The following is a 56,249-nucleotide window of genomic DNA, read 5'->3' as shown; positions in this document are numbered from 1 at the left end:
GCACACGAATTTCGCCAAACGACTGTCCACAGACGAGCGAATTCGTGCAAACCTGGCGAAATATGCCCGGCAATAACTGAAAACTGGACTCGCCTCCGTGGCTGTTTAAAATAATGATTTCAGGTACATGCTGACCGTTTATCTGACCTGCCCGACGTAAGCGGAGCAGGTGTTTGGTATGCTCCCGACGCTCCGGGTCACGAACACGTGACTGACAGGCGAAGAAGGGCTGGAACCCTTCACGTTGCAGGTTCTCCAGCAGAGTAATGGTGGGGATGTAACAGTAGCGGTCTGAACGGGATGCGTGCTTGTCTTCCCCGAAGACGCTGGGGACGACCTGCATCAGTTCGTCACGGGTTAAGGGACGGTCGCGGCGGATCTGGTTTGTCCGCCCGAAGCGGCTGGCTAGTCTCATTGTTAATTTTCCTGCGTTGGTTGACTGAACGGCATAAACAAAAAAGCCATGCGCCCCGAAGGGAGCATGGCCTGTTGGTGGTGTGGCGGGTATTAAGCTGAGGGGCGTGGTGAGTCAGTCCCGGGGGATACCGTGGCTGAGCAGATAGCGGTTGAACCATTCTCCGGCACCGGCTTCAAAATTCCATGCCCGCCAGCTCAATTGCCCCTCGCTGTCACGAATGACCAGCCGAAAGTGCGTGCCCAGGTCATCTTCAATAGCGACGTTCCGGTACGACATCACGACGGCCTCAGCCTGCCTGCGGGTAAATGTGTCTGCGGGCAGTAACGTGTGCATCGTCGTCTCCTTATTAGCGTCATAAAACAAAATGCCCCGCTCAGTGAGCAGGGCATCAGTGGGTTAAGTGTGTGGTAATAATCTGCAGTATCTGCTCCATCAGGGCCGTGATTAAGGCACCTGCGAGCAGTAGTGCCGTCTGTCTGGCGATGTAAATACTGTCTTCGCCGTAGCCTTCTTCGCGGAAGTGCTCTTCCACAAACTGCTGTGCCCGGCTGCTGGCGCACCACGTCAGCAGCTGGCGCAGGGTGTTGAGCACAATTTTCAGTAATGTCATTGGGTCAAATCTCGGAGTGGAGTCCGGACGGATGAGGGGCATTCACTGATGCCCCTGCCGGGTAAATAAGAGGAGGATGGCGTTACTGCGGTGACGGGGATTCTGGCGGCACGGGAGCCTGAACATGAATAATCCGGTGTTTTGCCAGCGCCTGAGGCATGTCGTTGATACAGTACGTAATGTAGAAGACGTTAAAGGCGACGGTGTAGAACGCGTTCATTTTCAGGTCAAAGCGGAAGGTGTTCAGCGCGTAGTGGCGCAGCGCGGCTCTGGCCTTAAACGCCCAGATGATGTACATCACGCCACAGGCGAGCGACAGAATACCGCTTAAGGCCAGCAGCGTGTCGCTGCCTGTGTCGTACCCCGCCAGACCCGGAGAGGCCATCACGCCGAACTGTCGCCCGAGCCCAAAGCAGACGGCCAGCCAGATAACGAAGATATCACCGCTCACCGGGTAACCGGTGGTGTCGCTGATAATCTGCTGTTTCCGGTACAGCCAGAGCAGCGGCCAGACACCGCAGGTGGCGACAGTGAGCAGCACGAAGTTCAGAGTTGGGGTTGCCAGTCGCTGGCTGAGTGTCGAAATATCGGTCATCGGGATTTTCCTTGTTATACCGTGGGTTGATAAAAATGAGTGTGGGTGGATATGGGAGAGGGTTTCAGCGTGGATTACGGCACGTCAAACTTTGCCACGCAGCCGTTATCGCCAAATGCCGGTATCACACCGGCAGCACCGTTCAGCGTGAAGACGGCAGGTTGTGCACCTGATCCGGAGACGACCACACGCTTACCGGTACGCAGTTTGTTCCATGCCCACATGAGGTTATCTTCCCCCACGTGAGAGCCGCTCTCGCTGATGTCGGCCGCTTCGGCGTTATCGATTTTCATGGTCAGGGTCTGGCCGCTGTCCATGCTGACCTGATGGCCGTTTGCATCGGTGAATATGATGGTCGCGGCCTGTGAGCCTGAACTGTCGCAGGCGAGGTACAGCTGTGACTGCCCCTTGCCGAGGATGGTGTATTCCGCTGTGCCCTGCGCGAAGCCGCTGGTCCAGGTATCGTGATTACCGAATGCCAGCGCCTGGCCGGAGAAGCAAAGCACAATGGTAAGAGGGACTATCGATTTGAAAGGCATAATATTTTCCTTTGATAAACAATAAGAAAGTTGGGGGGATTAGAGGTCGGTGTTAAAGGCGGTTTATTCGGTCACCGTGAAGGTGCCCCGGTCGGTGAATACCCGGGCTTCAAGGAAACTGCAGACCACGCCCGCCGGGGGCTGAAGGTAGGTATGGCCAAAATGCCAGGTCAGGCCGTCAGCAAAATGCATCGTGGTGGGCGTGAAGCTCGCCCCCTGCGCCACCCAGCCCTCAAGCCGTTTGCCCTGGTATGTGATGCTTCCCTTTGTCAGCAGCGGGCATTTGCCCCGGTTGACGTCAATATTTTTAATCACGACAGTGTCAGTTTTAGCCGTCACGGCGACATTGATACCCTGTATGTTCTTCTGAATATCGACCTTAACGATGTCGTTTTCAGACGCACTGGCCGCTGAGGACAGGGCTGCCAGCAGCATCATGGCCGCAGTAGCGGTATAATATTTAGTCACAGAAGCTCCTTAAGACGTGACAATCCCTGCGAGTCATCACATTGATTTTTAATGAGTAAATAACGTAATGACACGGTTCCCCGTGGATTATGTAACCGCGGGACTCATCAGGTACAACGATGAATATCGATCTGTTCGATCGACGAAATTGATCGTCGTTAGGCAAAAACACTTATCGACAACGACGACGATGTTTATCTAACCGAAGAAAAATCCCCACAGGGAGCGTGCCGCCCGTGCGACGGTGTGGGTCACCGCATGCAGCGCCGAGCGGGCCACCTGCGGCAGCGGGGCGAGGTCAATGACCTTATCGATGACGTCCACCACCGCATCGCCAAAGCTGCTGCTGGCGGTGCTGATAACGCTTGTGGTGCGATACCCGTTTTGCAGGTGAGGCACAAGCGGACTGCGGGCCTGCTTTGGGAGCCGGGTAATCATAGCCTCCACCAGACGTGACAGACGGTAACGCCCCCGGACTGAAACCGGCAGAATATCTATTTCTGCTATCTGCAACTGCCGGGCCACCGCCTGCTGTTTCTGCGCAATACGCTCAGCCTGTAATACCGAGGGCTGCGCCGACAGCCATAGCCACTGCTCGGCGGGTTCGGTTTTGTCCACCTGGTTGAGTACCCACAATACCGGCGGTATCGGTCCGCTGAACTGCGCGAATACATCCTGATAAAACTGCTCTTCCACCGCATAAGCGCGGTCATCGGCCTTGAGCACCCACAGCACCATATCCAGCTGCGGCATGAGCTCCCGGTACAGCTCACGGTATTCGCCGTCACGGGGAACGCTCTCGCCCACGCCGGGCAAATCCACCAGCGTCAGATAATGGCTGCCAAAGCGCAGCCGCACACGCTGGGGCTGGCGGGTGCAGGCTTCCACGGCATTGACGGCGCAGACTTCACTACGGAACAGTGCATTACACAAACTGCTCTTCCCGACGCCGGTTTTCCCCATAATGCCAATCACGGGTTCATACGTAACGAGCCGGTTAAGCTCCCGGATAAGATGCTGGCGCAACGCGTGTGGATAACGCCGCAGGTGACGGCGAATAAGGGCGTAGCCCGAAGGGTGTTTCATGCTGGCCTCTGGATGAAAAAAGGCCATCCGGGAGGGGATGGCCTGTTGATGTAAAACGGGAGGGAATTCAGTAAGGTGATATATATCTGAGATTTTTTTAAATCCGGATATATCCGTTACTGTACGGGTTTTCTCAGCGTGCCATAATGCCGGCGGGTCCAGTGCGTAATCAGCTTATGCAGGCTGATCCCCCTGATTTCTGCAATTTCATCCAGCATGTCTTTCACATCCGGGTCAAGCAACAGCGTGACCATCAGCTTTTCTTTATTTTTTTCCTGGTATTTCTTTACCGAGTAAATTCGGCTCAGCTTCCTGAGTACAGCACGGTCACGGTACTCAAAAAAATGATACATACAGGGGATCGCCAGCCGTATGGACTCAGGTGTAATACACTTCACACCGAATGACGGAAGTCCTTCATCAACAGCACACGCCATGACTTCCTTAATCTCTTCCGGAATAACCTCCTTATCCTTAAATAAAAAACGAAAGCGTTTTTTTAATTTTTGACCTTCGATGCTCCATTTTTCTTGCATAAGTGTGATGACATTAATTTTGTCATCAGTCGAAATGCGGGATGTGTCAAAAATATGCTCAATGGGCAACAGTCGTTCTTCCGGGGTATCAGGGGCGACAAGATTTATTTCATCAGGGAGTGTCCAGTTTTTCGGGTTGAAAGATGTATTTTTTTTATCAGCCAGCTGTTGAGTATCTTTCAGTGACTGGACCTCAAGAATGTGAAACCAGACAAACATGCCAGCCAGTTCATCTTCGGCAATCCAGGCGAAATATTTATTGTCGATGGTCGCTCTGGCCCATTCGTCTTTCCTGACCATCAGAAGATAAGGAACATGCTCCGGTTGCAGCGCGTAGTCAACCCCTCTCAGCGCATCCGCCCCTTCATCATGGAGCACGGTCTCATAGAAGAAGTGGTGGATTTTCTCATTGAGCTCCGTCAGGTTGCATCCACTGACGGCGACGTGCTCACGATGGTCGTGCAGATAAAAGAGGGCTTCACGCACGCTGCGGGCGTGCAGTTTAGGCAGGGTAATATGCTCCATGTTTACCATTCCGGAATTTCATCAACATGATTTTACGTATAAATTTACCGTAATCATGGAATGATATCAAAGGATTAACAGGTGAATCTTTGTGACAGAAATATGTTATTTCAATTATGAATCATGCAGATATGCTGTTTTTAGTAGTGTTTTATATTTGTCCGGCAGCCTCACTTTCAGATGCGTTTTGCTGACGCTCACCCGGCGGCAGGAAAGGCGGGAATGCCACGGTGCTGTGCTGGTTAATTATTGTACAGGTGATGCGGGCTGCGTTGGGCCAGAACGACTCTCCCTGCAGAGTCTTAGGGGGATGATTTGCCGGTTTTTTGTTCATGCACTGAAGCCGATAACGGGGACGCATTCTGATTTTTGTGGGGATGGCGAGAGGGATAAACGGTTTCGGTTTGTCGGCTGAAGTCTGTAGCGTTAACACGGAGAAAAGAGTTTAACAGTTCGTCCTGCCGGGAGGGATTTATTGCCCGGCTTACTGGCTTAAATAAATATGTGATTATTCTCAGGCCGGCAACAGATAACACGGTGACTGAATCCCTCAGGATCTGGAATACGCACTTAAACCGTCGGGACTGATGAATGAGTAAGTAAGCAGTATTTACGGCAGTACTTTTATTTTTGTATTTCGTCTGGACGCTGCAGGATGCAGACTGGTTAATGACGCAGGTAAGTTCATGTGCGCAGCAGATAAAGACATCGCGTACCGGCGACTGAATGTTATATTAGTGGCTGAAAATTATTACTTTGGTCCTGGATATTTATTTCATCTGCCATACAGCATGATTGACTCAATGTCGGAAAAGGAAACCCGTATTTCATCCAATGACGCTTTCTGATTATTGGCCCGGAGCTTTGGTTTACGACCATAACACTGTTGTATCAGCCAGAGAACCTGGCTGATACGGATAACAGGGTTACAGCCATGTCGACGTAACCACCTCGCAGGGGGCTGTGTTCATTCTTTGTGACTCAGAAAAACGATCAGAGCAAGTGTGTTGGGTACCATATAAAGCAATGCACCCAGTTGCGTGGAAAGCGGATTTTCTTTTGTCTGCCAAGACATGAACCAGTCACCGGCCACCACCATAAAACCAACACCCCACACAAGAATTGCGCATGTTGCACCTGCCATAGCCCATACTTTCCCGGTCGAGAATTGTTGATATGGCTATGCCTCACTGAATGCACCGAAAAGAAAAGAGCTCACAGACGCCGATCATCAGCGTCTCAGAAAGCTCATCTGGCCAGAGACGGATAAGTAATGATTAAGACACGCCGGCCGTTGCCGCTGCAAAGGAGAGTGCTGATTGTACTGGCCGCTGAGGACTTTTCCGGCATTTACGATTACACGCTGCTGCGTTTTGGTAAAGTTCAGGCGGAGCATTACACTGAAGCCATGGAGGCGTTTTTTGACACGCAGGCGGGGATGCCACGCCCCGGACGGGAATATTCGCCCGTTCCCGGTGTGATGCGGGCTGAATTTCAGCCCCACACCATTTTTTACACCATCAGGGATAACGATATCCTTGTTGCCCGTATTCTGCATCAGCAGATGAATCATCCCCGCCATTTGCTCTGAAATTTTAGCGGCGCAGGTGGGACTGCAGCCGTTTTTCATAATCATCCCGACAGTCCGCATCACAGAAATGCACGTTATCCAGCGGCTCACTGCAGTTATGACACAGTCCGGTGAAGGGCAGTGACGCCCGCGTTCTGCCCTTCAGCAGATGCGCCAGTTTTGACTGTTGGGCCAGGCTGGCCAGATCAACTTCATCCATTTTTTACCTCTCCTTAACAATACGGAAAGCGATGGACTATACAAACGTTAACGCCGTGCCATCAGTGATCTGCAGCACATTACGCCGGATGAAAAACAAAAAAACGGTTAACAGCGGTAATATCTCCGGATTGCCGGGATATTCACCCGGTCTGATACAGGCTTACGACGTGGTGTCGCTGTCCAGATGCCAGCGGTGGATGATACGGTGCACGAACGGGCTTATCAGCACGCCCAGCGCGACGAAAAATACCGCCTGCAGGTAAAAGCCGTACAGGGCGATAAAATACTTCCCGCCCGTGCTGACCGGCGGGAAATGCACGCCCTGAGAGCCGGCCATGGACACCGCGTTCAGCGCAGACTCGGCAAAAGAGAGGCCTTCCGTCATCATAAAACCGACGATCCCCGGGATGATCCCCAGCAGAAAAATCCCCGCCGCCCGCAGGGCGAAGCGCCCCACGCGCAGCAGAAACTTATCCAGACTGAGCAGTTCCTGCGAAAACTTTTCCATTGTCTCTCTCTCAGCATAACGACGCCGGGCCGGACGCTTCACGGCAGGCCCACAGATGATAACGGAGGTCCGACTGGTGCTCCAGACGCCAGCCGCTGCGGTCCAGCAGTTCCCCGAGGCCCGCCACGCTCCCGGTGATGTTCGCCATCAACACCTTTACCTGGTGTCCGTCCTCGTCGAACGCGGCATCAAGATTACTGAGGGGCAGATACACGGCATTCACGCCGGCATTCAGCGTCACCGCATGCCGGCCGGACCACTCCCGGTCGCTGAGCATCCGGCAGAGCCAGTGCATGTCCCTCGCCGTCTCAATCGCATGCGTGAGGCGAAACAGATCGGTCTGCGCCTTCAGCTCGCCGGTGCAGGATTCCCACAGGTAGGTCAGCTTGCTGACCAGCTTCGCGTTGACCCCCAGCCGTCGCCCCTGCTTCAGCAGCCAGCTGATATCGGTGGCCACTTCTCGGGGAAAACGGCGCTGCTTCTGCGCGGTCGCCAGCCAGAGGGTGAGAAACAGGTTCTCCTGCGCCGGCGACAGGACGCTGCCGTCACGACGGGCCAGCGCCAGCGCCACCAGGGCGCACCAGACCATGTGCCCGGAGAGCATCCCCAGCTTCTGTTTTGCGGCTGCGGCATTTTCCATTGACGTCAGTGTCCTCTTTCTGTGCGGAAACAACAGATTATACAAACAAACGCGGTGCGGAAAATACATCGCCCCGCTTACGGCGTGCCGGTCAGCGACTGCGAGTAATACCCGGTCTGCCCTTTTACCGCGCACATCGTCCGGTTAAAGGGAGCAGACAGCGCGCCGCCGTCCAGCGCCAGCGACACAAACGCCGGCCGGATACAGTGACCGCCGTCAAAGGCATCGCTGGCCACCCAGCGCAGCAGGATCTGCAGGGCTTCCCCGGCGGGCACAATCACCGGCGGCAGCGCCGGCCCCGGATACATGCCCCGGGCCGTGCGCCGTTCCGCCGTCAGAGGTCTGTGTTCCGCATCGCTGAAGCTCAGTGCCGGTCGCGGCGGCAGCATGCAGGGGGCTTCTCCGGCGTTGTATAACACCAGGGACATACCGCCCTGCGACATACCGTCGTACAGGCCGTTCCGGTCATCGGTGTGCAGCCGGATATCGGCACTCCGGCAGGGCAATATCGGGGTGCTGTCGGCCAGGGCGGAAGCCACCGGCAGCAGGCAGAGGAAGGTCACAGAATTAAATTTCAGTTTAAACAATGAATTAACTCCTTAACGTGCGTTTCCGTTCCACTGACCGTTAAACCCGGTCATCCGCAGCCGGGGACGATATCGCACAGGTATCGCGTCGTCAGTCAGTTGTGCAGCCGGCTGCGGGCATAAAAAAGCGCAACACAAAACGGTCGGTGTGTTGCGCGCTGTACAAAAAAATGAGGGTTGGTCATCCGGTCAATACAAAGTAGCAGTGGCTTAAAACACAATATTAGCGCAACGAGGGAGAGGGGGCGTCAACTCCGGCAGGGAAAATGCCTGTCCCCGATCACATCCCCGGGGCGGTGGTGAAAAAAAACCGGTCAGCCAGTGACCGGTTTGCATACTGCTGATGTCACATCAGAACTGGTAAACCAGACCGGTGGCCACTACGTTATCCGTTGCCACGCCGGTGTCGCGGGTGAACTTATTGTCGTCAATCAGGTTGATTTTGTAATCGACATAGGTGGACATGTTCTTGTTGAAGAAGTAGGTCGCGCCGAGGTCGATGTAGTTCAGCAGGTCCTGGTCGCCGTAGCCCTCGATGTTCTTGCCGCGGGAGTGCAGGTAAGCGATGGACGGACGCAGGCCGAAGTCGAACTGGTACTGCGCCACGGCTTCGAAGTTCTGTGCCTTATTGGCAAAGCCGTGGTCGCCGTCATTGCTGCCGAAGCGGGTGGCGTTGTAGCTCTGGGTGTACTGGGTCGCGACATAGACGTTGTTGGCGTCATACTTCAGGCCGCCGGTGTAGGTGGTGGCCTTGTCGCCGTTGCCGAACGCCAGCTGGTTCTGCTCATCGGTGCGTTTTGAGCTGGCGATGGCCGTGCCCACGCTGAAGCCTTCGCCGATGTCGTACGTCAGGGAGCCGCCGAAGCCGTCACCGTTCTGTTTCATGGCGTTACGGCCGTTGTTGGTGGCACCTTCGCCGGACACGCTGCCGTTTTTGCCCTGATACTGCAGGGCCAGGTCCAGGCCGTCAACCAGGCCGAAGAAGTCGTTATTACGGTAGGTGGCCACCCCGTTCGCACGCTGCTGCAGGAAGTTGTCAGAACCGTAGGTATCACCACCGAACTCCGGCAGAACGTCGGCCCACGAGGTCACGTCGTAGACAACGCCGTAGTTGCGGCCGTAATCGAATGAGCCCCAGTCACCAAACTTCAGACCGGCAAAGCCCAGACGGGTCCAGGACTGGTTATCAGAGCCCTCGGTATTGTTGGCCTGCATGTTGTATTCCCACTGGCCGTAGCCGGTCAGCTGGTCATTCACCTGGGTTTCGCCCTTAAAGCCGAGGCGGGCATAGCTCTGGTCGCCGTCGGCTCCTTTGTCATCGGAGAAGTAGTGCAGGCCGTCAACCTTGCCGTACAGGTCGAGTTTGTTGCCGTCCTTGTTATAGATTTCAGCAGCGTGTGCCGCGCCGGCGGCCAGCAGTGCCGGAACCAGCAGGGAAAGAACCTTAAATTTCATCTGAATAGCCTCTGCTTTAGAATTTTTACCACTGAACGGGGCCGGAGCGGGAATATACGCCCTCCTGTCCCCGGTGCATGCCATATGCATACCGGGTGAAGCATCACAACGGGATGACAGGATAATCAACGAGTAACGTCACAAAACAGACACACGCCGTCAGCGTACATTCATCCATCGAAATCGGCGAAATTTCCTGATTTATTTGTCATACAATTTTTTGAGGAAGCTCACATTAATCCATTGTGGAATAAAATATTCCTTTAAAAAAGCATTTTGTTCATTAATTATTCCATTCTGCGCCAGGCCACTTTTTGCGCTGGACGCCGGAACGTTAACGCTGCCAGCCGGCACGAATGAAACAGAAATAGCGAGACAATGATGAAGATCGATTTATCTGCCATGACCACCGAAGGCCGTAATACCTACAGTGAAAATATCGACATGCTGTCGACCGAACAGATGCTGCGGGTGATAAATCAGGAAGACCAGAAGGTTGCACTGGTCGTTGAGAAGGTGATCCCGGAAATCACCCGGGCTGTCGATGCCATCGTTGCTGCTTTCCAGAAGGGAGGACGCCTGATCTACTGCGGTGCGGGAACTTCCGGTCGCCTTGGCATCCTTGACGCCAGTGAATGCCCGCCAACTTACGGCACGCCGCGCGAGCAGGTTATCGCGCTGATCGCCGGGGGCCATCAGGCCATTTTGCAGGCCGTTGAAAACGCCGAAGACAGCCTGACGATGAGCGTGGATGACCTGAAAAACCTTCGGTTCAACGAGAAAGATGTTCTCGTCGGAATTGCGGCCAGCGGGCGCACACCTTACGTCGTAGCTGCGCTGAACTATGCCAACAGCCTGGGGGCAACCACGGTAGCACTGACCTGCAACGCAGGCAGTGAAATCACTCAGATCGTGAAAATTGCGATCATGCCGGTTGTCGGTGCTGAAGTGGTCACCGGTTCTTCACGCATGAAAGCCGGTACAGCTCAAAAGCTGGTGCTAAACATGCTTACCACCGGGGCGATGATTCGCAGCGGCAAGGTTTATGGCAACCTGATGGTTGATGTTGAAGCGACCAACCAGAAGCTGGTTCAGCGGCAGATCAACATCGTGATGCAGGCTACAGACTGTGACCAGCAAACCGCGTCACAGGCACTGTCTGCCTGTGAAGGCCACTGTAAAACGGCCATCGTCATGGTACTGGGCAAACTGAGCGTGCAGCAGGCGAAACGGCTGCTGAACGATAACAACGGATTTATTCGCAACGCGTTAGCCAGCACGGAGATCTAGCAATGGCTAAGATTACGGAACACTTAATTGCCACGATCCTTGATTTGGTTGGCACTAAAAATAATATCACTAACTGTGGGCATTGCATGACCCGTCTGCGTTTGACGCTCGTTAATGATCAACTGATCGAACACGGCAAACTTAAAGCGCTTGACGGCGTGTTGGGCGTGATAAACTCCGACGACCAGTTGCAAATTATTCTTGGTCCAGGCAAAGCACAGACGGCAGCGGAGATGATGAACACGATGCTGGCCAGGGAGGGAGATCCGACTTCATCTGTGCAGCCGGGCGTTGGCTCCGTTGCCAGCGACATCAGACAGAAAATGAAGGCGAAGCAAAACAGCGTGGTGCATCAGTTCCTCGCCAGGTTCGCCACTATCTTTACGCCGCTGATCCCCGGCTTTATCGCCGCCGGTATGCTATTGGGCTTTGCGACGTTAATTGAACAAAGCCTGCTCGCGGACACCGCTGTAAAAAATGCGACCATCGTGCATATCGTTGGTTACATGAAAATTTTCGGCAAAGGCCTGTTTACCTTCCTGCCGATCCTGATTGGGTATAACGCACAAAAAGCGTTTGGCGGGTCGGGCGTCAATGGGGCGATCATCGCTTCGTTGTTCCTGCTGGGTTATAACCCGGAGGCGACGGCAGGCTATTTCTCCGGGATCGATAACTTTTTCGGAATGGGAATCGATCCGCGCGGCAATATTATCGGCGTGCTGATTGCAGCAATTCTGGGGGCATGGATTGAACGACAGGTTCGCAGGATTGTCCCGGATAATCTGGATATGATCGTCACTTCTCTGCTGACGTTGCTTATCACCGGTGCGTTGACCTTTACGCTGATTATGCCGTTCGGCGGCGAACTGTTTAAAGGAATGTCCTGGCTGTTCCTGCACCTGAACGGTAATCCTTTTGGCTGCGCGGTGCTGGCAGGGCTGTTCCTGATAGCGGTGGTCTTCGGCGTACACCAGGGCTTTATTCCGGTTTACTTCGCGCTGATGGATGCGCAGGGTTTTAACTCGTTATTCCCGATTCTGGCGATGGCAGGTGGCGGCCAGGTTGGCGCGGCGCTGGCGCTGTACTGCCGCGCGGGGAAAGATTCAGTCACACGTAATCAGGTGAAGGGTGCGATTATCCCTGGTCTGCTGGGTGTGGGTGAGCCGCTGATCTATGCCGTGACACTACCTCGTGTCAAACCGTTCGTGACCGCCTGTCTTGGTGGCGCCTGCGGCGGCTTCTTTATCGGCCTGGTTGCCTGGCTGGGATTGCCCGTTGGCCTGAACACCGTATTCGGCCCCTCAGGTTTGGTTTCGCTGCCGCTAATGACCTCCAGTCAGGGTATTTATGCAGGAATGGGGGTTTACGCTACCGGCGTAGTGATCACCTACGCATGTGGTTTCATTCTAACGTGGTTCTTTGGCTACAAAGACGTTGACCTGAACTAAGAGCGAGGGCAGGCGGCTTCCCTCACACTCACTTTACCGCCTGCTCTTTTTCCCGAACTGATACGCACTCTGCGCCTGGTAACGGAAAAACGCGGCGAGAAACTGCACGCCTGGCAGGCGTATCCAAAATGACGGTAATTCACGTATGCGGTGGCTGCCATGCAGCGCCACCCGGAGGCAGGGCATGAAAAACTGCCTCTGGTGATACCGGTGCTGTTCTATATGGGTAAGCGCTGGCAGGCAAACTCTACAGCAGTACTTTCCCGCTGGTTGACGTTATGGTCATTCCGGATGATGAAATTGCTGGCCATCGCAGCATGGCCGCCCTGACGCTGCTTCAGAAACATATTCATCAGCGAGACCTGGCAGTACGTAAACTGCATCTCTCCTCACGATAAGAAGTCCCTTCGAAAGTCACGATGGCCGCCAGCAGCAGAAATGACGCTGACCGTGTGGGCGGATGGATAAAATGCCGTGCCGTCCTGGTTCAGAAAACACCGGGCGCTGTGCCCGGTGCTGCTTACGGTTGATATTACTGAGTGTTAAGGCTCATTGAAGGTATGTTCGCAGCGCGTGCAGCCATATTCATCAAATATTGTCCCGTCCAGCTTTTCACCGGCAACGGACCCCGCCACTGCGCCGGCACAGGCACCGGACGGAAAACCAATGTGCCCACCGGCCAGTGTGCCAACCACGGGAACTGCAGAGCCAATCATCACACCGGCAGAAGCCCCTTCAAGACCAGCCAGTCCCCCGGCAGTCGCGCCAATCACCACACCTGTTTTTTTACCCACATGGCGCAGCCTGATGTCAGACGATCCACAATTCGGACAATGCATTTTTCTCTCCTGGTTACTGGCATAAATAGCTGCCTGAATGAACAGGCGGGCCGTGTATGAATATGATTCTGATACCAGAACAGGAAATATGGCCGCATCGTAGCGGGAGAGGCATGCACAAAGGTATTTTACAGGGCTGTTTACCGGCGTGAGGGAATAACGGCATCTTCAGGGTATCTGAACCCCGAACGTTCTTATCAGACACATTAACCTCCGTGAGTGAAATAAAAAATGGCAGCATTTCTGCTGCCGTTATCACCTAGGTAATATAGGTCTTAAATATTTTTGAATGTAAATTTTCAATGCTGTCAGAGGGATGCGGGTACAGCAGAACTGATGCATCATTTTCATTTTGTTTTGGTGTGTTTAATTATATGTAAATTTGATGCTAACTTGAGAGTTTAAACAAAGGGTTATTTGATAAACTAATTGGTGTTTTTATGGTTTTCTTCTTCTATTGCATTTCAGTGGTTAAAGAGGGAGGTTGATGTCGGTTTGGTAATATAACCATATAGAATAACTATGTAGAAGACTATCTATAAAACATATTAGAAGGCTATCTGTAAAATGTGTTAGAGAAATATCAATGAAATATATTAAGAGAGTATTGTTATAAGTCATTAATGTAACGTTGTTGCAAAGCATTAAGATGGTATCACTACGCTGAATGAGAAGTGTGTTAGTGCAATCATTGTAATAACAGAATGGCTCAGTATTGAATACGTGCTCAGAATAATGCTCATTGTTATACATACTCTGCATAACTAAAGTTACTGCAGTGGTTTTTTAGACCTCATATCTGTAAATCCATTACCCCGTGCATTTATCCCATCTCCGGTATTTCATGAAAGTAATTTATTATTCCATCCTTGTATCTTATTGAACAACTAATGTAAGGACATGACTCATGAGTATTCATACACACAGCCATTACCCACTGAACAGAACCTATGTTAAACGTATCCAGGATACACTGAATAAATCGATTAATGAATATTCCCGTACGCTGGTATTGCGAGTGGATTTACGATTGCCAGAGTTCGATACAGACTCGTATAATTCAGACTCATCGTTAATCACCCGATTCATTGTCTCTCTGAAAGCTCAGATTGAAGCTGATTTACTGAAGAGAAAGAATGCCGGTAAACGCATCCATCCGTGTCGTGTTCGTCATATCTGGGCGCGTGAATTCAGTCGTATGAGTAAGAAACACTATCACGTGGCATTACTGCTCAATCGCGAAAACTATGCGTACCCGGGGAATTACCGGTCAGTGAACGGTGAGTATTCGCATAATCTGGCGTTGATGATTATGGAAGCCTGGGTACGGGCACTGGAGCTTAACCATTCACAGTATTACTCACTGGTGGAGTTTCCGGCTAACTGTTATTACCACCTGAGTAAAAATAGCGCTGATTTTACCACACAGTACGAAGCAGTGATGATGCGTATTAATTACCTGGCTAAAGAATACAGCAAAGACTATTCAGACGGCCAGCGTAACTTTGGCTGCAGTCAGTACTGATTGAGTGTAAGTATTTTTTTACCCGTACAGCAGATGTTATGACAGAGTGCCGCCTCTACAACATATTCACTGATGTCGGTGCTCCTGTCTTCCCTTTCCTCAAGACAGAGAAAACGTCATGACAACTGCTAACAGTAATACCGGTCTGCTGAGTGATAAACTCGTGGATATGGTTTTTATCACTGAGTTCACGGGTTTAAGTGACAAATGGTTTTATAAACTGATTTCACTGGGTGAGTTTCCTAAACCGATTAAACTCGGGCGTAGCTCCCGTTGGCTGAAAAGTGAAATCGAGGCCTGGGTGCTGGAGCGTATTGCAATATCTCGTGGTGATGCCAGCTTTATAGAATAATGTGTATTTGTTATTAAATATAACATTTCTGTAAAACGAGTATCACCTGAAAAATGACAGAACCTTTCATTTAAGGCTTTCGATTAGACCTGAAACATCCATTTCCCCTGGTTTGCTGCCACAGCCTGCGCTCTCGCTTCTGTATGCTTTTTAATCGAAATTTGTTTTGAGTTAATAAATTAATGATTTAAAACCCGCTAAAAAGGGTATTTTAGCGGATTTCATTAAGTTAATTTACAGGTTTTTAGTAAAAAATGGCTGTTTTATGTACTCATGCTATGTGATGTTCAGGTGTTTCATATGAAACTAACCAGATTTCGTTTCTTGCTTCGTGTTTAGCCTGATATCTTCAAGGTCAATGTAAAAGTTCGGAGTGAAAGGCGTAGAGTCCGCTTCCTGAATGTTGTCAGACCTCTTGTTTCCAGGCATCAGGTAAAGACCTTCGTGGTTTCTTGCGACGAGCATGATTGTTTCGTTAAGTGTATCCCTGCGGATTTTTACTTCACCCTGACCGATCAAATGATTCAACACCGGCATGAGTTTTTCTAGTCTGCGGAGGTTATTAGGTCCAAGCTGCTCAATCTCACTGAATGTTATAAAGCGGCTATTCTTGTTTTTAATACAGCCGTTTAAAATAAAGCGGTATAACTTTTTAACATCCTGAATGAAACGAAGGCGTTCTGGCGTGTAAAAGAATATCCGGTTAATCGCATTCAGATACCAGTCGATAATTCCCGTACAGTTTTGCATGATATCTTCGTTGATTTCCTCCTCACATTCATTGCTCAGATACTGGAAGATAGCGGATAATCGCAATACGTTAGCGCTGGCTTTTGCAGCGAAATCACGAATATAGTAAAGCTCACCTGCGGGTACCATCTTTAGCAATAATTGCTCCCGATGTTTTTCCCAGAGCGTCGTTGCGGCAGGGGATAGTCTCAGTTGTTTTCTGGTGGTAGTCTGTTCATCAATTCTGGTTTTCTTCTTATCAAGAAGGTCATTCAATAACTGGTGGAAGTTATTTATTGCAGACCAGGTGGTTTTACTGGAATGAGTACCTTCAGCAAAGTGTTTAAGATCATCAATTCTGGAAAACAAAAAGCGTGACAGAAAACCGCTCTCTTTGAAAACGTCGCCGTGGGCTTCCATAAAACCATCAAAGATAGCCGTTTGTGTCATCAGAGAGGCGGTTAAGCAGGGCGTAAAATGACAGTCTGTTTTACCTGAACGTCGAAAATGGTAGGGGCTACCGTCCCAGGCATTGTTTAAAAATCCGATTTTACTTTTTGGTCTGCTACCAAAATAGGTAATGGCTTCATCAGTGATTAGCCCTGCGTCAGAATACTGGCTGAGCCCCTGAATTAAATCGGTTGCTGAGGTATCGTTATAAATAATCTGAGGAAGTATCGGAGGATGAGGTCTGGCTTTGTTATGTTTCTCAAGTTCCCGAGATTCAGGTTCACCAGAATAGTTCCTGTCAATAGCTTTGTTCAGATTCCTGACAAGTGCTTTTCGCTTACATTTCCAGATTTCAAATTTTGCATCATATGCTGACATTTGTTTGATGTGCTCAAGCCGCATTTTCTCGTCAAAATCATAAAAGGGTTTCATAACCTTGTTTTTGATTGTTGATTTCCCAGCACCGGATTCAGCGATGGTAAAAAAATAAAGAGAGCAAGGCTCAGGCACACTGGTATGAGGATGAATCACTTCGATAAGGGACTGGCATGCCAGGGAAGCCGCACTGAGAACGATATTCCCCGTCAGCTCATCCGGAATACGCGTATTACGATGGAGTTCATTAAGCGGCTCTGATAATGCCACAGAAAACAGATGTTCAGGATAAGGGGGCAGCGGCTGCTCATTAGCAAATTCTGAGCGCTCTGCTCGGGTAGAGAGTTTGACCCATTGAAAATCACTTTTCTTCACGTTGTCTTCCTTTTTGAATTGTAAGCGAAGCATAAAACAAAGTGTCGTGAGCCACTAAATTATTTTCAGACTGGATGAATGGAATCATGGCACCTGCGGAATTGCTACACGGTGATTTAGAGCGTGGTACAACTGCATAAGGTCGTTGCCTGGGGAAAAGGTAAGAGGCAGGGAGGATGGTGGAGAAAAGCCCTGAAGGGCTTTAGAAGGCGGTAACTATCAGGCAGCACGCCAGTGCTCGGGGTTACCTTTGTTGGTATTTCTGACGTGCGCAACCAAAGGTTTAAATCCTTTTGCTTTTGCTGCATCAATAGCGCTTTGCTGTGTTGCGTGACTTTTTCCATCAATGCTTACACCATGAACGTGCTCGAGGGTATAGTGAGTAATGGCTGAGCCTTCCAGGCGTCCGGTTGGTTGTGGTTCAACGTATACGTTAGACATCATATTTCCCTTTTCATAGACAATGGGTTATCTCACCCTCTTCCTGTGTATGGCTTTCCCGATACTTTTTCAATCACGGACTGATGTTTTTATGATATCAGGATACTGATGTGATGACTTTCGGTTCAGTCAGACCGGGAGTAACGAGCGAGCTGGGGCGGAAGGACTGTGGCTATATTCGCCGTAGTGGCCTGCTGACTGCTGGTGGGGGATTGCTGAGCTCAGCCGGATCGGTATGCAGGCAATTGTCGGCGACGCCTTTTCAGTCGCAATTGAGCTGGTGACCGCTTTCAGAATACTCGGCCAGTGGAACTGTCGCAGGTTCCAGGCCAGCCAGAGTGCGAACCTGTTTAACGGGAGCGGACGTACATCCACTCAACAACAGTACGCTGTTAAGTAAAATTCGGTAGTCTGCCATCGGGTATCCTTCTGACTGAGTTCGTTTTTCCATGCCAGTGTTATGAGCAATGCGCTTCAGGGATGCTGGCTACATAGAGCAGCAGGCTTGCGAGCTTTACCCCTATGCTGCCTGGGCACCAGGCGGATATCGTGATTGATGCATAACGTGCTTTTGCTGCTGACCGTTTTACAGGTTTGATGTAGCCCCCTGAAACACCAGACAGTAGCTGTATCTCCAGATAAGAGATAGGCTTGAATATATGTTTAACACTAACGCCAATCTTGAGATGACCGGGATCCTGTTAGGGCAAGAAGCCCGCAAACGTAAGACTCCTCAGGAGAAAATCGCTATTATCCAGCAGACGATGGAGCCAGGAATGAATGTCTCCCACGTCGCTCGTCTGCATGGTATCTAGCCCAGCCTGCTGTTCAAGTGGAAGAAACAATACCAGGAAGGCAGCATCACTGTCGTTGCGGCCGGGGAGGAAGTCGTTCCTGCCTCTGAGCTTGCAGCAGTACTGAAACAGGTTCGGGAACTCCAGCGCCTTCTGGGCAAGAAGACAATGGAAGTTGAGATCCTGAAAGAAGCAGTGGAGTACGGTCAGTCGCGAAAATGGATAGCGCACGCGCCCTTGCTGCCAAAGCACGGGGAATAGCCCTGGTCAGCCGCACCATGGGCGTGTCGCGTGCGCAGCTGTCACTGCGGATGAACCGTTCTGCCGACTGGCTGGACAGGCGCGGTAACCGGCGTAATAACGAAGCTGACGCTGGAATACTGTCGGCTATCCTCAACATTATCAGCGATATGCCGAGTTATGGTTATCGACGCGTGTGGGGCATCCTGCGCAAGCAACGTCGCTCAGAGGGACAGCCACCTGTGAATGCCAAACTCAGCGCATCCAGCACGAACGAAGTTTCCATCGACGATGACACCCGCCAGCCCACGATAACGCCTGCGAACACATCGATAATGAACGCCACGTAGGCGAACCCCTGCCAGGTGCTCACATACGTAAAATCTGCCACCCAAAGCTGATTGGGGCGTTCTGCCACGAACTGACGGTTTACCCTGTCGCTTGCCGCTGCTTCTTTCCGGCTGACCGTGGTGCGCACTTTTTTACCCCGAAGCACACCAGCGAGGCCCATGCTCTTCATCAGTCGCGCGATGGTGCATCTGGCCACGCTGAAGCCTTCACGTTGCAACTGTCTCCAGACTTTACGGATGCCATAGACACTGTAGTTTTCGTCATACACCCGCTGTATTTCCGGTTTCAACTGGTCGTCACGGCGGTCACGCTGACTACGTTTCTCCGGATGCTGGCGGTATTCACGGTGCCGGTAGTACGTCGACGGGGCGATATTCAGCTCATGACATACCGGCACGACCCCGTGACTACCGCTGAGGGTATCCAGCAGCGGCATTATTTTTTCCACAGGCGGTCGTACTCCGCCTTCGCAAAATAAGCTGAGGCCTGGCGCAGAATATCGTTGCTGCGCCGCAGCTCACGAACCTCCTGTTCCAGCTCTTTGAGGCGCTGACGCTCATCATTTGTGAGCCCTGCGTCACCTGCGCCATTATTGCGCTCATGCTGGCGTAACCAGGCTCTGAGCGTGTCGGGGCTGCAGCCAATTTTTGGCGCGATGGAATTGATGGCGGCGTATTCAGAACGATATTCACTGCGCTGTTCCAGCAACATTCTCACAGCCCGCTCACGCAGCTCTGGTGGGTAACGGTTTGCTCGTCTGGATGTCATTTCGGGTCTCCTTTCACTGAGAGTTTAGTCTCCCGAAAACCCGGTACGGTTCAGTGCAAAATGGTACTGATGATGAATCTTGATACGCTGGGGGCAGCCCACGACGAAAGGGCTCAGCAGGCGATGAGAAAGATCATCCGCAACGCATGGCTGTGTGTTACCGGTTCTGAGCATCATGGCGTAACGAACATCACACCGAGCATTATCAACCGCGCTGTACGGGGAGCCTTCATATCGCCTTTTAACCAGCTCAGAACACAGGTTCAGTCGATGGCTGCGCCCGTAGCGACAGCGCGGACGGGAATAGTGGATTAACGCGAGCATTTTTATCTGATAGTGAGTTGTTCCCCAGAGATTGGCGAGGATGTCCGCATAAAACGGTGGCGCTTATCCGATGTGTTTATCAAGGAGATTACTGACGAGTATCGCGGCATGTTCACGTGCCTGCTGGATAAGGTCATCTTTATCGACAGTGTGCCTGCAGTGAGCACAAGTGGTGCCGGTAACATCGTCCACATCGCTGATTTCTGTTCCGGTGTGTACGGTGAGATCGTGATTACAGCCTGGGCATTTAAATGGAACGTTGCTCATTATTGTTGACCTTTTGATAGAGGATATTAGTTGACCGAACGTATCAACGGCAGTGTAAATTCCGCAAGGATCATTTGATCCATGTCCAGAAGCAACGTTGAACCGTGGAAGTGGTCTACCCGCAGACGAAAAAACAGGGTTGAGCAAATTGTACTGAGCCGCACCGACAAAGTTGCCTTTCTGGTTACACCTGCTTTCCCTGAATACCAGCGCTGCCAGCGTTCTTTCCTGTAGCCCTGCCGGAATACCCATCGGCGATGAATCCCTTTCTTCACGACGCGCTGTTCTGGCTGCCAGGAACAACCTGCAACGATCTTTTTTTTGCACGTTATCATCACCCGTTTTGAGGATATCCGACGGTCATTTCCGCTCTGATAATCGGCACTTGCAACATCAGTGCCATCAGGCACCGGGTTTAACTGTTATCACCAGGACGAGAGAGTTATCATGACACCACATACCACTGAACGTCTGCCGGACGGCGGAACCCCGTGCATCCTGAACGCCTCAGCCAGGGCAAGGACCGCCGCAGAACTGGAACAAAAAGGCAATTATGGCGAAGCTGCCCGATGGTGGCGGATGGCGGCAGAGTCCGCCCGCAATCCACGCCAGCAGCACTGGCATGAGTCCCGGGCCAGCCTGTGTGAACGCCGTCACCAGGGCCAGCTGTCACAGCCTGAGCGCTAAAGCCACTACCGGAGCGGCATACATGCGATACCTTTCCCTGAGACTCATCACCACCCTGCCCGTGCTGTTAACGCCACTGGTCCGGGCGGACACTGCCCTTCGAAGCGTCAAATATGGTGGTGCATACCGATGACCTGAGCGGTCTTTACGACGGGATGTCGCAAAGCGGTACGACCCTGGTGTTACACAACACTGGCCCCGGGGCCTGCATGTTTCCGCCGCGCCCGGCCTTAATCTTCAGCGATGCTTCATATCACCCGATGCTCGTTGAGCGACGCACCGTCCGGGGCATGAATCCCGGTCAGGTGCTGCCGCCGGTGATAGTGCCTGCCGATCGCGAGTTGCAGATACTGTTGCGCTGGTTGTCCAGTGATGCGTTTGACGGTGGTAACTGTATCCGGACAGCGTTTGTTTCGATGGACCTGGCAGGTGGCACGCTGACGGTGCCTTTTGACAGCCAGATGTGTGCGGCGAAAGGGAGTACCGGCTATTACTCGCAGTCGCTGACAGGTACGCCGTAAGCGAGTTGGGGATGAAAATCGGTTACCTGCTTCGATTGTCATTTTTGCGGTGACCGTAGCCCTGCTGTTGTGGTTCCCCCGGGATTGCATGGTTAGTTTCACTTATGTATTATCCCGCTCCTGGTCCTTTAGCTCAGGTGGTCAGAGCGTGCGACTCATAATCGCCCGGTTGCGGGACCAGGGCCGACTTCGCTCAGCAGGCAGAGCTACTGACCTGTAATCAGCAGGTCACCCGTTCGATGCCGGTAGTCGGCACCATGCACTGTTAGCTCAGATGGACAGAGCGTTGTCCTCCGGAGGCAAAGGCCACTGGTTCAACTCCAGTACAGTGCACCATGCGTTTATCGTATAATGGCTGTTATCTCAGCCTTTCGGGCTGATGATGCGGGTTTGATTCCAGCTGACCGCTCCAGTTAACGCTTTTGAATGGGCGCTGCTTTTTGCAAAATTGCTGTGTAAAAATACTGACCTTTGGGTTCAGCGCTCATCCAAAAGCATCTCGTTAAAATCCAGTTAACCAGGGGTGGTTTGTTGGATGAGATGCCTCAAATTCATATGCCTCGTTCTGGTGAGTTTTTTATGCCCAGGTATTGCCAGTCTCTTTCTCCCGCCGGGATAAATGAATCCCACTATGCACGGGGGCGTAAACAGCGAAGACGGGTTGTTATTTATCCGGTTCGGGACATCCGTTAGTGGGCCAGGTGGCAGACCAAAGACTCACAGAGGCACTCCACGCCGCAACACTTTGAGTATGCTGAACATTGTCTGGTGGCAATACAACCACGGACGGTCTGAAATAATGTTATTAGCCCTGCCCGCAGACGCGGTATCGTGGGGGCTGCTGCCGGGACCGGGCACTAAAAAGTGCGGCACCGGGAGCTGGTGGCGTAGTGGGGAAAGCGACGCACTAATAAAAAGACGGGCGCTCAGGCTACCCGGTGGTGACTGCCCTGACGGGGCTGTATCACAGCTTTTCCGTTAACAGTGACCCCGTTATAATCCCCGTATGAAAAAGAATCTCACAGCATTACCTCCCGAAGAATCACTGGCTGACCTGGCGCATTTTGCCTGGTGTGCGCTGGTGGGATTACGGCTGGCTCAGCAGGACGGCCAGGCACGTTCACCGCTGACCATTCACACTTTTCTGGTCCGCTGGCTGGCGGATGTGCAGAAACAACGCCGGTTCCCGCGCTCTGTTGCCTCTGATATTGACAGTTTATTGCGTCTGGGGCGAATGAAAGGTCCTGCTGCGGGTTTAGAGCAGCGGCTGCAATACCTCTGGCAGTCCTGCACGGAGCCGGTTTCGCAGCAGTCGGATTTGTTTCGCCTGACCCATGCGATTGAGTACCTGAAATCACAGGGCTGGGTCAATGCCGTGGTGGCGGACGAAGAGTGGGTTCCAGAAACGCTGTTCGCCGAATACGCGGACGTATCTGCGCTACTGGTCAGAAAGTCCGAGCTGCAGCGCCATTTTACTGAAGAGGGTAAGCAGTCCGCACCAGTGGCGTTTATCGTTGCTGGAGAGGTGCGTGTTGCCAGCGATGCGTTTGATGCGCGGGAACTGCGGTATGTCATTCGGGAGCAGCATGCAGGCTGGTGTGTTCTGGCGTTGGTGCCGTCAGCGCAAGCCTCCGGCTATGCAGTACAGGCTCCCTGAGCGCAGGCACGATGACGTCAATGTAAAGGAAGGGCTGATGGGACAAATCGATTATCAGATTGAAAAGTACCATTTTACCGAAGCAACAGAGCCACAGCGGTTAACCCGTCAGTGGGCCGATGTGCTGAATGAATGTTGCCAGCTAAAAGCCGGTCCGGAAGAACGGCTGCGTATTGCCCTGCTGAACGTTGATTATGTCACCAGCTTTGAACTGCCTTTCCGGTTAGTGTTGATACGCACGCCGCAGCTGATTGCCGGTTTGCGTGAAGGACTCTGGCTCAGCCAGAAGAACGTTATCTTCAACGGTAAGCACTATGGCTGCCTCTGGAGCTGGGCACCGTGTCCGATGCGTTTCAGTATCGTCTGGTGACCCTTATCCGGCGGGAATGTCCGGAAGGCACGACGGCGGCACCTTATCAGCAGATTGCCAGGGATGTGAAAACGCCACGTGAACGACTCCGGCTGGCGCTGGAGAGCGGACTGTCGGTGACTGCACTGGATGCGCTATTCTGGTTTGATTGCCAGCGTATCGCCGCAGAGGTGCTGCGTCTGCGCAAAACGGGGATGAGGATTGCCACATCGGAGACGGAGGTGTTTGACTCGCTGACCGGAACCACCCGCCGGGTGCCGGTTTACCTGCTGTGAATCCCACTGCTGCAGGTGTTCATTTTCATGGTTCTGGGATAGCGCTGTGAAAAAAATCGGATATCTGCGTGAATTCCCCCTCAGCACACAGAGCCTGGCTACCTGGTCACAGTGCACTTCCACGTTCTCTTCCCCTTCATCTTGTTTCAGTCGCAAAAACTCAGTTGTTTTAACATTCAGCATTCTGCTGAAACATACTGTTAACTCTTTGCCCTTGTGGGGTTAATTTACCGTGCGTAGTATTCGCGACGTGTACAGGAGAGACAAGCCGCCACTAGCTCAGCAGGACAGAGCCGGTGACACTGATGTTGCAGGTGCGGGGTTCAAGGCCCCGGTGGCAGTCCATTCTGGCTTTTCGGCCTGCGATGAAGGGTTAACCCGGAGTGGCCGGAAAGCCCATTCGCATGAGTGCGGGTATGCTAACCCGGATATTAAATCCCCTGACGCCTGCATACTTCGCACTCAGCCGAATGTAACGACATTATCGATAAGCACACGGTTCCCGGGGACCTCTGGCATGCGGGCCAGGTGGCGGCATGCAGTGTGTTTATCCATCATGTTTTTCAAACCGATTTTTGATGCGAGGATTACAGGGGGAAAGGATGTTACCTGCTGAACGAATTTTTCATGCTTTACCTGCTGGTATCGCTAGGTGCCTGCAACTCGTCCTTAACGCTGGTTTGTTGCTGCTGGGGCTGATACTGGTCGCGTTTCTTGCAAAGGAAACCTTGCACCTGGGCAACGTGTTGTTTCAGCCAGCTGCAGAGAACAGTAAGTACAGCCTGGTGGCAGGGCTGATGGTGTACTTTCTGTACTTTGAGTTTATCGCGCTCATCGTGAAGTACTTTCAGGCGGGGTACCATTTCCCGCTGCGGTACATCATCTATATCGGTATTACCGCTATCGTCAGGCTGATTATTGTGGAGCATCCGTCCTCGCACGATGTACTGCTCTATACTGGTGATGGTCATGACGCTGTGGCTGTGTAATTCGCCGCGACTGAAGCGAGAATAACGATGGCTGCAGGCTGTTATGAGGTTGCGGCAGGAGTGTGGTGAGAACGGTATCGTTGTGCACCATACCGGGTGGTGCAAAAACTTGGCACCCGCAGTCTACCGTTGTCAGGGGCGGGACGTGCTTTTACATCATTTACATCAGGGAAATGCATATGCAAAAGACGTTTATGTTGGGATTATGCTTTATCATCGGTAGCGCCTGCAGTCTGGCTGAGGCGGCAGAGCACAATAAGCTCACAAACCCTGCCGCTGGTGTGGTCTGTGATGCGTACGTTCGCGCTGATGCGACGGGGATTTCAGCTACGCTGACGACATACCTGGGCGCGAAAAAAAGGTCAGCAACTGGCTGCGCAGGGCGCATTTGACTGCACGGCGTTTACGTTTGCTAATGGTGTTTACTGCGACACGAAAGAAAAGGTGTGTCGTAAGGACCGGTACTTTGGTGCCGATGGTAAACTGTCAGGTGCGATTGACAAGAAGACCACAGCGCTGTTGTTTGCGCCATGATGAGTAGGGGCCTGGCGGATCCCGGTATTTTTAGTTTTGACAGCGCTCGCTTACGTCGTTTAGTCCTTCGTTTTCCTTTTTGAATGACACAAATTTCCCCTCATCACTCAACTGGATTATGTACAGGCTGTCAAAATCATCGCTTTTCCATTGCGGGATTTGTTCTGGATCGCCTCCGGTTCGTTTTACCATTGCTTTCGCGGCCACTACCAGGTTTTTCTGCTCCCAGAAAACGAATATCCGCTTGTCCTGGTTATTGGGCAACAGAAGTTCGCCGACCAGTTCGTCCGTTTGTGTGGCATGGTATTTCAGAATCACCGGCCTCTCTGCCCGGATAGCCGTGGGGAGAATGGTGGTCAGCGGACGCAGGGAACTGCCGGTTTTGTTTTCTTTTGGTGCGGAAGCATAAATAGCATCAGGCATTCCAAAGCGTGGCAGTAGTACTGATGGCAGTGCCAGAGCACGATTAAACCCTTTGCAGGTCATTTGACCGGTAGGCGTGACAGGTTTTTCTCCATGACGGAGAAAGATGACTGTTGTGTCTGCCTGTACAGTAAAAACAGTCAACAACAGAGAGCCAGAAGCCACCAGTAAGGCACGGCGCAATGCAGATTTTAATGTCTTCATAATCAGACTACGTATTTATTCATGAAAGTATCGAAATGATGTTCATGCTTAGTATAAACGAATTGGCAACAAAGCTTATTTTTATTGTGTTGGTTTTGATTTTTATTGCTATGCAATAAAAATCAATGGCTGAAAATGATGTTTTGTATTTCTGATTGTATTTAATGGCGTGCACGTAGACATATTTTTATCCTGCCCGGTGACGGGGTGGATGTGTTTTATTGTTTTAATGAAATAATATTCTACAAGTGAAGGTGGGGATAGGCTTTGTAGGCGTCTTTGTGCTGTTGTGATGGCGTTTATCAGATTTATCTCAATTTATCCGTGTGGTTACAAATTGAAGTAAAATCACATTTTGTGATCTCGTGTTGATCTTTAGTTCTGTTTTATTGCAAATAAATAGTGTAATGATCTATCATGATCAGGATAAAATCGGACGCGCTGAACGTCCAGAATCGGTTCGTGGTGTCAGGCCATCGTTGCGAATTAACTGTCAGGTGAATGCTTAAAAGTGAGCCCGGGATTTCATCCAATACCGGGGTGCATTTGCTGATCTGCCTGTTTTAATTTTTTGCTTTTTGACGAAATCGAGTGAGAGGAATATGAGTAAAAATAAGGACAGATCTTCTGTCGCGCCGAAAGAAAGAATTAATATTAAATATGTTCCTGCGACCGGCGGTCAATAGGCAGAGGTTGAATTACCATTAACTCTGATGGTTATCGGTGACCTGAAAGGGCGAACAGAAGAAACGCCGATTGAAGAACGTCAGACGGTGTCGCTGGACAAGAATAATTTCAATGCCGTCATGCGGGAAAGCAAAATTGATCTCGCTTTTAATGTGCCAAATCGTCTGGAAGACGAAAGCGAAGATGACCTGCCTGTTCATCAGAACATTTCTTCTCTTGCTGATTTCTCCCCGGACAACCTTGCGCAGCAGGTCCCTGAGTTACGTAAATTGCTGGAGTTGCGTGAGGCGCTGGTTGCGTTCAAGGGGCCGCTGGGGAATATCCCGTCATTCCGTAACCGTCTGCAGGATTTGCTTGCCAGTCCCGATGCCCGTGAACAGCTACTCAAAGAGCTGGATCTTATTAAACCAGAAGAATAATGCGACGACAGTAAGGGAAAAATTATGTCTGTTACCGAAAAAAAAACCGCACTGACGTTGCCGGGGACGTCTTCCTCTCTGCTTGACGAAATCATGGCGCAGGCCCGTATTACGCCCGTCGATGAAGGCTATAACGTCGCAAAGCAGGGCATCACTTCGCTGATACCCGACGATAACAATAAGTGGGCAGATCGCTGATAACGGCATGGATACGGGCCAGTGCTTCAGTATCATCAGGCTTGCGCTTGAGCCGACGATCCTGCCAGTCCTTCGACCGACGGGCCATGGCATGCAGTTGCGCACGTGACACCCGGAGGCAACGACTGACAAGGCTTATTCGCCATCCTCCGGCAACAAGGGCACGTGCGCTATCCACTTTTTTTGTCGACCATATTCAACAGCTTCTTTAAGCAGCTCGTTTTCCATGGTTTTCTTGCCCAGCAGGCGCTGCAGCTCTTTGATTTGCTTCATCGCAGACACCAGCTCCGACGCGGGTACAACCTGTTCTCCTGCGGCAACGGCTGTGAGGCTGCCTTCCTGATACTGCTTACGCCACAGGAACAGCTGACTGGCCGCGACACCATGCTGACGGGCGACCAGCGACACGGTCATTCCGGGCTCAAGGCTCTGCTGAACAATGGCGATTTTTTCCTGAACACTTCGCCGTCTGCGCTTCTCTGGACCTAAAACATCAATCATCCGGACTCCAACGACTAGTCTAAAAACTAGTATTAAGACTATCACTAACTTAAGTGATACCAACTGTCTGGAGATTCATGGGGCCAGTCTAATGCCCATCCGGTTTCAGTGCGTGTTAATCAGAAAAAAACGAGTCACGCAGGGGCGACGTCCGCGAAAAAGAACACCAGAGATAAACAGAAATCTGAAAATGGCAGGACGTTACCACTCAAAAAATGAAGTAAGGGATTCGGCGCAGGACTGATGTAGATCGCCCTGTGCTGCCATTCTCCCACTGTTCCCTGCCAGCAGTGAGTTAAGGTCAACAAGGTTATCCGGCAGGAGTAAAAACAGGAACAGAAGGTGTCGATGCATTCTGCTCACTCTCTGTGTACGCATTCTGGCTTTTATCAGGACGGCTGTCAGTGGTTGTAAAGTAAGCAGTTATACCGGCTCAGACTGAAGCCGGAGTTTTACCTGGATTTTCAGACTGTTGAAAATCTAAAATGGTTTTTTCAGACCCTGGGCTATCTCTGACAGTGACGGATCCCATTCTTCCTCAGAGCATGGGGGCCATTCAGTTTGATATAGCTCTTGCTCATGCATTGCATGTTTTAGCGATTCAGTCACGAGTGCCGGTAGTTCCAGTACCTCCTGTGGGATATTCACATCAGCCAGATCCCGATGAAGCACAAACAATTTCTCAGCAAAAGAAAGCTGGGATATCCGGGCAGGCATCCAGCCCGTCCGGGAGAAAACTAATTGATTAAGTGCATCAAATCCTTTCATGGGAGCCCAGACTGAGGGGTGTTTGTTGCGGTATCGCATGATGAGGATGTCCAGCCTCAGAAATTGTTCCGCCCGAAGCCATGATTGGAGTGCGGGGATGAAATCCTCCTCTGAAGACCACTTTCGATATCTGGCGATGTTCCTGGCGTGCTGGGTGAAAAGTGATTTTAGTTTATGTAGTTCCATTCTAAACGCCTTTGATTCTTTGCTTATGGAAATCAAAAGAGTAACGACGGGAGTGGTAACTGCACCAGACGTAATCTGGCACCCATTCTGAGACTGTGCGTCCCGGGCGTCTTTGCGCATGGTTAATGATCTGCTGATAAGCAGAGCAGTTGACTGCCTGTTCTAAAGGCGAAGAAAGCTCCGGGGAGCGAGTAGCCTGGCAGGCCAGAGTAAAAAAAATGCACACACAGTAAGAAGACCGAAAAACGTGTGTGCAGCCAGCACATGATGATATATCAACAGATATCCAGTACAGTTATCCTGCGACTGTACTGGATATGGCGAAAGGGAACTAACGCATACAAAGTAACAATCTGAACGGGAGCCACGGTGGTCAATTGTGGCAGCGGCACTGTCACGGTTAGCGGTAATAAGGCGAATATATGCGCAGACAGATATGAACATGCCGCAATTGATAATGAGAAACACTGCTTCATGCCCATAGGATGACACAACGTGCTGTGCCTTTGCCATCATAAGTAATGAACCGACAGATGAATAATGTAAACGGGAGTGCGTGAAGTCAACATCAATCTGGTAGCAGTAGCGGTCACGCATATAATCAACTCCAGTCGATTGAGTTTGACAAAGAAAGGCAGAGACATTTTGAGGCTGGCGCAATGCAAACAGCGTAGAAAGTGTTACACCTGACCAACCAGATTATGTGGTACCGGGTAACCGGTCAGAACAATTGCGGTCAGTAATACCGGGGGAGATCACGAGGTAACATAGATGATGAATGACATTATTGTATTTTGGGGAGCGTATTATTGTAGTCGGCTTTTCTCCACGCAATATGATAATTTATTATCTGCGCGTAGTTTGTTGATCCTCCTTCACTGTTGGTTTCTATTGGTAATTGTCATTAAGCGGAACTAAAATCTGTATTTTTCTGTGAATATAAAAAGTCCGTATATCTACATACTGGCAACGCTAATGATTTCAACCTTAATGAGAAAATAATGCACACTGAGTCAGTGAACGGAAGGTTGCGGATAAAAATATAAAATGAAAATGATGCGATATCCGTCAAATAAATTATTGTACCGATAACTGCCCAGGAAATTGTACGCCAGTCGCCATCAGTAATTAGTCATCGATGTTCCGGCGCAGAATTTCCGTCGCGTTCATCATACATCTCCTGAAGTCGTTGCCGGACTGCGTTTAATAAATGACGAAGTTCTTCCTCCTCCCGACTGGAGGGCGACGCAAAGACCTGGTGGGCAAAGTTGACTGCATTTAGCGCGTTAGTCAGATCGTCATTACTCATTCTTTTTCCGCCAGAAGGGTTTTGGATGAATATTTTAAACTAACCGTCAGGACTCTGTCTGATATAAATATTGTTATTCGCCCAGACTCATGAGTAAAAAGAAAACAGAAATCACCATCAGTAAAATAAATAAACCGACAACACCGGTAATAAAAAGGTCATGTAACATAGCCACTATCCTGTCGTGTGTTGATGAATCCTTGCGGATATTCTGTAAATGCTTCACATTCGGCAGTACCGTTCAGCCCGAAGCCTGTGTGTAAGGATAACCGGCTTCGGGTATCACGCTGACATCACCATCAGAAACGGTAACCTACCCCGAGGTTCCAGCCGTTGGTGTCCAGACTGCCGCTGGTGTGGTCGCTGCTGAAATCTGAACCTTCATAGCCAACGGTAATATTGATGTCTGCGCGTGGTGTGATCTGGAATCCGGTATCCGGTATGTGTCCTGACGGGAGACCGCTGGCGTCAACCCGATTTATTTAAGGTCTGTTGATATGTCTGGACAGTGACTTTTCCCCGTTGTTAAGTCTTCCGCCAGGCATAAAGTTGAGCGGTTGTCTGTGAGGATTCTGAAGGGGGATGAGAATGGCTGAATTAAGCGTGGGAGTACTGGAGTATGAGACGAGCGTAACACACGGAAGGCGGCAACGTGCCAGCCGCGAACAACAGCAGTTGCAGACGCTGCTGGATATCGGGACGTTTCGTGAGCGTATGCAGCGCCTGGCAGACAATCTGACGGCGTGGCTGGAGGGACATGAAGTCACTATTACCGTGCGGGAAATGGTGCCTGTCGCGACGGCGGGTGCATATACCATCCCCGGCATTGTCCTTCACTGTGGTCGCAACTGGGCCGGTTTCACCCCACAGGCGCTGTTCAGCGTGAAAGGCGGCATTCAGCTTAAGGGTGAAGTCACGCTGGCAGTTGATAATTCCCGTCACTGTCCACGCACCGAAAAATACATGCTTTGTATACCGGGGCACCTGTTATCCACTGCGGACTGGGCGATACACCCTGATGGCAGGACTCCGGACAAAGGGAAAGTGCTGACCCGCGAGTTGCTGATGGCCGCCATCGCACCGTTATTTGACCATGCGGTATGAGCCGACCCCGTATGGCCCGGATGTTCTGTTGGATGAAAACAATAAAAGGGAGTAGCCTGGTATGCGTTCATCTGATTTTCCAGGAATAAAAACGTTATATGGTATTCCGCTTATTGCTGCGTTGCTGTTTTTCACCGGCTGTGCTGTTCGCCCCGCAGACCAGAGTGCCGTGCTCCTTGAGAGTCCGGTACAGACGGATACCGTACAGGCACTGAAGCGAATGGAGCACAGTGAGGGCAGCAGCAAAACCAGCTGGCAGTTACTCGCCATCCGGGCACTGCTCGGGGAGGGAAAAAGCGGGCAGGCCAGTAATCTGCTCAACCAGTTGCCGCAAAAAATGAATGATGCTCAGCATCAGGAGCAGTTACTGCTGGCCGCAGCATCCGGCGGCCAGGCTGTTGCCCGTTGCGCTGCTCAACGACATGAACGTTCGTCCGACATCGGTGCGTAAGGTTGCCCTGATGCTCCCCCTGAGCGGTCCGTCGGGCCGGTTTGGTCGTGCGATTCAACAGGGCTCTGAGGCTGAAAAGAAAGCATCCCCATCTGCTCAGCCGTCAGCGCTGACGCTTTATGACACCGCTGCGACGCCGGTGACACAGCTACTGTCGCAGGCACTACGCTGGTCGTGGGGCCGCTGTTAAAAAATCACGTGGAGGAGGTGCTCAGCCGCAACACCGCGCTGAACGTACCTGCTGAAGCAGTGGGACGCGCTGAACCTTCCGGAACAACCGGTCAACAGGGATAACCTCTGTTATTTTGCGTTGTCTCCGGAAGATGAAGCCCTCGGTGCCGCACGCCATATTCAACAGCAGGGTAAACGACCGTCTGTCGGCTTGGCAATGTTGTATGGGCAATGGACCGCTAAGCACTCTGATCCATTTTTTCTGGAGGGCGTCATAGCTGATCTTAAAGATAGCGATCGCCATCGGCATCGTTGCTGTGGTTTATATTCTCGTGATGTTGATTTTGGACTGTTTCGGTTGCTGAAAACCGCCGTGACTGAATCAAACCTGTATATGCGAACGGTCAACAGTAAGCAGACCGACATTTGTTACTGAAAACCGGTATCTGTTATTTGACAAACTGACCTCCCGTTCCTGAATGTTAATTATCCGGCTAAGGATGTTTAAAAATTAACGTAATTCAGTCTGCTATAAGGAACGTAAGGAAATGAACAACAACATGATGAAAGTGGTACTGGCCGAAGTCCTCGGCACCTTCTGGCTGGTGCTGGGAGGATGTGGCAGCGCGGTGCTGGCTGCGGATTTTCCAGGCCTCGGGATTGGGTTCGTGGGTGTGTCGCTCGCCTTTGGTCTGACGGTAGTAACGATGGCGTATGCTGTCGGTCATATTTCCGGCGGACACTTTAACCCGGCAGTATCGCTGGGACTGTGGGCGGCGGGGCGTTTCCCAGCGTCGCAACTGCCGGGGTACATGATTGCGCAGGTGGCTGGTGGTCTGCTCGGGGCTGGCGTGCTGTATATGGTGGCTTCAGGTCTTCCGGAGTTTGATGTCCACGCCGGATTTGCCAGCAATGGTTTTGGCGCGCATTCTCCTGGCGGTTATCCGCTGATGCCGGTCATTCTTACCGAAGTGGTGCTGACAGCGATGTTTGTGCTGGTCATTACTGGCGTCACCAGTCAACGCGCACCGGTGGGTTTTGCGCCGCTGGCCATTGGCCTGTGCCTGACGCTGATCCATCTCATTTCTATTCCTGTGGACAACACCTCAGTTAACCCGGCCCGCTCGACAGCGGTGGCGCTGTTTACCGGTGGTGAGTTTGTTTCTCAGCTGTGGGTATTCTGGCTGGCTCCGCTGGTGGGTGGTTTGCTTGGCGGTACGCTGGGCAAGATTATGTATTCTTCGGGGCAGGAAGTCTGATTCATCATCGCCACATAACGGCGTGTGATGTGGCGATGATGTTCTTTTATGGAGAGTCGCTCGTAAAAAATGATTTCCCTTGCGGGTCGTCCAGTTCACAGGAGACGCTCATGAGTTTCTCAGTCCCTTTCCTTTCTCTTCGTGGCGGACTGCTGTTTCTGACTGCCGCATTGTTATCCTTCAGCTCGCCACATACCGCCACCTCCAGGGGGCTCACTGCGGCACCGGTATGTTCACCCGCTGAAGCCAGGTTGCGCCGCGATCTGCTGGAAGCCCAGCGGCGTTTTGCGTTGCTACGTGCTAAAAATTTCCGTTTACGTCAGCAATTGCTGTGGACCGAAATGAAACGCGATGCTGCAAAGGCACAACTATGGGCAGTGCGCGATAAATCTGTAACCGGCGATATCGACGATCTAACCCGTACAGATACGATGGCGTTAACCGTACGGGAATGGCAGGAGTACGAACCGCAGGACTTGCGATATGAGCTACCGTTACGACCCGAAATACGCCACGGAGAAGAAAGTCGATGAGAGCCTCATACTGTTGCGGCAAAGTTACGATGTTTATTTGAAGTAAATCACGTTTAATTTCTGTTTTACATTCAGTAGCAAAAAACTAACGTGATTGTATAAATGATAATACTGACGCGATCACCTGACTCAGTACTTCAGCACCTGACCTCAATACCTGCCATCCTGGCGATCGCCAGGGTGCAATGCAATGGAACAAAACCCTATTGCCTGGCTGTGCACATTCGCATACGCCACTGTTGGCACACACTAAAAAAACGCGTCAATATGAGTTCGCCGGAACCTTACCGTATTCCGATGATTCCGGCTATTTCATTCGCGCTTCTCGCACGGGTTATTTCTTACATCAGGAGATGTCTCCACTGGCGGCTGTGCTAACATGCCGTGCCGTCAGTTCATACCTGCTGGAAACGTGAACGTGTGACGTGCGAAATCACAATAATTAATCAGTCAGTAACTCCGGGAAAGAAGGAGGCCATTAATGGCTACGAGAAGAAAATACCTGACACAGAGTGAGGTGGAAAGCCTGCTGGAAGCAGCAAAAACGTCGGGCAACCCGGAACGGGATTATTGTCTTATCTACATGAGTTTCATTCACGGTTTTCGGGTGAGCGAGGTGAGGTACCTGCGGTTGTCAGACCTGGATTTGAAGGAAGGTAGCCTGTATATCCATCGCCTCAAACAGGGATTCAGCACCAGTCATCCGCTACTGGGGAAAGAGGTGAGGGCGATAAAGGCCTGGCTGAAGGTACGGTGTACCATGCCGGGAGTGGAGAGCGACTGGCTGTTTGTGTCGCGAAAGGGGACTCCACTTAGCCGACAGCGTATCTATAACCTGATTCAACGGCTCGGGGAGAAGGCGGGACTTTCGTTATGCTCGCATCCGCACATGCTCCGGCATGCATGTGGATTTGCGCTGGCCGATCGTGGAATAGATACACGACTGATTCAGGACTATCTGGGACACCGAAATATCAGGCACACTGTGCGCTACACGGCCAGTAATGCAGAAAGATTCGAGGGGGTGTGGCAGTTAAAAAATAAGCGAAAAAAGGTTCATTTAGGACCAAACTGTAACTATTTTAGTTCAGCCTGGTCATTTTTCCACACTAAAAAAGTTAGAAAATTCGCTTCAACTTGCAACACAATGTAAATAAAGTAAATTTGCGTGGATGCGCACCAACTTAATCACCTGATAAACCTCAGTTTAATACCGTTACAATCTTCTTCATCCCCCTGCTCACCCCGACATAAAAAACGGTTTCTACCCACCTGTTCGTAAAGGAAAGTCCATTTTCCTTTCAGTTCGATAATGTTGGACTAATTATCCATGAATTCCTGTTATTCCAGTTTCTTTGTCTTTTAATTCCATTTGGTTGTCAAAATGGTCCTAAATGTAAACCTATCAGCCCTTTTTTTAACGGCGAACCCGAGGAGTCCTGAGTGATAAATACGCGTCAGTTGGTGTTTTGTGCATCCCTGTTATTGAGTGGTATGTGCCTGAGTGGCGCTGTCCATGCAGGTGGGATTTCACTTGGAGGGACTCGCCTGATTTTTGATGGTTCAAATGATGCGGCCACGATGTCGGTAAACAATGGCTCCACGGGAACCTGGCTGATGCGCTTCTGGGTGTCGCCGTATGGTGATAAGGGAAATGATGTGGCAGCTACTGGTGGGAAAGACAGGGCTGCTGCCAGTCTTCCTTTTGTGGTCACTCCACCACTTTATCGCCTTGATCCGCAGGGCGCAGTGGAGTTGCGTGTCAACCGCGTCAGTGAGTCTCTGCCTGCAGACCGGGAGTCTGTCTACTATCTAAACTCTCTGGCGATCCCCCCGAAGAAAGGTGATAAAGGGTATTCGAAGGCGGTAACGAGCGGTATGCAGTTTGCTGTCAATACCCGTATTAAGCTGATTTATCGCCCGGCGGCGCTGAAGGACGCGGCCGTGGTCAAGGCCCTGCCCGGTAAACTGACAGCAAGTGCAGATGGCAAAACGCTGACGATCAAAAATCCGACTCCTTACTATATAACGATGGTGTCACTGGCGGTAAACGGTAAGGCCGTTGCAGCAGACATGGACACCATGGTGGCGCCGTTCGGAACCCTGTCGGTACCGTCTTCGGTTGCACACGGCAAACTGACGTATTTCACCGTGGATGATCGTGGTGCGCGCACGCCAGTGACGGAAAAAAACTTCTGATACACCTGCCCGTGAAAGGCATTGCTGAGCGAAGCACGTTATGAGAAAGCAATGGTCTGAAGTCTCTGTAAGAAGAAGTAGGGCGGTGTTACACCCTGCGGGTGGGAGGCTTTCCCTGTGTGCGCTGGCGGTGATGATGTCAGTTGCCAGTGCGCAGGGGATGGGGGCTGATGCTGTGCCTGCCGGAACACCGGCCGTGTCAGGCGGAGGTGGAGATCAGGCGCTCACATTCGACGATGACTTTATGTCCATGGCCGACGGTGGCAAGGGAAAAGGAAAGGATCACGTTGACCTGAGCTACTTCGCTCACCGCGGCGGGATGATGCCGGGCGATTACCCGGTGCAGGTCAAGGTGAACGATAAAATGGTCGATGATGGGCGGATGCTGACGTTTCGCTCGTGGCCCGACCAGCCCGGAAAGCTCTATGCCTGTGTGACGCGTGACATGCTGACGGAGTGGGGCGTGAAGTCTGAGGAGCCAAAGGCGGTCGCTGCGGGAAAAACACCGCCGGCGACTGACGCCCCCGTTGCGGCGGTAGCGCCCGCGGCAACGGGGGCGTCAGCCAGTGCTGACTGCCCGGTCGGGGGGGTGGTGTCGATGGTGCCCTGGTCATCAGAGAAGTTTGATTACAACAAAAAATTACTGGCGATCACGGTTCCCCAGGCGTCGCTGGGGGCGGTGTCAGAGATGCGCACTCCGCCGTCACGCTGGGATGAGGGTATCCCAGCTCTGCTGATGAATTACAACTACAGCGGCAGTCAGCAGAGTAATCAGGGTGAGCGTAATGGCAGTGATTTTCTCAGTCTTAACGGACAGCTGAATGTTATGGGCTGGCGGGTGCGCAGTGGATTGGCCTGGCACCGTTCAGACAGAGGCGGCAGCGACTGGAATACGCAGGATGTGTATGCCCAGCACGATTACAGTTTTATGCGCGGCGGACAGTTTTCGGTTGGTCGCCTGACGTCAGATGGCAGTGTGGTGGACTCGGTCCCCTTCACCGGCGTCACGATGGCGTCGGATACGGGGATGCTGAATCCCTCGGCAACCGGATATAAGCCAGCCATCACCGGGATTGCAAATTCGCCTGCAACCGTAACGGTGCGACAGTTCGGGAAGGTTATCTACCAGCAAAACGTGCCCCAGGGGCCGTTTGCCCTGACGGATTTTAACCGCAGCGGTAACGGTGATGTGGAGGTTGAAATTCGTGAGGCGGATGGCAGCGTCCGGCGTTTCACGATGTCCTCGGCGGTGGCACCCATGCTGATGAATGCCGGCGAGATGGGTTACAGCATGTCGGCGGGGCAGGCACAAAATACGGGCAGTGGTAACAGTCGTCTATCCACATCGTTTGCACAGGGGAACCTGTCATACGGAACGGGCGGAAATACCAGTCTGCTGGCGGGGATGCTGTTGTCGCAGGACTATCAGCAGATATCGGCAGGCGGCGGGTGGTACTCGGGACTGCTGGGTGCTTTCTCGCTGACCTCCTCACTGTCTGCCATGCGACTTTCGTCGTTTCCGGGCGAGCACGGGCAACTGACCGGGGTGTCCTCACAGTTCACCTGGTCGCGGAACATTGGTGGAGCCACGGTAGGTATGGCTGCCACCCGCTACGGCTCAAAGAATTTCCACACCTACAGTGATGCCCTGGGGATGACCCCGGATACGCTGAGGAGCGGAAACGGACAGAGGGCCAGTTATCAGGTGTCGCTGTCCCGCTCGCTGGGCGTGTTCGGCAGTCTGACGCTGACCGGGAATCAGACGCAGTACTGGGGAGGCGAAGCCACCCAGAGAGGGTACACCGTCAGCTACAGCACCACGGTGAAGGATGTCGGTATTTCTCTGGCTGCCGGGCTGAATACCACGGCGGGGACGTCCGGGAGCGGGCAGGGTGGCTTCAGTCAGGGGCCACGAAACGACCGCAGCATGACGCTGAACATTTCCCTGCCGCTCGCGAAATGGCTGGGTGGCAGCAGTGCGATGTCCGGCAACTACATGTACTCCCGTTATAACGGCCGGGCGAATCAGCAGGCCGGTGTGAGCGGGTCGGCGCTGGACAGCAAGGTTAACTACAGTGCGTCCACGGGCTGGGGTGACTCTGACAGCAGCAATACCAGTGTGGGCTACAGCGGGAAATATGCCGCCATGAGCGCAGGATACAACATGTCGGGCAGTGATAATCATGGCTGGAGTTACGGCATGAGTGGCGCGGTGCTGGTGCATCCGCAGGGGATAACGCTGGCCAAATCGCTCTCGCTGGACGGGGCGAATGCCCTGATTGAGTTACCGGGTGTGGGCGGTGTACGCATTGCAGGTGTGGAAACGGACTGGCGGGGCTATGCCGTGGTGTCGGGGCTGACACCGTACGATCTGAATAAGCTCAGTGTGAATATGACCAACCTGCCGGGGAACGTTGAGGTGGACAGCAGCAGTAAGGCGACAGTGCCCACCCGCGGTTCGGTGGTCAGGGTGCGCTTCACGGGCTCCCAGGGGTACAGGGTGCTCTTTACCCTGGCGAGAGCGGCAGGGGGTGACATTCCGTTTGGTGCGGTGGTGTCACTGAAGAAACAGGATAAGCAGGCACCGGAACACACCGGCATTGTCGGTGACAGCGGTCAGGCCTATATGTCCGGTCTGCCAGACAAAGGGAAGCTTCTGGTGACCTGGGCGGACGGAAGTGATGGTCGCTGTACGGCGGATTACAGTCTGCCGCAGGGGGCGGATGAGAAGCGTCTGAGTCAGGTGACGGCGACCTGTCGCTGAGGAGAGAAAAGTGAAGAAACGCAAGAGCACGGCGGGCGTTGTGATGCGCCTCTGGCTGGCCGGCGGGCTGCTGGCAGGGATAAGCCCAGTATACAGCCAGGCAGCGGAAGATACCCTGACAGCACAGAAGACCCCGCCGGTGGCGGTGGTGTTTGGTGTGCGCTCCCTGGCCCCGGAGACCCCCGTGAGTAACCAGCAGGCATTTGTGTCAAAGGAAGTGACGTTACCGGATGTGGCCTGTGCGGCCTGCGAGGCCAGCAGTACTCACTGGGAAAGTGCCTGGGTGGTCTCGGGGGCGGACGCAATGAAAACGGAGTCGCGCCCGGAAACCGGCTGGTATGTGTTTTCGAGTGGCCTGAAAGGTATCGGAGTCGGGATTCAGACCAGCCTGAAGGATAAGGCGCGTCGCAGGAGCAGTGGTAGCGGAAATCACCTGGAAAATCCGGGTGACATGACGGTGGGGCTGCTCAGGCTTGAGCAGAACACCGGCGCAGGTCTGGTCGCACTGCCGCCGGCACAGTTTAAGCGCATCACGACGTTTTACGATGCGGCGGGGCGTGAGGTTTACGCTCAGGAAGATACCGTGCAGGTCTCAGCAGACCTGACGGTCCCGACCTGTACCAGCACATCGGAAAGCCTGAGCTTCACGATGCCGGATATTTCGCAGGTGTGGCTGAAGCGCAATGTGCAGGCGGGTCACTACACGGACACGCTGATGTCACCTCCACAACTGGTTGTGGCAAACTGCTCGGAGAACACCCAGACCCTGCGTATCCGGTTTATCCCTCAGGGCAGTGTAACGGATTCCATCGAGGGGCGCGACACGATTCTGGTCGGCCGGGATGATGTATCGGGTGAGGATACGGGGACGGGCTACCTGATGAAGTACGATGCGCAGGCCTTTGGTCAGCGCCGGGAGGGGGTGGTGCAGTGGAGTCGGCAGTCGCCGGTAGTGCTGACGAACCCTCATCCGTCATCGACAGGAGATGAGCTGACTCAGGGGATTACCGTCTCGCTGCAGGCGTACTATGCCCGGGCGCAGAATAATCTGGACGTCACGGCCGGAAACATTACGGCCAAGGGCATATATCAGGTCTCCTATGACTGATGGCTGGCAGGGTCGATACCCCAAAAGCAGGTCAGGCAGGCTCAGCGGTATAAAAGGTTCAGGGGGCGAGGAGTCAGTATGCTGATGAAACAGATGATGCGGTTTACCAGGACGCTGCGTGAAGTGGCCGCGGGTGGACTTCCGGGGTTGCTGCTTTGTGTGCTGGTTATGGTCATAGCCCGTACCCAGGATGCACCGGCCGCAGAGACGTGGCTGCCATCGCGGGATATCACCATTACCGGCCGGGTGATTGCCCCTTCGTGTCAGGCTCATATGGATACGGATACGCTGACCTTCGGCACCCAAAAAACAGATGGCAGTCGATCATCTGCATCGCGCGGTGATGGTGATGATAGTCGGCAGGTGCTTAACCTGCAACTGAGCGAGTGTGAATTTAACGGTCTGGGCCTGAAGTTCAAAGCTGAAGCGCAGGGCGAACATCCGGAGCGGGGCATACTGCGTCGACAGGAAGACAGTGCGGTGAGTCAGCAGATGTATTATACGCTGGGGCCTCAGAAGGCGACCGCTCAGCTGGATAATCTCCTGCAGACCCTGTCACCGGATTCTGCGGCCCTGGTAAAAGATGCTCAGGGTGATACGTACTTCCGTCTCAATCAGGACGAGTACTGGTTCGACATGAACGCCACTCTGAAGGACGGCGAGGTGATGAACATCCCTCTGGTGGTGCAGGTTCACCACAGTGATGACAGCCCGCAAAAGGAAAACCGTGACAGGCAACGAAATACAGAAGGTGATTTGAGTGCGAATTTTACCCTGCAATTGTCATGGCGGTAATAACAGAGAAATACCGATGTCGGCATTTCATTGTGTCGCCGTAATTAATCTATTAATACATGAAGATTTGAAGTCTGGTGTTATTTGAATGCAGGCTAATGCGTTTTTTTAATGTCGAATGTGTCGGTGTGTGTTTTTATTAATTACCCAGGGACGGCTATCAGTGTTTCTGCAGGTGTAATGCCGCAGGTGTAATGCCAGAATGATAATTACACCCTTCAACTGGAGAGGTGTAAAAGAAGTAAATAATGCTCACTCTCTTGTTGAGTATATACAGGCTCTTTATTTGGTGGCGTAATGCTTATCCATATAAAGGGATGATGTCAATGTCATACCAGTTAAGGTAAAAGATATGAAGTTTATTATGAAGAAAAACATGACCGCCCTGGCCATGTCGGTTGCAATGGCTGCCGGCACCCTGGGATGCATGAATACGGCTCAGGCCGACCCGGTATCAGCTGATTTTTCTAACAACATCCATGTGATTTCAGTGAACACTTGTGACATTGATGTGTCTCTGCCAACCGGTTCCCGTGATTTTGTCGCTAACTGGACGCGCACGGCTGCCAGCGGCAGCACGATGGCTGTGGATGCGGCAACACTGGCCGAGCCGCCGGAAATACTGGTGGCCGTTAACGGGGGGGCGGGCTGTAAGCTGGATAAACTCACCCTGACCACCGATCTCGGCGCGGGGGTCTATTTGGCACCCGGTGGAACGCGCACCTTCCTGAAAGCTGTTGACGGCTCTTCGAACGGTGGCTACTGGCGTTTCACGCCGACGCTGGCGAAAGCGACGTTGTACGGCGACGCCGCGGCCACCAGTGGTGCCACGACATCGGTTGACTTCATCGACCCGGCAGGCGTAAAGGTCCAGCAGTCCACCACAGCGAAAGGCAACCAGAACGACAGACTTGACATGGAGGGTGCTGGTGTGAAGGGTGTTCTGATGACGAACAACTACTTCACTAATGCGCTGGCCTCTGCACTGGTCTCCGGGACAGCAAATGAAACACAACTCATAGCAGAGGATACAAACACCTCGTACAAGGCAATGAAAATCGGCATCAGCGCGATCCTCGGCACTGACCCGGAAAGTGCCGCTGGTACCCCGAGCGCACTCACGGTTGCAGAGGGCGACAGTGTCGATATCCCGTTCACTATCAATATTTCGCCGTCCTGATAACAGACCCACCAGCGGGCCAGGCCATCTGAGCCGGCCGGACGCCGGGTAGCCCCGGCACTGAATTAAGATAAACAAGGTACAACCAATGAAGAAGACAAATTCCAGTACGTACACAAAGACCCTGATGCATATGGCGGTAGCGGCAGCCCTCACAGGGTCATTTGCTGCGCCAGCGTTCGCAGACGTAACACCGCAGGAATTTCACGCGAAAGTGAACATCAAGACTGACAACACGTGTTCACTGACCATCACTCCGGGCACGTCTACTTACAATTCAACACTGAGGATCGACACGGGTGAAGAAACAGCGCAATTCGAGCACACAGCGCCAGTCGGCACGGACCAGGCAGCGCTAACGGAGGTGGCTTACAGCGCGGGTTGCACATTCACGGGCTTGACTCAGACCCTCAAGCACACAGGAAATCGCGTCCCGGATGCCGGCAAACCTAGCATGTCCAACCCGCGGGCTTTCGGCGTTCCAGCCGGCACCGCGATGTTACAGATGGGCGCATACCCAACGGCGTCGCACTTATACAACGAGGCGGGAGTAGATATTTCAGACAAGTTCACGGTCTCCAGCCCCGGCAACAACAACAACGCGCTTTCGACAAGCAACACACCACTGCCGACGACGATGCCGTACAACAGCTACAAGGGCACGATTGGCAAAACGTGCGGCACTGAGCTGGCGTGCCTCGGATACTGGGCAACAAACCGGTCGGGACAAGCGCTGGCGAAACACGACTCCTACGACAACACAGCAACACTGTGGGTGAACACTTACGCGCCGGCGGCCGGAGCGACAGGGGCAGCGGCCACACGTGGGGAGTTCGGTTTGGTGTTCCTAAACAATGCGACTCCGATGAAACTCGACGGCAGCGGACCAGATGACGAGGGGATACCTGACGGCACCGACGTCCATGATACCTGGACCATGGAATTCTCCATTACCTGATCTGTGGCGCATAAAGGTAGCAGGGATGCTACCCACCTCCTGAGGTATAACGCCATTCGGGTAGCCTGAACCTCAGGGTTCAGATGCCGGATGTGCTCATAAAGCTGGCGACATTTCAGACGGTGTTTTTCGGTGGCTCTGGGGGCAAAGGCAGTGATGCCCTTGTCGGTAAACCAGAGCCCCATCCAGTCAAAGCCCCTCTGGGTTCTGCCCAGCTGGGTTTTGTCAGGATGCAGCACGAAACCAAATTCGTGCAGACGTTGTTTCAGTAGTTTAACGGCACGCCGGAGTTTATGGCGGGTCGTGGTGATGATAATAAAATCATCCATATAGCGTGCGTAGCGCACGCCGCTAATGTCGGTAAGCGCTTTATCGACATGGAACAGATGAAAGGCCGCCAGTAACGGGCTGAGCGAACTGGCGCGGGGGATGCCTTTTACAGGTGTATGAAAATTACCGCCATTCTCCACCGAATAGTACAGGAACTGCCATAACAACGAACGTATACCCGGGCAGGTAATGCAGGTGGTGAGCTGACGGTAAAGCCGGTCTTTGTCGATGTTTGCATAGTAACCGCGGATGTCGGTGCGAAACACGAAGGATGCATTTGTGTTTCGCAGGAAGTGGTGTACTCGACGCGCGCTCTGCTTGCCGCCACCCTGACCCCTGATGTGTTCACAGGTGTGGTGAACCGGCAGGTGCGGCGCCAGAAGGCAGGTCAGCGCGTGAATAACCAGTGCATCGCGTGCAGACCACATGACGCAGGCTTCACCGCCGACACGGGGAGTAACACGCAGGGGTTGCAGGCGGTATGTCCCTGCACGAAGCGCCTGCAGGATACGGACTTTTTCCTGTAACCAGTGAAAGCGCAGGTCCCATACATCAGCATTTGCCGGGTGATTTTTTCGGGAGGCACACAGCCAGATATAAGAGGCATCCAGTATTTCTGGTGTGAATGATGTCAGGGACAGGGTTATTTTCATCCGGGTGATATTCACGACGGGAAACCGGCGGTGTCATTATTTTGCGTGAGTCTTTCTGTGTTTATTTCAGTTTTCAGTTTTCAGTTTTTTGTCTGCATTTTAATTCTGCTTTATGAGTGCTTGCGTAGTATGCCGTGTTTATGCGCCATGTTTATATTTTTTTATTGTGGGCTGAAATCAGTGGCGTGATGTTTGCGATAAATAACCAGTGGAGTTGCTATGTCAGGAAATAATACGTTAAGTGACGCGTTTTTGACGGGTGGGAATAAGACAACCTTTCTGCAGAAGACCGTTGTCGTGATATTCGTTGCTGTGTCCTGTCTGCTTATTAACCTGCCCTGGCGGTCCCTTCTGTCCGTGGATACCGTGATACCGGAATACGCTGGCTGGATGTTACCGGGGCTGCTGCTTCTGGTTATGGCATTCAGCGGACGGATGGTATTTTTCCGTGCGCCGTGTCTGCTGCTCTCTTTTCTTATTCTCTCCCTGCCTCTGCTCTGGATGGCCCCCAACAGCGATACCTGGCGTGCGGTGACTCGTGTACTGATGATGTGGTGCGGAGGCGTGTTTCTGCTGTGGCTGTCCGCCTGCCGGGTATCCGGGGATGTGGCGGCCTTCTCTGCGGATGCGCTGATTGTGGCGGGTTTGGTGTGTGCCGTTTCTGTCCTGCTCTGTGTGCTCTGTCCGGCCGGGTATGCGCACTGGCTACCCCTGCAGGAAGGCCTGCGTCCTTCGGGTGGGTTTCGCCAGATAAACGTGATGGCGAGTTTTCTGGCCACGATGCTGGCCCTGAGTCTGCACCGGTGGCTGTTCTGCGGGCGGGCGCGGTATCTGGCCTGTCTTGTCATCTTTATGGTCTCCCTGGTCCTGGCGCAGAGCACCATCGGGTTGCTGGGTGCGACCGTGGTGGCCCTGCTGATGACGGTGGCGGGTCGTGGGGCGGTTCGTGGACGGTTGTCCGTCGCGCTGGCGGTGCTGGCTGCCAGCTGGGCCGGTACGCAGGTTGCCATGACGCTGATGTCCCTGCAGGCACCCGTTGACCATACGTTCGGGCAACTGGGGCGTATTCAGATGTGGCGGGCATGCGCGCGGTTAATTGCAGCGCATCCTTGGCGCGGCCTCGGCTACGGAATGTTTGAGGGTCGCTACCCTGAAGGCGTGGCGCTGCTGCAGCAGGTTCAGCGTGACCCGAGCATTGTGGCGCACCCGCACAACGAGCCCCTGTTCTGGCTGACGGAAGGGGGGCTGGTGGCCGCCCTCGGGCTGGCACTGATTCTGGTGTGGGGGATGCAGGTGTCGCTGCGCCTGTGGCGGCATGCCCGAGCTGTCGGGGGCTACGGCCTGCCCGGGAGCGATGCCACGGGGTTTGCGATATGTGCGCTGCCGGTGCTGCTGCATACGCAGGTGGAGTACCCGTGGTATCTCTCAGGCGTGCACTTTGTTCTGTTTTTGTTTCTGCTCAGTCTGGCACTTTCGCGCCTGACGCCTGCAGACCGGCAGGTGACCCTCGCCCCCCGCGTTCAGAAAATAACAGCCATTCTGCTGGCGCTGGCCGGTGTATTTCTTGTCTGGTTTTCACTGACCGGCACTGTGGTTCGGGTGGGCATTGATGCCGCGAAGCAGACCATGGCAATGGACACCTCTCTCTTTGACCGGGTTCGGGGGCTGAACCCCTGGTTTATGCCGGACCAGCAGGCATTCGTATTGAGCCTGCACGATATGCAGTTGTTTAACCAGGATGGTGACCCGGGAAGGCTGGAACGCGCGGTGCATTTCTATCAGGACTACCTGGTGCGTCACCCGGACCCGAATGTGTATGCCATGTACCTGCAGGTGCTGACGCTGGATGGCAATACGGCACAGGCGAAGCAGGTGTATGACGAGGCCCGGTGGCGGGTGGGCTGGGACAGTCGTTTCAAAAGTGCTCCTGATAATAAGGAAAAACAGTAATGAATACATTAACGCGTTGTTGCGGGCAGCATGCTGCAACCAGAGAGGCAGTTGGTTTCACGTCGCGGTATCCGGTCAGGCTTGCAGTTCGCCTGCTTGTCTGCGCGACGCTGACAGCGTCCGCTTTGCCGGTGTACGCAGAAGTAGCCACGGAGCCCGCGGATAAGGCTGCACCGGCTATGGATGCTGGCGAGGTCCAGATGCTTCGCCAGGAGTTGGCAAGGCAGGATGCGCTTTTGCAGAAGCTGATGTCACAGCAGTCTGATTTATTATCCCGTCAGGGGCTGCGTGCCGGAGAGGTGCCTGTCCCGCCGACACCGCCGGGCGGAGCACCGGTGCCAGCTTTAACTGGTGCAGCCGCCACATCGGCAGGGGAGGTGGCCGTGAGTCAGGCCCGCCCTGAAGCGTTACCCCTGAATGCGGCAACCGTGACGCCGCCTCCCGCTCCCGCTGCAGAGCAGTCGGTCAGCGGGGTGGTTTCGGGTGGGATGACGGGGCAGAGTGGTGCAGGATCGCCACCGTCCCCTGCTGCAGTGGCCCCACCCATCGCCCCTGCGGCCTCAGCACCTTCTGCATCATCCACACCCGCTCCACAACCTGAAACACCCTCTCTTTCGGATGAGAATGCCCGCCGTGCGTACGCCAGTGGCGTATCGCTGGCGTACGAAATGCAGCAGTCTCTGGCTGTGCAGAAGTCTCTGGGAATCACCCTGTCGCCGGAGGTGCTGATGACGGGGCTGCAGGATGCACTGTCAAATCGCCCCCTGCGGATGCAGGATTCCGATATTCAGTCCACGCTCGCCTCGCTCAATGCAGATTTTACGAGCCGGATGCAGAGTCGTCGTGCGGATGAAGTGGCCAGAGGTCGTGAGTTCCGCTCTGATTTTCGTCGCAAAAAAGGCGTGGTCAGTGATGCAGGTTCGCTTTACCTGATCGAGTCCAGGGGGGCAGGACGACTCAGGACCACGGATATGGCCACCCTGCTGGTTACCGGGCGTCTGCCGGATGGAACGGTATTTGATGGCAGTGGTGAGGCGGGTCAGGCCCGCAAGGTGAAGGTTGGCGCCATGCTGCCGGCCATTGCCATCGGCCTGCAGAAGGTGGGGGCCGGCGGACACCTGACGGTGGTGGTGCCTCCCGAGAAGGGGTACGGCGATATGGGGTTGCCGCCGACGGTTCCCGGTGGGGCGACGCTTATCTTTGACATCACCGTCAAAGGGGTGAATGAGTCAGGCTGACCCCCCCCTGAAGGGATGACTCCTGCCTTGACGGAAAGCGGCCGCAACGTCCCTCCACGCACGCAATGGCGGATGTTACAGCGCTGAACTGAAAAAAAACTGAATTACCACGGGTAAAACCGGTGCTGCGGCACCGGCGGGTTTCTGCATGCCTGAATTCTGTTCCGGTGAATCGATGGAGGTGTTTAACTCACTGAATTTAAACAAAAATTAAAGGCTGGTTGATGAATTGTTTTCGCCCGGACCGGCCTGTACGAATGCGGTCGTCCGGACGTCATAAGTCGCTCGACTGACTGGCGGCACTCTGAAATGCCCGGCCACGACCGGGCCAGTGCGACAAGGAGCTGACAATGGCAACATGCGATAACGAACGCCAGGCGTCACCGACTGATTTTTCACAGACCCATTCTGAGATGAAGCGCACCGCGCGCGGCAAGCTCCAGGCCGGACGGCAGCGCAACCATGGCGTCTGGCGCCTGCCGCCGGGAATGGAAGCTGAAGAGGGGTCACCTCTCTGGCTGGTGGTCGCCCTCTGGGCACTGCGCCAGGGGCGGGCCGTAACCCGGGAGGAGATTTCTCAGGCTTTTTCTGTGGCCCCGCGCCGGGCTGCGGACGTGATGACCTACATCATGTGTGACCGGTCCGATTCGGTTGAGGTGCACAAGGAGGTGGTCCGGGTGGCCAGCGGCCACCGGGTGGCGATGTTCCTGGTGACCTCCGTCACCACCCGCCCGGAGGCACCGGTTGCCGCAGCCTCCGGGCGCAAACCCCGCACCGAGGTTTCCGAGGCTGCCCGCCTGCGTGAGCGGGAGGCGCTGGCAGAGGCGGCGAAGTCGTTTCTGTTCCAGCGCCGGGCCTCATCGGGCTTTTCGTGATGTCCGCCGGCGCGATGGGGGTGACCTTTTACCTGGTGCAGCGACTGCATGACTCGCCGCTGCTCTGGTTGCTGGCTTTGCCGGTGGCGACGGTGCTGCTGCTGGAGCTCCCCTTTTTGCGCCTGCTGAGGCGTCGCCTGCGTCACGCCGGTCTCAGGGAGGTGCTGCGACAGTCCGTGCGCCTGTGGGGGCCTCCCGTACTGCTGATAGGGTGCGGGCTGGGGCTGGCAGTGTATCCCTGCAGTGACCGGACAACTACTGACTCCTCCGGGGAGTTGAATGGGCCGGATACCCGTTGTGAGCGTCCGGAGCAGAGCGATGTGTTACTGCCCATGGCCTGCCCGGGGACGGGAGCGCGAGGCCCTGCACCGGAAGTGCAGGTATTTGAGGCCAGCAAATGATGCTCCCTTTGCCCGGGCTGGCTCGCAGGACCGGCAACCCTTATGACAAAACAGATTACAGACAACACACAGCAAGAGGCAGAAAAGAATGATGATGAAAAAACTGATGGCAGAAGCGACCGGTACGTTCTGGCTGGTCCTGGGCGGGTGTGGCAGTGCGGTTCTGGCAACCGGCTTTCCGGATGTGGGGATTGGTTTTCTCGGGGTGTCGCTGGCCTTTGGCCTGACGGTGCTGACTGGGGCGTACGCGTTTGGCTCACTCTCCGGGGCGCACTTTAACCCGGCGGTGACGCTCGGGTTATGGGCCGGTGGGCGAGTCACGTCCGGTTGGGTCATCCCCTATATCGCCGCACAGGTGGCAGGTGGTCTGCTCGGGGCTGGGGTGTTGTTTCTGATTGCCAGTGGCAGCAGTGGCTTTGATGTTCATGCCGGATTTGCGAGCAACGGTTACGGCTCCCTGTCACAGGGGGAATTCCCCTTGCTGAGCGTGGCCCTGGCGGAGTGGGTGCTGACCACCCTGTTTGTGCTGGTGATTGCGCGGGTGACGGCAGCTGACGCCCCTTCAGGATTTGCCCCGCTGGCAATTGGCCTGTGCCTGACGCTTATCCACCTCATTTCCATTCCGGTGGACAACACCTCCGTGAACCCGGCCCGCTCGACAGCGGTGGCGGTGTTTGCCGGTGGTGAATGGCTGAAGCAGCTCTGGGTTTTCTGGGTGGCACCGGTTGCCGGCGGACTGACCGGAGGTGTGCTGTCGCGACTTTTTGCGGACAAAGCTGCGGGTAAACGCGACGCGTCCTGATGTCAGGGGGCATAGCCGGCCCGCCGGCAGGCGGGTGTCTGGACCATGTCCGCTGAGCATAATAAGGAGGAGTGCAGGATGAAGATATCAGGTGTCATCAGGGTGGCGGGCCTGCTGGGGTTGTTGCTCCTTTTTATCGCCGAAGCGGCCGGGCAAACATCGCGCACGCTTTCGTGCGGCCATGTGTGCCAGACCACGCGCCAGACCACGCAGATGGTAAGTACTCCCTGGCATTTCGGTCGCGACCGGCTCAGCGTGCCTGACTCACTGCCGGTCGGAATGGTGATTGCTGCAGCTGTCCTGCCCGCCGAGCAGATACTCCACCGTCGTGACCGGAATGTATCCGGTGGACTGTGGGGCTCCCGTGGTCCGGCGGCGTCATGGCTTGCAGTCCGAACCGCGCTGGAGGGGGTGATGGTGCGTATTGTGCCTGACGACGCACCGGGCGGCGAGTGGTCTCAGGGGGAGATACGCATTGAGCTGGTCAAGACCGGTGTGATGCGGACGGGGGTGCTTCAGCTGATGCGGGAGATGCCGGAGTACCGGCTGTGGCGTAACCGCCAGGGCGGGCGACAGGTTCTGTTGCGTGAGCGTCTGGTAATGGACCGTCCGCTGACCGTGGCGGTGATGACCGGTGTGCCGACGGGTGACCCGGTGATAGCCGCGGGAGAAGAGGGGTGATGCTCGGGCGTGTGGCTGCGGCCTGGCAGCACGCCGGCAGGCTGTTGATGCTGGTGACGTCTCTGGTGTTCTGTCAGACAGGCTCTGCCGGTGTGCCTTACCCTTTTCCGGCACCTTCCGTGCAGTGTCGCAGTGACCTTGCCTGGCTCAGGCTCGCCATGCCGGAGGTGCTGATATCCCTTCAGCCGGAGCCGGTCGGACGTGACGGAGTGGCGTTCACGCCATCCCGACGGTCAGTACCGGAGGTCTGGCAGCGGCTACAGCAGGACCGGTACTGTGAGCTCGCCCGTACCCTCCGTCACCGGGTCGCATAAGACTGCAGATGCATGCCGTCAGGCTCGCATGTGTGATAGTAAGGAGAAAAAATAATGAGGCTGACTTTCCCGCTTGTCGCGCTTTGCCTGGGCGGAATGCTGGTGCTGACGGTACTGCTGACCGGGCGTCAGGCGCGGCAGGATGAGGACCTGGCGATACGCCGGGCCACCCGGAGCATTGACAGTATGCTGGCGGAGGCGGAGCGGGTGATATCCATGAACCGGGCCTTCCTGGGGCAGCCGTGCACCCCACAACTGGCCCGCCAGCTCGCGCGCTCTGCAGCGCTGAGTCCACACGTTCGTGGCGTCCGGTTGTTGCAGAATAACGTCACCGTCTGCGCCTCCCTCGGCGGGGCGCCGGACCTGCCCGCCCTGCCGGCGTCAGCACGGATATCCCCTGCCCTGCTGCTCACGCCCGGGGATGCGCTTACGCCGTCCTCTTCGTTGCTGGTGATGATGCGACAGTATCCGGAAGGGGGCGTTGCAGTGAGTCTGAACGGTCTCTTTCTGCGTCAGGCATTGCGGGCCACGCCGGACCTCCCCGGCCTGATGTTTCGTGCCGGTGGCCTGGAGATGGGGGCGGACGGGGTGGTGCATCACGCGCCGGAGGATGTTGCTGACCCCCCCCCTGCCTCTGGTCAGTATGCGTTTACACTGGTGACCGATCCCCGCAGTCCGGTGCGGGACCGCAGCCTGCTGCGTGACGCCCTGCCGTGGATAGTACTGTGTCTGCTGGTGACGGCGGCAGCCACCCGGCTCTGTCATATATGGCAGAGCCGGCGAAGCCGCGAGGATATCCGTCTGCGCCGGGCCATTAAGGCCGGGGACATCCGCCCCTGGTATCAGCCGGTGGTGGACAGTGCTACCGGTGAGCCGGCGGGCTGCGAGGTGCTGGCCCGCTGGCACACGCGGGGAGGGGAAGTGATCCCCCCCGAACGTTTTATCCCCCTGGCCGAGCGTAGCGGGCTGATTGTTCCGATGACCCGCAGTGTGCTGATTCAGGTGGCGCGTGAGCTTGGTGCGCACCGGCAGGTACTCCCGTCTGTATTTCACCTTGCCTTTAACCTGAGTGCCGCCCATGCGGGCGACCACACTCTCCTTCAGACCTGCCGGGCGCTCCAGTCCGCACTGCCGGGCGTCATTCTGGTGGCTGAAATCACCGAGCGGGAGCGTTTTGAGCCCTCAGTCCGCCTGCCGGAGCTGCTGCCGGCCCTTCGGGCGGCCGGTGTCCGGGTGGCGCTGGATGATTTCGGGACCGGGTATGCCGGCCTCAGCACCCTGGACCAGCTTCCGGTGGATTACATCAAGCTGGACCGGACCTTCACGACCCAGACTGGCGGAACGGCCTATCCCGGTGAGCGACTGCTGATGGCGGAGATGGTGACGGAGATAGCCCACCGTATGAAGCTTGAGGTTGTGGCTGAGGGGGTGGAAACCTCCGCGCAGCGCGACTGGCTGAAGGCGCACGGGGTGAGGTGGCTACAGGGATACTTTTACTCCCGGCCGCTGCCGTTAACAGAATTCCTGGTCTGGCTTCAGGGGGACTTCCCGGAGGAAAAGGGGGGCGGCGCGGGCGCGGGGACAGATGCAGCCGGTGGCGACGCAGGGCGCACCGGATAACCACGTTCACGGGCGATGAGGTGGCAGGGAAAGAAAGCGTGCCTGCGTCGTCGCGTTACCGGCCATAAGGAGGTCAGATGGTTCCGATTGATACATTACCGGATTTCCCGGAGCTCTGTCTGTGGATGCTCGGTGCGGCAGCGTTGTCCGCCGGTGTCTGGGGCGTGGTGGTCGTCCTGCCGGGGACGCGTGACCGCTGTATTTTCCGGCGCAATCAGGCCGGACCGCTGCGCTGGCTGCGGGGGGAGTACTCAGTGGCCTGCACGATGCTGACTGGCGGCCCGGTGGCAGCGCCCGGCCTGTGGTGGGTATCTGCTGCAGGTCTGGTCCCGGCCGGTATCTGGCTGCATCTGGCTGTGGCGCTGTGGTGCCTCCTGCTGGCAGTGGCCCTGCTGAATGCGGCGCGAAAGTCGCACCCTGAAGGGGCGGCGTGTGCCGGGGTGGTGATACTGGTCACCCTGCTGCTGCTCGGCGCCGGCGTCCTGGTGCTCCGGTGCGCCCGGCTGCTGACCGGGACCGGATGAACGCGGGAAGTGTGAACAGTGTGACGGGAACAAAAAAACACGCTGGCCGTCCGGGAAGCCATGTGCTGACAGCCCCTGAGACGCCGGCACCGGGAAGAACTGGGCGGAGGGGGACTGGCGCAGGAAGTAATCCCTGAATAAAGTGCTGGTACAGGAGTGGCCTGCCCCGTGATGAAAATATCTTCCGGAACATCGCGGCTTCCCGGCCGCGGGATGCCGTCAGTGACGTGAAAACAGCAGTATCAGCCACAGCACAACAAGGCAGTACGACAGCAGAATGAGTTCCGGGTTTTCGTTGATCACCGTCGAATGGAGCATGGCGATATCTCGTGGTAGTCCATAAAGCAGGTAATGCAGCATATCAGGATGTTCCGCATGAGTGAGACCGATGCATTACCGCAACGAGAGCGAGCTGAAGGCAACTGAGATAACGGGGCGTCATTCATGCTCGAAATCATTTGAATAATTCTTACGGGGTTCGTTTCGCCCGGATTGGGATTCCATACTCAGATGCCGTCTGGACAGGTGGACGTCTAAATTACCAGCATTGGCTTAATGGCTGCATACGGCGCTGAGTTTACGCTTACTAGGTATCCTTCACCGGAATGGCAAAAGATACAGTTCAAAAAACCTGTGAAGTTCCAATAACATTGATGGAGATCACCGAGTAACAAAATGAATCAAAAGTGATCTTCATCAATGTTATTCAGTGATCTAGCCAAATGTTATTACCCGATCTATCTGAGTGGTAATACGCAATTGCCACAACTTGTCCAACACGGGTCGTGCATAACGCTGTCGACATTGGCGGATCTTTTTCACCGGCCGGTGTCGGATCTTCTTTTCCAGTCGGTACAGCCCGGCGATCTGTCTGACCGCCATCGCGGCGCGAGGATCCTGGCTCGCTTTATAAAGGTCGGCGAAGTTTTTGCGGGCATGTGCCCAACAACCTGCTAGCACGATCCCGTTGTTTTGCCCGGCCAGAGTATCGTAAGCCGGATATCCGTCGACTACAAGATTTCCTGCCCAATCCTTCAGGTATGCTGCCGGGGACGCGCTACTTCTGCCGGGTTGACTGTCGAAGCAGACGACAGCAGGACCGCTTTTTTCACAGCTGACATAAGCTCACAGATCACGGGGTGGCCCTGAACGGGAGTGACTGCAGGCGTCTCCCGTTGTGATATTCGTTTCCGGTCAGGCATGTCGCCGGACGGACTTTTTTCATAGCAGTTAGGAATTACGATGTTGTTTTTTACCCTTCTCTCCTCACCACGGGCGGATGATGCCCTGATGCTGGTCGTACTGATGACCGGCTTGCTACTGTGTGCCTTTTTGGGGCGGACGTCCCGTCGGGCAGGGCAGGACGCAGAGGCGGGTATTGTACATGGTGCCGTCCTGTCGTTGTCCGGCCTGCTGATAGGTTTTGCTTTTTCCATTTCGGTCAATGGCTTTGCTGCCCGCGAGCAGGCTCAGGTGCGTGAAGCCCTGTCTGCGGGTAAAGCATGGCAATATACTGGTTTGCTCCCCGAGCCGACACGGCAGACGGCCCGTCAGTTTCTGATGGACTGGATGAATGACCGTATTCATTTCTTTCGGGAAGGTACCAGCGAAGGGGGGCGAATCTGGATACAGATGGCTCAGGTTCGCCAGAACAGGCTGTGGCAACTGATTGAGAAGGAGGCCGAACTAACTCCAACTCCTGCGGTGATGTCAGTACTGACGACGGTAAGTGAGCTCGGCATGTCACAGCAGCAGACTCGTGCCGTATGGAGACGGCAAATCCCGGATGCGGCATGGTGTGTTCTGTTGCTTTTTGCCCTGAGCGCCAGTTTTTTGGCCGGCTATCGACATCCCCGTGAAAGAGGCATGAAGCGAGTTTTGTTGTTCTTTCCAGTGCTGACTGCCTTTACGCTGTTTATGATTGTGGAAATAGATATTCCTGGTGAGGGGATCATCCGTGTAACACCAGATGACCTGGAAGCGATGATGGGTACCCTTACGGGCAACAATCTACCCGGAGCCATAAGGGAGCCTGGGGCTTATATTCATCATATTCCATAAAGTCAGAATAAAAAATCTGCGGTGGTATACGGTGGAGCAATAAAAATAGGGGGCAATTATAACTGCTTATGATGGAGGCTGGCTTATTAGTAAAAATAGCGTTCATCACCTGTATGGAACTAATTATTTATTTGCGATCAGACACACACCTGAAGGTATTAATTAATAGCGTGCTGAGAATGTATGTTGTTGTGGTTATCATTTTTATTTTTTTGTGCTGTAGCGATTCACTTCGCGTATTTATTATACAGCTCTGGGTTTGTTCTAAAAGTGCTTGAGCTTGTAACGAAAATACAACATTTTGTATAGATTATCACTAACCACAAAGGGTGATGCTGTAAATGCCCTGAAAGGTAAATTTCTACATTTAATCTGCTTATCTGTATGGAATTCTATCTTTATTTTTGGTTAAAGATGGTATTGCTTTTTTTTCGCCGTTTTTTCTTTTTAAGAAAGAAACGTTTTTATATAAACCTCAGGGGGTTAATATGAAGGCTAGACTGTATTTGACATCACAGGAAACTGAAAGAATTATTCAGGTAACGCATGGTGCTAAAAATGGATTGCGCGATAGTTGTATGATTATGCTTTGTTTTTATCATGGATTGCGGGTCAGTGAATTAACCGGTCTGACAGTGAGAAATGTCGATATTGACAGCAGACGTATTTATATACGACGTCTCAAAAATGGGTTCAGTGCCATCCACCCTCTCCAGCCAGAAGAATGCAGTCTGCTGGCTCAGTGGTTAAATATTACTCCGGACTCACATGAGGGGTGGTTATTTCCTAATTTGAAGGGGAAACGTCTTACCCGGCAATATGTTTATAAGTTATTAAGAGGCTATGGAGAAAAAGCAGGGATAGCCATACGGGTTCATCCACATATGTTGCGCCATGCATGTGGTTATGAGCTGGCTGAGCAGGGTATGGATACACGATTGATACAGGATTATCTTGGCCACAGAAATATCAGACACACCGTCCATTACACGGCCGGTAACGCAGCTCGTTTTGCACGGGTATGGGAGTCCTCGCGTTTGTTTTCTGAAAGCGACGATGTTACCTGATAAATAATTTCCCCGGCAAGAAGGGGGGCTGAGAGGCTTCGCCAGCAACGTTCAGCCGAACTGATATTATAAAGCTGAAGGGGAATTAAAATAAAGATATCTGTTATCTGTTATCTGTTATCTGTTACCTGTTATCTGTTCCTTCTTTCCAAAATATAATTTTATGGGGGTGTCGCTGGTGAACTCACAGGGTTCTAAGTGAATAGTTATTTGATTATCATACTTATGAAAAGTGTGGGTATTAATGTTGAAGGTTTTACGATTATTTTTAGCGTATGGTGATTTGGTTTTAGGTACCATACTTTTACAGTAAAGACAGATAAAAGGCCTGCTGTATATCTATCAACAGAACTTGACCAGGTAATAGTCAACCCTAAGCCAGCGGAATGGGCCCTGGTAATGCTTGGGTATTAGTGTGACGGAGATAACTGAGTAACATTGATGGAGATCGGTTTGCGTCACTTTCACCGAAATATTTTTAAATTAACGTTACTGAGTGCGTATTCCGCTTTATTCGAACACGGATTGGCATCGAAGTTTGATCGGCGATTAGCATTTGTTCGATCAACCGGGAACCTAACTTTTTCTACTGCTTTTTAACCCGTTTTTCGTCGCTTTCCACTGCCGGGTCATTTTTCCTCATTGACTCCCCCCTGCAGGACCAACCGGTGAGCGTTGTGCACCAGCCTGTCCTGGATCGCATCGGCTGTTGTCGGGTTCTCCATCAGCCCGTGCCACTTGCCTATCATGTAAACGTCCTCTCTGCTCAGCATGTTGATGTCCTTTCTGGTGTGAGAACCTCAAGGAAACAACATGTTGGGTAGAGCGGACCATACTAATGGTGAATTACCGTCTTATATCACTGGTGCTAAAACAGTTGTTCGGAGGTTCACTGATGTTGCGAGATTATGATAGGCAGGTTGCAGAGGCTTTGTCCATGGTGCGTGCGCTGAACAAAATGACGAAGGCAGGTAAGCCAGAAAGCGTGCGTATCGCCTGAAAACACGACCCGCTACAGGGATTCTTGCCCGAAATCTGATTTATTCAGCAAAGTCATGCTGTTCTTGAACTTCGTTTGTTTCGCATGGGATATCCATTCAGGGAATATGAATTCTGTCGGTTGTTGATAAGTTGTTTGGAGCTTATTACACCTGAC

52 protein-coding genes, 3 tRNA genes, 14 pseudogenes and 1 other annotated feature (1 of these 70 running past the window's edge) are annotated in these 56,249 nt (G+C 53.5%); of the genes and pseudogenes, 43 read left to right on the top strand and 26 right to left on the bottom strand.

All coding sequences use genetic code 11. From position 1 onward, the window contains the following. The 9 genes and pseudogenes from GYRE_RS04035 to GYRE_RS23500 form a co-directional block, all read right to left on the bottom strand. On the bottom strand, positions 1-415 hold the 5' portion of the coding sequence (locus tag GYRE_RS04035) for a DUF932 domain-containing protein (protein ID WP_038253193.1). 404 nt of this gene lie to the left of the window's left edge; only the first 415 of its 819 coding nucleotides appear in the window; the start codon lies at positions 413-415; the stop codon falls past the left edge of the window. A gap of 114 nt (positions 416-529) precedes the next feature. After that, the gene (locus GYRE_RS04030) at positions 530-751 is read right to left on the bottom strand and encodes a DUF905 family protein (RefSeq protein WP_038253192.1); all 222 of its coding nucleotides are present in this window, start codon (positions 749-751) and stop codon (positions 530-532) included. Between the two features lie 55 nt (positions 752-806). Continuing rightward, positions 807-1,028: a hypothetical protein gene (locus tag GYRE_RS04025; protein WP_038253190.1), complete on the bottom strand. Its 222-nt coding sequence runs from the start codon at positions 1,026-1,028 to the stop codon at positions 807-809. An 82-nt stretch (positions 1,029-1,110) separates the two neighbouring features. Beyond that, complete coding sequence (locus GYRE_RS04020) at positions 1,111-1,623, bottom strand: DUF4234 domain-containing protein (RefSeq protein WP_038253188.1); 513 nt, start codon at positions 1,621-1,623, stop codon at positions 1,111-1,113. A 74-nt stretch (positions 1,624-1,697) separates the two neighbouring features. Next, entirely contained in the window at positions 1,698-2,162 is a 465-nt protein-coding gene (locus GYRE_RS04015; protein ID WP_038253186.1) for a hypothetical protein, read from the bottom strand. 63 nt (positions 2,163-2,225) lie between these two features. Further along, entirely contained in the window at positions 2,226-2,630 is a 405-nt protein-coding gene (locus GYRE_RS04010) for a hypothetical protein (RefSeq protein WP_038253184.1), read from the bottom strand. A gap of 198 nt (positions 2,631-2,828) precedes the next feature. Then, a complete protein-coding gene (locus tag GYRE_RS04005) occupies positions 2,829-3,716 on the bottom strand; it encodes a GTPase family protein (protein ID WP_038253235.1) in 888 nt (295 codons plus the stop codon). Between the two features lie 116 nt (positions 3,717-3,832). Further along, on the bottom strand, positions 3,833-4,777 hold the full coding sequence (locus GYRE_RS04000; RefSeq protein ID WP_038253183.1) for a hypothetical protein: 945 nt from the start codon (positions 4,775-4,777) through the stop codon (positions 3,833-3,835). A gap of 967 nt (positions 4,778-5,744) precedes the next feature. Continuing rightward, positions 5,745-5,939 (bottom strand): annotated as a pseudogene (locus GYRE_RS23500) (DUF2165 family protein); the annotation flags it as partial. A 111-nt stretch (positions 5,940-6,050) separates the two neighbouring features. On the opposite strand from GYRE_RS23500, the gene GYRE_RS03990 reads away from it, so the two are divergent. Then, positions 6,051-6,368, top strand: coding sequence for a type II toxin-antitoxin system RelE/ParE family toxin (locus GYRE_RS03990; protein ID WP_051860917.1), 318 nt, complete (start codon positions 6,051-6,053; stop codon positions 6,366-6,368). Between the two features lie 4 nt (positions 6,369-6,372). Here the strand turns inward: GYRE_RS03990 and GYRE_RS03985 are convergent, their stop codons facing one another. The 5 genes from GYRE_RS03985 to ompC form a co-directional block, all read right to left on the bottom strand. Beyond that, positions 6,373-6,567: a hypothetical protein gene (locus tag GYRE_RS03985; RefSeq protein WP_038253181.1), complete on the bottom strand. Its 195-nt coding sequence runs from the start codon at positions 6,565-6,567 to the stop codon at positions 6,373-6,375. A 162-nt stretch (positions 6,568-6,729) separates the two neighbouring features. After that, positions 6,730-7,077, bottom strand: a complete 348-nt coding sequence (locus tag GYRE_RS03980; RefSeq protein WP_038253180.1) for a hypothetical protein — start codon at positions 7,075-7,077, stop codon at positions 6,730-6,732. Between the two features lie 10 nt (positions 7,078-7,087). Next, the gene (locus tag GYRE_RS03975; protein WP_245939535.1) at positions 7,088-7,717 is read right to left on the bottom strand and encodes a DUF2913 family protein; all 630 of its coding nucleotides are present in this window, start codon (positions 7,715-7,717) and stop codon (positions 7,088-7,090) included. Between the two features lie 77 nt (positions 7,718-7,794). Then, the gene (locus tag GYRE_RS03970) at positions 7,795-8,304 is read right to left on the bottom strand and encodes a DUF4232 domain-containing protein (protein WP_051860916.1); all 510 of its coding nucleotides are present in this window, start codon (positions 8,302-8,304) and stop codon (positions 7,795-7,797) included. A 351-nt stretch (positions 8,305-8,655) separates the two neighbouring features. Then, the gene (gene ompC / locus GYRE_RS03965) at positions 8,656-9,759 is read right to left on the bottom strand and encodes a porin OmpC (RefSeq protein WP_038253178.1); all 1,104 of its coding nucleotides are present in this window, start codon (positions 9,757-9,759) and stop codon (positions 8,656-8,658) included. A gap of 381 nt (positions 9,760-10,140) precedes the next feature. Between ompC and murQ the strand changes: the two genes are divergently transcribed. The 4 genes and pseudogenes from murQ to GYRE_RS23495 all read left to right on the top strand — a co-directional run. Further along, positions 10,141-11,049: an N-acetylmuramic acid 6-phosphate etherase gene (murQ, locus tag GYRE_RS03960; protein WP_038253229.1), complete on the top strand. Its 909-nt coding sequence runs from the start codon at positions 10,141-10,143 to the stop codon at positions 11,047-11,049. A 2-nt stretch (positions 11,050-11,051) separates the two neighbouring features. Continuing rightward, positions 11,052-12,497, top strand: a complete 1,446-nt coding sequence (murP, locus tag GYRE_RS03955) for a PTS N-acetylmuramic acid transporter subunit IIBC (RefSeq protein ID WP_038253176.1) — start codon at positions 11,052-11,054, stop codon at positions 12,495-12,497. Positions 12,498-12,551: 54 nt separating this feature from the next. Then, positions 12,552-12,685, top strand: a pseudogene (locus tag GYRE_RS24430) (helix-turn-helix domain-containing protein); the annotation flags it as partial. Beyond that, positions 12,642-12,865 (top strand): annotated as a pseudogene (locus GYRE_RS23495) (Rpn family recombination-promoting nuclease/putative transposase); the annotation flags it as partial. The pseudogenes GYRE_RS24430 and GYRE_RS23495, both read left to right, overlap by 44 nt. A gap of 174 nt (positions 12,866-13,039) precedes the next feature. Here the strand turns inward: GYRE_RS23495 and GYRE_RS03950 are convergent. Beyond that, positions 13,040-13,336 (bottom strand): hypothetical protein, encoded by a 297-nt coding sequence (locus GYRE_RS03950; protein ID WP_038253174.1) that lies wholly within the window; start codon positions 13,334-13,336, stop codon positions 13,040-13,042. A gap of 907 nt (positions 13,337-14,243) precedes the next feature. Between GYRE_RS03950 and GYRE_RS03945 the strand changes: the two genes are divergently transcribed. Both GYRE_RS03945 and GYRE_RS03940 read left to right on the top strand, forming a co-directional pair. Further along, entirely contained in the window at positions 14,244-14,861 is a 618-nt protein-coding gene (locus GYRE_RS03945; protein WP_038253172.1) for an inovirus Gp2 family protein, read from the top strand. Between the two features lie 118 nt (positions 14,862-14,979). Further along, positions 14,980-15,213 carry a helix-turn-helix transcriptional regulator gene (locus GYRE_RS03940; protein WP_038253169.1) on the top strand — a complete coding sequence of 78 codons (234 nt, stop codon included), beginning with the start codon at positions 14,980-14,982 and terminating at the stop codon, positions 15,211-15,213. A gap of 306 nt (positions 15,214-15,519) precedes the next feature. Here GYRE_RS03940 and GYRE_RS03935 read toward each other — a convergent pair whose 3' ends face one another. Both GYRE_RS03935 and GYRE_RS03930 read right to left on the bottom strand, forming a co-directional pair. After that, entirely contained in the window at positions 15,520-17,142 is a 1,623-nt protein-coding gene (locus tag GYRE_RS03935) for a YfjI family protein (RefSeq protein WP_167829715.1), read from the bottom strand. Positions 17,143-17,361: 219 nt separating this feature from the next. Continuing rightward, positions 17,362-17,586: a hypothetical protein gene (locus GYRE_RS03930; RefSeq protein ID WP_211248363.1), complete on the bottom strand. Its 225-nt coding sequence runs from the start codon at positions 17,584-17,586 to the stop codon at positions 17,362-17,364. A gap of 683 nt (positions 17,587-18,269) precedes the next feature. Between GYRE_RS03930 and GYRE_RS25265 the strand changes: the two are divergent. Then, positions 18,270-18,871, top strand: a pseudogene (locus tag GYRE_RS25265) (transposase); the annotation flags it as partial. Here GYRE_RS25265 and GYRE_RS24190 read toward each other — a convergent pair. After that, positions 18,844-19,736: pseudogene (locus GYRE_RS24190) on the bottom strand (IS3 family transposase); the annotation flags it as partial. The pseudogenes GYRE_RS25265 and GYRE_RS24190 overlap by 28 nt on opposite strands. After that, positions 19,333-19,449, bottom strand: a sequence feature (AL1L pseudoknot). It overlaps the preceding pseudogene by 117 nt. Before the next feature lie 69 nt (positions 19,737-19,805). Between GYRE_RS24190 and GYRE_RS03910 the strand changes: the two are divergent. Next, on the top strand, positions 19,806-20,051 hold the full coding sequence (locus GYRE_RS03910; RefSeq protein ID WP_146748693.1) for a hypothetical protein: 246 nt from the start codon (positions 19,806-19,808) through the stop codon (positions 20,049-20,051). Positions 20,052-20,123: 72 nt separating this feature from the next. Here the strand turns inward: GYRE_RS03910 and GYRE_RS24425 are convergent, their stop codons facing one another. Then, on the bottom strand, positions 20,124-20,654 hold the full coding sequence (locus GYRE_RS24425) for an ECs_2282 family putative zinc-binding protein (protein WP_146748694.1): 531 nt from the start codon (positions 20,652-20,654) through the stop codon (positions 20,124-20,126). 120 nt (positions 20,655-20,774) lie between these two features. Here GYRE_RS24425 and GYRE_RS03905 point away from each other — a divergent pair, with 120 nt between their 5' ends. The 9 genes and pseudogenes from GYRE_RS03905 (at position 20,775) to GYRE_RS25160 (ending at position 25,360) form a co-directional block, all read left to right on the top strand. Then, the gene (locus GYRE_RS03905) at positions 20,775-21,014 is read left to right on the top strand and encodes an ANR family transcriptional regulator (RefSeq protein WP_038253160.1); all 240 of its coding nucleotides are present in this window, start codon (positions 20,775-20,777) and stop codon (positions 21,012-21,014) included. Positions 21,015-21,127: 113 nt separating this feature from the next. Beyond that, positions 21,128-21,535, top strand: a complete 408-nt coding sequence (locus GYRE_RS03900; protein ID WP_038253157.1) for a hypothetical protein — start codon at positions 21,128-21,130, stop codon at positions 21,533-21,535. A 182-nt stretch (positions 21,536-21,717) separates the two neighbouring features. Then, positions 21,718-21,793, top strand: a tRNA-Thr gene (locus GYRE_RS03895). Between the two features lies 1 nt (position 21,794). After that, positions 21,795-21,871, top strand: a tRNA-Arg gene (locus tag GYRE_RS03890). 1 nt (position 21,872) lies between these two features. After that, positions 21,873-21,947, top strand: a tRNA-Glu gene (locus tag GYRE_RS24420). Positions 21,948-22,541: 594 nt separating this feature from the next. Next, positions 22,542-23,192 (top strand): DUF2913 family protein, encoded by a 651-nt coding sequence (locus tag GYRE_RS23480; RefSeq protein ID WP_072009039.1) that lies wholly within the window; start codon positions 22,542-22,544, stop codon positions 23,190-23,192. A gap of 34 nt (positions 23,193-23,226) precedes the next feature. Next, a pseudogene (locus GYRE_RS03880) lies at positions 23,227-23,837 on the top strand (ECs1377 family protein). 602 nt (positions 23,838-24,439) lie between these two features. Next, a pseudogene (locus tag GYRE_RS03875) lies at positions 24,440-24,851 on the top strand (phosphate-starvation-inducible protein PsiE). A 344-nt stretch (positions 24,852-25,195) separates the two neighbouring features. Next, positions 25,196-25,360 (top strand): YcgJ family protein, encoded by a 165-nt coding sequence (locus GYRE_RS25160; protein ID WP_309300358.1) that lies wholly within the window; start codon positions 25,196-25,198, stop codon positions 25,358-25,360. Positions 25,361-25,390: 30 nt separating this feature from the next. On the opposite strand, the gene GYRE_RS03865 is transcribed toward GYRE_RS25160, so the two are convergent. Beyond that, on the bottom strand, positions 25,391-25,987 hold the full coding sequence (locus GYRE_RS03865; protein ID WP_051860912.1) for a hypothetical protein: 597 nt from the start codon (positions 25,985-25,987) through the stop codon (positions 25,391-25,393). Between the two features lie 602 nt (positions 25,988-26,589). Between GYRE_RS03865 and tssB the strand changes: the two are divergent. Beyond that, a pseudogene (tssB, locus tag GYRE_RS03860) lies at positions 26,590-27,093 on the top strand (type VI secretion system contractile sheath small subunit). 24 nt (positions 27,094-27,117) lie between these two features. Beyond that, a pseudogene (locus tag GYRE_RS24415) lies at positions 27,118-27,258 on the top strand (hypothetical protein); the annotation flags it as partial. Here the strand turns inward: GYRE_RS24415 and GYRE_RS24185 are convergent. Both GYRE_RS24185 and GYRE_RS03850 read right to left on the bottom strand, forming a co-directional pair. Continuing rightward, positions 27,251-27,792 (bottom strand): annotated as a pseudogene (locus tag GYRE_RS24185) (transposase); the annotation flags it as partial. The pseudogenes GYRE_RS24415 and GYRE_RS24185 overlap by 8 nt on opposite strands. A gap of 480 nt (positions 27,793-28,272) precedes the next feature. Continuing rightward, complete coding sequence (locus GYRE_RS03850; protein ID WP_167829714.1) at positions 28,273-28,746, bottom strand: ECs1072 family phage-associated protein; 474 nt, start codon at positions 28,744-28,746, stop codon at positions 28,273-28,275. Between the two features lie 1,897 nt (positions 28,747-30,643). Between GYRE_RS03850 and GYRE_RS03845 the strand changes: the two genes are divergently transcribed. From GYRE_RS03845 to GYRE_RS03790, 11 genes and pseudogenes are all read left to right on the top strand, one after another. Then, positions 30,644-31,159, top strand: a complete 516-nt coding sequence (locus tag GYRE_RS03845) for a hypothetical protein (protein ID WP_038253148.1) — start codon at positions 30,644-30,646, stop codon at positions 31,157-31,159. 61 nt (positions 31,160-31,220) lie between these two features. Continuing rightward, a complete protein-coding gene (locus GYRE_RS24925; RefSeq protein ID WP_038253145.1) occupies positions 31,221-31,610 on the top strand; it encodes a hypothetical protein in 390 nt (129 codons plus the stop codon). Beyond that, positions 31,534-31,980, top strand: a pseudogene (locus tag GYRE_RS25260) (penicillin-binding protein activator); the annotation flags it as partial. The gene GYRE_RS24925 and the pseudogene GYRE_RS25260, both read left to right, overlap by 77 nt. A 364-nt stretch (positions 31,981-32,344) precedes the next feature. After that, positions 32,345-33,040 carry an aquaporin Z gene (aqpZ, locus tag GYRE_RS03830; RefSeq protein WP_038253218.1) on the top strand — a complete coding sequence of 232 codons (696 nt, stop codon included), beginning with the start codon at positions 32,345-32,347 and terminating at the stop codon, positions 33,038-33,040. A gap of 110 nt (positions 33,041-33,150) precedes the next feature. Continuing rightward, positions 33,151-33,573 (top strand): hypothetical protein, encoded by a 423-nt coding sequence (locus tag GYRE_RS03825; RefSeq protein WP_038253139.1) that lies wholly within the window; start codon positions 33,151-33,153, stop codon positions 33,571-33,573. Between the two features lie 481 nt (positions 33,574-34,054). Further along, positions 34,055-34,726, top strand: a complete 672-nt coding sequence (locus GYRE_RS03820; RefSeq protein ID WP_081874623.1) for a tyrosine-type DNA invertase — start codon at positions 34,055-34,057, stop codon at positions 34,724-34,726. 290 nt (positions 34,727-35,016) lie between these two features. Then, entirely contained in the window at positions 35,017-35,772 is a 756-nt protein-coding gene (locus tag GYRE_RS03815; RefSeq protein ID WP_146748695.1) for a fimbrial biogenesis chaperone, read from the top strand. An 85-nt stretch (positions 35,773-35,857) separates the two neighbouring features. After that, complete coding sequence (locus tag GYRE_RS03810) at positions 35,858-38,536, top strand: fimbria/pilus outer membrane usher protein (protein WP_167829713.1); 2,679 nt, start codon at positions 35,858-35,860, stop codon at positions 38,534-38,536. A 10-nt stretch (positions 38,537-38,546) separates the two neighbouring features. Next, positions 38,547-39,644: a hypothetical protein gene (locus GYRE_RS03800; RefSeq protein ID WP_051860910.1), complete on the top strand. Its 1,098-nt coding sequence runs from the start codon at positions 38,547-38,549 to the stop codon at positions 39,642-39,644. A 78-nt stretch (positions 39,645-39,722) separates the two neighbouring features. After that, positions 39,723-40,439 (top strand): hypothetical protein, encoded by a 717-nt coding sequence (locus GYRE_RS03795; RefSeq protein ID WP_038253128.1) that lies wholly within the window; start codon positions 39,723-39,725, stop codon positions 40,437-40,439. A 352-nt stretch (positions 40,440-40,791) separates the two neighbouring features. Then, the gene (locus GYRE_RS03790) at positions 40,792-41,619 is read left to right on the top strand and encodes a hypothetical protein (protein ID WP_038253126.1); all 828 of its coding nucleotides are present in this window, start codon (positions 40,792-40,794) and stop codon (positions 41,617-41,619) included. A 783-nt stretch (positions 41,620-42,402) separates the two neighbouring features. Here the strand turns inward: GYRE_RS03790 and GYRE_RS23465 are convergent. After that, positions 42,403-43,560: a reverse transcriptase domain-containing protein gene (locus GYRE_RS23465; protein ID WP_072009037.1), complete on the bottom strand. Its 1,158-nt coding sequence runs from the start codon at positions 43,558-43,560 to the stop codon at positions 42,403-42,405. 219 nt (positions 43,561-43,779) lie between these two features. On the opposite strand from GYRE_RS23465, the gene GYRE_RS03770 reads away from it, so the two are divergent. The 9 genes from GYRE_RS03770 to GYRE_RS03730 all read left to right on the top strand — a co-directional run bounded on the left by GYRE_RS03770 (position 43,780) and on the right by GYRE_RS03730 (position 51,965). Further along, the gene (locus tag GYRE_RS03770) at positions 43,780-45,510 is read left to right on the top strand and encodes a PglL family O-oligosaccharyltransferase (RefSeq protein WP_038253118.1); all 1,731 of its coding nucleotides are present in this window, start codon (positions 43,780-43,782) and stop codon (positions 45,508-45,510) included. Further along, a complete protein-coding gene (locus tag GYRE_RS23460; protein WP_072009036.1) occupies positions 45,510-46,748 on the top strand; it encodes an FKBP-type peptidyl-prolyl cis-trans isomerase in 1,239 nt (412 codons plus the stop codon). Before GYRE_RS03770 ends, GYRE_RS23460 begins: the two co-directional genes overlap by 1 nt. Before the next feature lie 350 nt (positions 46,749-47,098). Next, positions 47,099-47,623 carry a CaiF/GrlA family transcriptional regulator gene (locus tag GYRE_RS23140; protein ID WP_051860909.1) on the top strand — a complete coding sequence of 175 codons (525 nt, stop codon included), beginning with the start codon at positions 47,099-47,101 and terminating at the stop codon, positions 47,621-47,623. After that, a complete protein-coding gene (locus tag GYRE_RS03755; protein WP_156102662.1) occupies positions 47,620-48,024 on the top strand; it encodes a hypothetical protein in 405 nt (134 codons plus the stop codon). Before GYRE_RS23140 ends, GYRE_RS03755 begins: the two co-directional genes overlap by 4 nt. A 91-nt stretch (positions 48,025-48,115) precedes the next feature. Then, a complete protein-coding gene (gene aqpZ / locus GYRE_RS03750) occupies positions 48,116-48,826 on the top strand; it encodes an aquaporin Z (protein ID WP_245939545.1) in 711 nt (236 codons plus the stop codon). Positions 48,827-48,904: 78 nt separating this feature from the next. Next, a complete protein-coding gene (locus tag GYRE_RS03745) occupies positions 48,905-49,507 on the top strand; it encodes a hypothetical protein (RefSeq protein WP_038253112.1) in 603 nt (200 codons plus the stop codon). Further along, positions 49,504-49,821 (top strand): hypothetical protein, encoded by a 318-nt coding sequence (locus GYRE_RS03740; protein WP_146748696.1) that lies wholly within the window; start codon positions 49,504-49,506, stop codon positions 49,819-49,821. The genes GYRE_RS03745 and GYRE_RS03740 overlap by 4 nt, the downstream gene beginning before the upstream one ends. A 54-nt stretch (positions 49,822-49,875) precedes the next feature. Further along, positions 49,876-51,441: an EAL domain-containing protein gene (locus GYRE_RS03735; protein WP_038253106.1), complete on the top strand. Its 1,566-nt coding sequence runs from the start codon at positions 49,876-49,878 to the stop codon at positions 51,439-51,441. Between the two features lie 77 nt (positions 51,442-51,518). Continuing rightward, a complete protein-coding gene (locus GYRE_RS03730; RefSeq protein WP_038253103.1) occupies positions 51,519-51,965 on the top strand; it encodes a hypothetical protein in 447 nt (148 codons plus the stop codon). 219 nt (positions 51,966-52,184) lie between these two features. Here the strand turns inward: GYRE_RS03730 and GYRE_RS24405 are convergent, their stop codons facing one another. Beyond that, on the bottom strand, positions 52,185-52,325 hold the full coding sequence (locus GYRE_RS24405) for a hypothetical protein (protein ID WP_156102661.1): 141 nt from the start codon (positions 52,323-52,325) through the stop codon (positions 52,185-52,187). A 402-nt stretch (positions 52,326-52,727) separates the two neighbouring features. Beyond that, positions 52,728-53,090 (bottom strand): annotated as a pseudogene (locus GYRE_RS23455) (IS66 family transposase); the annotation flags it as partial. 117 nt (positions 53,091-53,207) lie between these two features. On the opposite strand from GYRE_RS23455, the gene GYRE_RS03725 reads away from it, so the two are divergent. Both GYRE_RS03725 and GYRE_RS03720 read left to right on the top strand, forming a co-directional pair. Continuing rightward, on the top strand, positions 53,208-54,026 hold the full coding sequence (locus GYRE_RS03725) for a bestrophin-like domain (protein ID WP_051860908.1): 819 nt from the start codon (positions 53,208-53,210) through the stop codon (positions 54,024-54,026). Between the two features lie 488 nt (positions 54,027-54,514). Continuing rightward, complete coding sequence (locus GYRE_RS03720) at positions 54,515-55,093, top strand: tyrosine-type recombinase/integrase (protein WP_038253100.1); 579 nt, start codon at positions 54,515-54,517, stop codon at positions 55,091-55,093. Between the two features lie 586 nt (positions 55,094-55,679). On the opposite strand, the pseudogene GYRE_RS03715 reads toward GYRE_RS03720, so the two are convergent. Beyond that, a pseudogene (locus tag GYRE_RS03715) lies at positions 55,680-55,839 on the bottom strand (ATP-binding protein); the annotation flags it as partial. Between the two features lie 122 nt (positions 55,840-55,961). On the opposite strand from GYRE_RS03715, the pseudogene GYRE_RS24400 reads away from it, so the two are divergent. Continuing rightward, a pseudogene (locus GYRE_RS24400) lies at positions 55,962-56,093 on the top strand (IS5/IS1182 family transposase); the annotation flags it as partial. Positions 56,094-56,249: the final 156 nt, after the last annotated feature.

The sequence above is a fragment of the Yokenella regensburgei ATCC 49455 genome (assembly GCF_000735455.1).
Lineage (GTDB): Bacteria > Pseudomonadota > Gammaproteobacteria > Enterobacterales > Enterobacteriaceae > Yokenella > Yokenella regensburgei.
This window is presented reverse-complemented; position numbering and strand designations above follow the sequence as displayed.

What these genes read in the sequence shown, in the direction of transcription:
- GYRE_RS04030 (WP_038253192.1), bottom strand. Translation starts at nt 751, where the DNA reads ATGCACACGTTACTGCCCGCAGACACATTTACCCGCAGGCAGGCTGAG.
- GYRE_RS04025 (WP_038253190.1), bottom strand. Translation starts at nt 1,028, where the DNA reads ATGACATTACTGAAAATTGTGCTCAACACCCTGCGCCAGCTGCTGACG.
- GYRE_RS04020 (WP_038253188.1), bottom strand. Translation starts at nt 1,623, where the DNA reads ATGACCGATATTTCGACACTCAGCCAGCGACTGGCAACCCCAACTCTG.
- GYRE_RS04015 (WP_038253186.1), bottom strand. Translation starts at nt 2,162, where the DNA reads ATGCCTTTCAAATCGATAGTCCCTCTTACCATTGTGCTTTGCTTCTCC.
- GYRE_RS04005 (WP_038253235.1), bottom strand. Translation starts at nt 3,716, where the DNA reads ATGAAACACCCTTCGGGCTACGCCCTTATTCGCCGTCACCTGCGGCGT.
- GYRE_RS04000 (WP_038253183.1), bottom strand. Translation starts at nt 4,777, where the DNA reads ATGGAGCATATTACCCTGCCTAAACTGCACGCCCGCAGCGTGCGTGAA.
- GYRE_RS03990 (WP_051860917.1), top strand. Translation starts at nt 6,051, where the DNA reads ATGATTAAGACACGCCGGCCGTTGCCGCTGCAAAGGAGAGTGCTGATT.
- GYRE_RS03985 (WP_038253181.1), bottom strand. Translation starts at nt 6,567, where the DNA reads ATGGATGAAGTTGATCTGGCCAGCCTGGCCCAACAGTCAAAACTGGCG.
- GYRE_RS03980 (WP_038253180.1), bottom strand. Translation starts at nt 7,077, where the DNA reads ATGGAAAAGTTTTCGCAGGAACTGCTCAGTCTGGATAAGTTTCTGCTG.
- GYRE_RS03975 (WP_245939535.1), bottom strand. Translation starts at nt 7,717, where the DNA reads ATGGAAAATGCCGCAGCCGCAAAACAGAAGCTGGGGATGCTCTCCGGG.
- ompC (WP_038253178.1), bottom strand. Translation starts at nt 9,759, where the DNA reads ATGAAATTTAAGGTTCTTTCCCTGCTGGTTCCGGCACTGCTGGCCGCC.
- murQ (WP_038253229.1), top strand. Translation starts at nt 10,141, where the DNA reads ATGAAGATCGATTTATCTGCCATGACCACCGAAGGCCGTAATACCTAC.
- murP (WP_038253176.1), top strand. Translation starts at nt 11,052, where the DNA reads ATGGCTAAGATTACGGAACACTTAATTGCCACGATCCTTGATTTGGTT.
- GYRE_RS03950 (WP_038253174.1), bottom strand. Translation starts at nt 13,336, where the DNA reads ATGCATTGTCCGAATTGTGGATCGTCTGACATCAGGCTGCGCCATGTG.
- GYRE_RS03945 (WP_038253172.1), top strand. Translation starts at nt 14,244, where the DNA reads ATGAGTATTCATACACACAGCCATTACCCACTGAACAGAACCTATGTT.
- GYRE_RS03940 (WP_038253169.1), top strand. Translation starts at nt 14,980, where the DNA reads ATGACAACTGCTAACAGTAATACCGGTCTGCTGAGTGATAAACTCGTG.
- GYRE_RS03930 (WP_211248363.1), bottom strand. Translation starts at nt 17,586, where the DNA reads ATGATGTCTAACGTATACGTTGAACCACAACCAACCGGACGCCTGGAA.
- GYRE_RS03910 (WP_146748693.1), top strand. Translation starts at nt 19,806, where the DNA reads ATGATGAATCTTGATACGCTGGGGGCAGCCCACGACGAAAGGGCTCAG.
- GYRE_RS03905 (WP_038253160.1), top strand. Translation starts at nt 20,775, where the DNA reads ATGACACCACATACCACTGAACGTCTGCCGGACGGCGGAACCCCGTGC.
- GYRE_RS03900 (WP_038253157.1), top strand. Translation starts at nt 21,128, where the DNA reads ATGGTGGTGCATACCGATGACCTGAGCGGTCTTTACGACGGGATGTCG.
- GYRE_RS23480 (WP_072009039.1), top strand. Translation starts at nt 22,542, where the DNA reads ATGAAAAAGAATCTCACAGCATTACCTCCCGAAGAATCACTGGCTGAC.
- GYRE_RS03865 (WP_051860912.1), bottom strand. Translation starts at nt 25,987, where the DNA reads ATGAAGACATTAAAATCTGCATTGCGCCGTGCCTTACTGGTGGCTTCT.
- GYRE_RS03850 (WP_167829714.1), bottom strand. Translation starts at nt 28,746, where the DNA reads ATGGAACTACATAAACTAAAATCACTTTTCACCCAGCACGCCAGGAAC.
- GYRE_RS03845 (WP_038253148.1), top strand. Translation starts at nt 30,644, where the DNA reads ATGGCTGAATTAAGCGTGGGAGTACTGGAGTATGAGACGAGCGTAACA.
- GYRE_RS24925 (WP_038253145.1), top strand. Translation starts at nt 31,221, where the DNA reads ATGCGTTCATCTGATTTTCCAGGAATAAAAACGTTATATGGTATTCCG.
- aqpZ (WP_038253218.1), top strand. Translation starts at nt 32,345, where the DNA reads ATGAAAGTGGTACTGGCCGAAGTCCTCGGCACCTTCTGGCTGGTGCTG.
- GYRE_RS03825 (WP_038253139.1), top strand. Translation starts at nt 33,151, where the DNA reads ATGAGTTTCTCAGTCCCTTTCCTTTCTCTTCGTGGCGGACTGCTGTTT.
- GYRE_RS03820 (WP_081874623.1), top strand. Translation starts at nt 34,055, where the DNA reads ATGGCTACGAGAAGAAAATACCTGACACAGAGTGAGGTGGAAAGCCTG.
- GYRE_RS03795 (WP_038253128.1), top strand. Translation starts at nt 39,723, where the DNA reads ATGCTGATGAAACAGATGATGCGGTTTACCAGGACGCTGCGTGAAGTG.
- GYRE_RS03790 (WP_038253126.1), top strand. Translation starts at nt 40,792, where the DNA reads ATGAAGTTTATTATGAAGAAAAACATGACCGCCCTGGCCATGTCGGTT.
- GYRE_RS23465 (WP_072009037.1), bottom strand. Translation starts at nt 43,560, where the DNA reads ATGAAAATAACCCTGTCCCTGACATCATTCACACCAGAAATACTGGAT.
- GYRE_RS03770 (WP_038253118.1), top strand. Translation starts at nt 43,780, where the DNA reads ATGTCAGGAAATAATACGTTAAGTGACGCGTTTTTGACGGGTGGGAAT.
- GYRE_RS23460 (WP_072009036.1), top strand. Translation starts at nt 45,510, where the DNA reads ATGAATACATTAACGCGTTGTTGCGGGCAGCATGCTGCAACCAGAGAG.
- GYRE_RS23140 (WP_051860909.1), top strand. Translation starts at nt 47,099, where the DNA reads ATGGCAACATGCGATAACGAACGCCAGGCGTCACCGACTGATTTTTCA.
- aqpZ (WP_245939545.1), top strand. Translation starts at nt 48,116, where the DNA reads ATGATGAAAAAACTGATGGCAGAAGCGACCGGTACGTTCTGGCTGGTC.
- GYRE_RS03745 (WP_038253112.1), top strand. Translation starts at nt 48,905, where the DNA reads ATGAAGATATCAGGTGTCATCAGGGTGGCGGGCCTGCTGGGGTTGTTG.
- GYRE_RS03735 (WP_038253106.1), top strand. Translation starts at nt 49,876, where the DNA reads ATGAGGCTGACTTTCCCGCTTGTCGCGCTTTGCCTGGGCGGAATGCTG.
- GYRE_RS03730 (WP_038253103.1), top strand. Translation starts at nt 51,519, where the DNA reads ATGGTTCCGATTGATACATTACCGGATTTCCCGGAGCTCTGTCTGTGG.
- GYRE_RS24405 (WP_156102661.1), bottom strand. Translation starts at nt 52,325, where the DNA reads ATGCTGCATTACCTGCTTTATGGACTACCACGAGATATCGCCATGCTC.
- GYRE_RS03725 (WP_051860908.1), top strand. Translation starts at nt 53,208, where the DNA reads ATGTTGTTTTTTACCCTTCTCTCCTCACCACGGGCGGATGATGCCCTG.
- GYRE_RS03720 (WP_038253100.1), top strand. Translation starts at nt 54,515, where the DNA reads ATGAAGGCTAGACTGTATTTGACATCACAGGAAACTGAAAGAATTATT.